Genomic DNA, 56332 nt, shown 5'->3' on the forward strand with positions numbered 1-56332 from the left:
CGGCGAGTCCACGTCGGTTTTCTATGAGGACGACGGTCTGACGACGGCCTACCGGCAGGGCGTCCGGCTGACCACCCGGGTCACCGTCACGCGGTCGGGGCGACGGCTCCGCGTCAGGCTCGACACCACCGGCCAGCCCCACGAGCGGTGGCAGAGGTCGGCCGTCAGGCTCGTCTTCCCCGCCCCCATGCAGGTACCGGAAGTGGAGCTTGCCCACGGTCTCGGAGTGACCGAGCACGAAGTCCGGCTGCCCGGATGAGGCGTCCGGGCCCTGGTATCCTGGTGCCCCGCGCGGCCTCGTAGCTCAGTGGATAGAGCGCCTCCGTCCTAAGGAGGGCGTCGGGGGTTCGATTCCCTCCGGGGCCGCCAAGTTTTAGCTTCAAGACTGGTGCAGATCAGACGAACATCTTTGCGTGAAGCCTCGCTCCGACCAGATTTCAGCTGTCAAATCAGGTTCATCTCCGATCAGACTCACCCACGAACTAGACAACGAAACCAGATGGTCAGGGCAAAATGAGCAATGCCCTCGCCTGTCAACATCGAAGCATACGAATTGGCTCAAGAAGCGGTATCGCTAATGAAGAGCGCCATTATCAGAGTGCTCGCCGATCATCCAGAGGGTCTGAAGAACAGCGAGATCGGTCGCCGGCTTGGAGTGAACGCCGACTTTCTCGACGATCAGCAGGGATGGTTCCAGTATACAGTTCTCAAGATCATGGAGCTGGAGCGAACGGTAGAGCAACCGAAATCACGCGGACCATGGCGCCTCGTCCAACCAAGGAAGGTGAAATCTGAAGGGCAGGAAGCCACCGTCGATCGCTAGCCTCGCAATTCCGACTCGGACCTGTCCTCGGGCGGGAGCAGGTATGGCCCCCCGTTCAGAGCTTGCTTAATAGTGCCATTGCCGTCGGCTACACAGCCCAAATCTGGAGAGTAGGCACCTGATGCAAGGCCTAAGGAGGGCGTCGGGGGTTCGATTCCCTCCGGGGCCGCCACGCCGTACCGGTTCACTCCCTTGGCGGCGAGGCCGACCGGACGCAACGGAAACCGACGTGGCACAGCCCCGTGTCTGGTGACGACTTCATCCGGGCCGTCGGCCGGTAGCCCACGCACGAATTGGCGGCGCACAAGTACGAGCCGCCCCGCATCACCCGCTTGGGGACGCCAGGTTCTTGGGGGTCGACCGAGTCAGCCGGCCCGGACGGGTCGGTGGACGGCGACGCCGGGTAGGCGTCCGGGCGGTACCAGTCGGCACACCATTCCCAAACGTTCCCCGCCATATCGGAAAGTCCGTTGGCGGTGGGAGGGAACCGACCGACCGGCGCGAGCCCAGCGTATCCGTCCTCTTTGTCGTCCTTGGACGGAAAGTCTCCCTGCCAGATGTTGGCCTGGGGACGCTTCGGGTCGAAGTCGTCGTCACCCCAGGTGTAGGCCGACCCGGCTTTGCCCCCCGTGGCAGCGAACTCCCACTCGGCCTCGGTCGGCAGGCGTTTGCCCGCCCAACGGGCATAGGCGGTCGCGTCGTTCCAACTCACCTGCACGACGGGGAAGTCGTCCTTGCCTTGGATGTCACTCTTCGGCCCCAGAGGATGTCGCCAGTCGGCCCCTGGCACATAGCTCCAGCCTTTGCCCGCGCTAAAGACGGCCGCACCAGGCACGAGTTTCTCTGCCGGTACCCCGGGATACGCCTTGGGGTCGGGCCTGCGTTCCGCCTCGGTGACGTATCCGGTCGCCGTGACGAACGCGGCGAACTGCCGGTTGGTGACCTCGTGCTGGTCCATGTAGAACGGTGACACGGTGACCTGGTGGGGCGGCCGCTCGTCGTCCATCCCCGAGTCGGAGCCCATGGTGAAGGTGCCTCCTGCGACGAAGACCATGCCCTCTGGAGGAGCGGGGGTCACCGGGGCGGGAACTTGGGCCCCGGCCCGAACGCGGCGCGGGCCCGCACACCCGGCGACCAGGACGGCCGTCAGCGACAGGGCCAGCATGGCCGGGCATGCGCGCATCGGAGGTTCAGTTTACAACCGTCGGGCACCGCCGTTGAACCTACCTGGCCCATGGATCCGTGCCAGGATGGGGCGGATGAGCCAAGGCCAGCGCGCCCGACAGACCGCGACCAGGCTCGTTTTCCTGGTGCTGGGCTGGTCGGTCGGGGCATGGGCTCCTATGGTGCCCCTCGTCAAGGCGAGCCACGGGCTCGACGAGGCGCGGTTGGGCACGTTGCTCCTCTGCCTTGGACTCGGCTCCATTGTCGTCCTGCCGTTTTGTGGCCGCCTGTCCGTCTTGTTCGGCCTTCGCCGGGTGCTCACCGCGTCGGGCCTCGCCTGCGCGGCGTGCCTGTTGCTGGCGGTGGTCGTCCCCGGCCAGTGGGCCCTGGCTGCCGCCCTGGCCCTGCTCGGGGCGTCCATCGGGGTCACCGACGTCGTCGTGAACATCCAGGCGGTCGCCGTCGAACGCGAGGCGGGGCGCCCCCTGATGTCGGGCTTCCACGGCATGTTCAGTGTCGGCGGAGTGGCGGGCTCTGCCGTCGCGACGGCCTTGCTGAAGCTGGGATCTACGCCAGTGGCGACGACATGGGTGGCGGTGGCGGCGATGGTCGTGGGATTGGTCCTGGCCCGGCCCGGCCTCATGGTCTCGGGCGAGGACCGTGACGGGCCAGCCTTCGCCCTTCCGCGCGGGCGGGTGCTCGCGCTGGGGGCGATGTGCTTCGTCCTCTTCATGGCCGAAGGCTCGGTGACCGACTGGGCCGCGATCTTGTTACGCGACTGGAGGGGTTGGCCCGACGGTGCCGGTCTCGGCTACGTCGCCTTCGCGGCGATGATGACGACGGGCCGGCTCACCGGCGACCGCTTGGTCGCCCGCGTAGGTCGGCTGCGGACGGTCGTCCTCGGGTCGGCGGTCACAGCTTTGGGGTTTGTCTTGGCCGCCGCGGTCCCCTCGCCCACCGCCGGCCTCGTCGGCTTCGCGTTGGTCGGGGCAGGCGCCTCAAACGTGGTGCCGGTCTTTTTCACCGCCGCGGGCAACCAGCGCGACATGCCGGCCGCCCAAGCCCTGCCCGCCGTGACGACGGTGGGCTACCTCGGGTTCCTGGCCGGACCGGGCCTGATCGGTCACGCCTCCCAGGCCTTCACTCTGCCCGTGGCCCTGCTGATGCTGGCCACCGCCCTTCTCGTCGTCGCGGTCGCCGCGCCGGCGGCGATGGGCCGGACCCTCCAATCCGCCTGACGTCAGGCGAAGCGGGCGACCCAGTCGGCAAACGACTGCATCACGGCAACGAGATACTTCTTCGTTTCCTCGTTGGTCAGGTTCCCTTGTTCGTCAAAGAGCGTGTTGGTCTTGCCAATGTAGACCTCCGGCTGGCCCATTGTCGGCATGTTCAAGAACACGAGCGACTGGCGCAGGTGGTGGTTCGCGCCAAACCCGCTGATCTGCCCCGGGGACTGGGCGGCGACCATGGCCGGCTTGCCCTGCAACGCCCCTTGGCCGTAGGGCCGCGAGCCGACGTCGACCGCGTTCTTGAGGACGCCAGGGACCGACCGGTTGTATTCCGGAGTGACAAAAAGGACGGCGTCCGCCGCCTTGATCTTGTCGCGGAACGTGGTCCATTCAGCAGGCGGTTCGGCTTCAAGGTCTTGGTTGAAGAACGGCAGGTCGCCAATGGGGACGTTTTCAAACTCTAAAGAGTCCGGGGCCGCTTCGGTCAAGGCCTTGGCGACCAGACTGCTGTAGCTGCCCTTGCGCAGGCTCCCGACGATGACGGCGACTTTGTAGCTCATGATGATTTTCCTGTTCCGAAGTCAGTTTTGTTGTACGCGCAATTGACAAGTCTTGTCGCCAAGCCTAGCGGCATCGGCCCGATGGGCTCACGATACCTGCCCCGTCACGCGACGGGGCCGGTGCGCTTAAGCTCGACAGAGACGACATGCATGTCGGTCGAACCGACGTTTTCTAGGGTGTGCGGGCCCAGTGCCAGCGTCCAAACGGCGCTCACCGGCGAGGGTTGCTCCATGCCGCGGGTGTCGAGGAGCACCTTGCCCTCCTCGTCCCGACGGACCACGTCGCTGGTCGACAGGAAGGTCGTGGCCGCCGGCCACTGGTGGGTGTGCAGGGCGGTGCGCTCACCCGGCTTGATCACCGTCTCCAGCACTCGGACGTGCTCGTTCTCGAAGACCAGGCGGTGATGCTCGGGCGAAGCGACGACCGCGTCCAGTTCGGGCCGGTTAGAGTCAGGCACCGCCGGATTATGGTCATCCGGCGAGGTGGAAAGTCCGAGGGACGGCGTCGAGGGCCTGGCGGACATCGTCGAGGATGTCGTCCACATCCTCCAGCCCGACCGACATCCTCACCAATCCGTCGCCGATCCCGTGCCGCGCCCGTTCTTCCGGGGTGTAGGTGCTGTGGGTCATCGAGGCGGGGTGCTGGGCAAGGCTTTCGCAGTCACCAAGGCTGACGGCACGGACCACCAACTCAAGCCGGTCGAGAAACGCCTGGGCGGACTCCAAGCCTCCGACGACGTCGAAGGCCACCATCCCGCCGGGGCCCCGGGCCTGCCGCCGGTTGGTCTCATGCCCCGCGTCGCCCTTCAGGCCCGGATAGTAGACCTTGGCGACGGCAGGGTGGGCGGCGAGGAACTCGGCGACTGCCATGGCGTTGGCGCAATGGCGGTCCATCCGGAGGGCCAACGTCTTGACCCCGCGTAACACCAGGTGGGCGTCGAACGCCGACATGCACGCTCCGGTGTAATCCTTGACCCCCTTCATCCTGACGGAATGCATGCTTTCGGCACTCCCGACCACGGCACCGGCGAGAAGGTCGCCATGGCCACCCAGGTACTTGGTGGCCGAGTGGACGACAAAGTCGGCGCCAAGTTCGACCGGCCGCTGGAGGTACGGGGTCATGTAAGTGTTGTCGACCGCCACCCAGAGCCCGGCGGCATGGGCCTCGGCAGCGACCGCCTCGATGTCGACCACCCGCATATTGGGGTTGGCCGGGGTCTCGAAGTAGACACCCTTGGCCTGAGGCGTGGCGTGCCGTGCCACCTCACCCGGCTTCGTCAAGTCGATGTGCCGGATCTCGACACCGAACTCAGCCAAGCCGTGGTGGAAGTACGAAAAGGTGCAGCCGTACAGAGTCTGGTCGGCAAGGAGGACGTCGCCGGGCCGGAGCATGGTCCACAGGAGCGAGGCGACCGCGCCCATGCCGCTGCCCGTCACGACCGCGGCCTCGGCGCCCTCAAGGCTCGCAAGCCGTCTCTCCAGCAAATCCAGAGTCGGGTTGCCCAGACGGCTGTAGACATGGCCGGGCGCTTCACCGGCGAACCGTGCCCCGCCGTCCTGGGCGGTGGGAAAGGTGTAGGTGGAGCTGACGTGGACCGGCGGGGTCAATCCCCCTGCCCCCGCATAGGGATCGTGGCCATGGTGGATCGCCCGGGTCGCAAAGCCGGCGTGTTGTCGCTCCATGCCTTCATTTTCGGTGCATAGCGCCGGATCCCGTTCTCAATCTTCGCGCCAAGAGACCGAGAATTGGCACAATACATTCTTGATTCACGGATTCTGAGCAAACAATAGTCACACTATCAACCATGGACGCGACAGATGTCGAGATTCTCCGCATCCTCCAGCAGGACGGTCGGATCAGCGTGGCCGACTTGGCGGGTCGGGTCGGCCTGACCGTCGCCCCCACCTACCGGCGGCTAAGGCGATTGGAAAACACCGAGGTGGTCGACGGCTACACCGCCCTTCTCGACCCGGTCAAACTCGGCTTCACGATCCGGGCGATCGTCAGTGTGCGGTTTGCCAGCCACGACCTGGCGACGACCGACCGGTTCACCGCCTTTGTCCAACGCGAGTCCCGGATCCAGCAGTGCGACAACGTGACGGGCGAGGTCGACTACTATTTGGTCGTCCTCGCCCATGACCTGGCCGACTACGAAGCGTTCACCCACCGCCTGCGGGCGGTGCAAGGGGTGACGAGCATCCACACCCACATTAGCCTGCGCAGCCTCAAGAGCGGCATCGCCGTCCCCTTGGAGTAGCCCGGGGCTACATCTTGAACATCAGGCGGGAAAGGATGCCCAGGCCGATTCCGACGATCAAAGAGACGACACCGAGCACGACCGCCAATTGTCCGTTCGGGTGACCGGCCTGTTTGGCCTTGTTCCCGTAATAGATCCCAAGGCTGCTGAGAATGATCGGGCAGCAGATGACGCCGACGATGCTGAAGACCAACGACTTGGTGTAGTCACCTTTGCCACCGTCACCGACCATCACGTTGTCCTGCCGGGGATACGGGGTGGTGGGCGCCTGGTAACTCGGCTGTTGGATCGGGCTCGGGGTGTAGCCAAGGTTAAGGCCCTGCACCTGTGACGCGGCGAAGGATTGACCCGCTTCGTCCTCCAACATCGAATTGGCGTTGATCCGCCCTTCGGACAGCCACTGGTTCAGGGTGGAGACGTCGGCTGGGCCGTAACGGTTTCCGTCCGGCATAGTGACGTAGTAGCGCGGGGCAAAGGGTGCCGCCTGCGGCTGGGGGGCAGACGCCGGTGCGGCTGGCTCAGGCTCGGAAACCGCCGCGCTGGCGGCCGGAAAATTCAGGCCTGGCACCGCCGACGCCTTGATCTGGCTGCCGCCTTCCACCGACTCTAGGAGCGTGTCACCGTTGATGCGGCCTTCGGCGATCCATTCGTTCAACTTGTCGACCGTCGCCGGCCCGAACTTTTGGCCGTCGGGCCAAATCACAAAATACTGCATGGTCGCAATCCTCTCGGTCGTCGCAACGATACCCACTCGACTAGTGGCTTACGCCCACGAAGACTAAGAAAACACCAATGAGCACGATGAGGTTGGCGATCCCGGCGACAATCAAGGCCGCCGTGGCGCTTCTTGCCCCCTTTGACCGGGCCATCAGGGCGTAGTACATCGCGAACGGTGCCAAGACGGGGCAGCAAAACAGGCTGCTTGCGCTCAGGAGGAACGACGTGGTCGCGGTACGGTCGGCGCTGGGGTCGACGGTTGGAAAGGGGAACTGGCCGGGCCCGGAGTTGTACAGCCCGGGCTGACCCTGGTTGAAGCCGCCGTATTGCTGCCCTTGGTAGGGATCGTGGCTATAAGGGTTGGCCGAATAAGGGTCGACCATCGGTTGGGGCTGTGCTTGCGGCGTGAACACGAGTCCAGGCAAGTCACGTGCCAGGACCATTTGGCCGGTCGTCGCGACCTGCAGAGTCGTCGTCGCCGTCACACGACCCTCCTGGACCCATTGGTTAAGGAGGGGGAGGGTGGCCGGACCGTACCGCTCACCACCTGGCAACACGACGTAGTACTGCACCTACTATCAGGTTACTGGAAACCGGCTCGGTTCGCTGCGCCACCGCCAGCCATAATGGGCAGGTACATGGGAGACCGGGCCTGGAAAGTCGCCCCCCAGCGAAGGGCGCCGACCGCCACTCTGGTGCTGGTCGTCGTCACCTGCGCCTTCTTCTTGGTGACATGGGTCCCTCAGACGGGACGCGCCTGGGCTGACTTCGCCGCCTTCACCGGTTTGTCGCCCAAGGTGTGGACGTTGGTCACGTACACCCTGGTTGAGTCGAGGTTCTTCGGCATCCTCTTCGGCATGATGTGGCTCTACTGGGTCGGCTCGGTCGTCGAGTCGCGCCTGGGGCGGACGGGGTTCGTCGTCCTCTACCTCGCCTCGGCCGCGTCCATGGCCTTGTTCGGCGGTGTCGCCGCCACGGTGACAGGCAAGCCGATCGTCGTCGCCGGTGCCTATCCGCCGATCGACGCCCTCACCGTCGTGTGGGGCGCCCTGCACATGGACGAGGAGATCCGCCTCTACGGGGTCTTGCCGATCAAGGGCAAATGGATGGCGGCGGTCTCGGCCGGGTTCATCCTCTTCTACTACGGGCTGGGGAACCCACTGGTCGGGGTCGCGATGTGCCTTCCTTTGCTGTTCCTCTGGTTTTATGCCCGGGGCAGCCTCAAGTGGATGCCGTTCGGCGTCAACCCGTTCACTGCCAGACGGGCCAAGCAGGCCGAGAACCGTCAGTTCCATGCGTTCATGGACGACGTCCGGTCCCGCGAAAAGGAGCGGGAAGAGCGGGAGAGGCTGCGGAAACTCTTTGAGTCGAGCCTGGACGACCCTGACGACAAGCGCTGACCCCGCTCACAGCTTCCGTTGCCACTCGTCCAGCTTCATCAACGCTTGGACCGGCGTGAGCTTGTCAATCTCAAGGCCGCCCAGTTCGGCTAGGATCGGTGACGGTTCGGCCTCAAAGAGGGTGAGCTGGACGTTCTGCACCGACGGACCGACCGGGACGTCGGTGCGCGAGCCTTCAAGCACCGACAAGACCTCGGACGCCCGGTCCAGGACGGCCCGGGGCACACCCGCCATGCGGGCGACATGGACGCCGTAACTACGGTCCGTGCCGCCGGGTAGGACGCGGTGCGTCCACACCACCTTGTCACCGACCTCCTCGACACTGACCCGGAAGTTGGCCACCCCTTGGACCTGGTCGGCCAGAGCGTTGAGCTGGTGGTAGTGGGTGGCGAAAAGGCACTTGCAGCCGACGCCCGCCAGGTGCTCCACCATCGCCCAAGCGATGGCGAGGCCGTCGTAGGTCGATGTCCCCCTCCCGACCTCGTCGAGGATCACGAGGGAACGAGGCCCGGCATTGTTGAGAATGTTCGCGCTCTCGACCATCTCGACCATGAAGGTGCTCTGGCCGAGGGCGATCTCGTCCTTGGCCCCGATACGGGCGAAAACCCGGTCGCACAGTCCCATCCGGCAGTCCTTTGCGGGGACGAAGCTGCCGATCTGGGCAAGGATGACGATCAGGGCGGTCTGGCGCAGGTACGTCGACTTCCCGCTCATGTTGGGCCCGGTGAGGATCATCATCCGGAGCCGCTCGTCCAGCCCCAGGTCGTTGGGAACGAAGGGGACGTTGGACTCGACGACCGGATGGCGGCCCTCCTCGAATACCAAAACGTCCTCGTCGACGATCTCCGGTCGGGCGAAGCGGCGGACGACGGCGGTCTCGGCCAAGGCGGCGAGCACGTCGGCCTCGGCGACGGCGCGGGCGGTCTGCAGCAAGCCGACGGCTTGGTCGGCGACCTTGGCCCGAAGCCGGACGAACAACTCCTCTTCGAGTTCGGTGGCCTTCTCTTCCGCCCCGAGGACGGCGCTCTCGTGCTCCTTCAGTTCGGCGGTGATGTAGCGCTCGGCGCCCGCGGTCGTCTGCTTGCGGATGTAGTGCGCGGGGACGCGGTCGGCAAACTGCTTGCCCACCTCAAGGTAGTAGCCGAAGACCGAGTTGTAACCGACCTTGAGCTTGTCCAACCCGGTCTCTGCCCGTTCCTTGGCCTCAAGCTTGGCGATGTAGCTTTTGCCGTCGCGGCTCAACTCGCGCAGCTTGTCGAGCTCCAGGTCGTGACCCTTCTGGAAGACGCCGCCGTCCCGGGCGTTGAGCGGCAGTTCGTCGGCCAGGGCCTTGTGAAGGGCCCAGGCCAGGTCGTCGTGGGTGTGGAAGCGGCTTCGGAGCGCGTGCAGGTGCCCGAGGGCGACCTTGCGCAGGGCGTCGTCCACATCGGGCAGACCCATGAGGGTGTCACGAAGGGCCCCGAGGTCGCGGGGCGACGCCAGGCCGGTGGCGGCCCGCGAAACGAGCCGCTCGATGTCGGCGACCTTCTTGAGGGCGTCGCGCAAGTCGCCGCGCGTAAGGGTGTGGTCGACAAGGCGCGCGACGGCCTCCTGGCGGCCAAGGATCTGCTTCTTGTCGAGGAGGGGCTGCTCCAGCCAGCGGCGCATGAGCCGCGAGCCCATCGCGGTGACGGTGCAGTCGATGGCGCTGAGCAACGTGTTGCGCCGGCTGCCGTCGGCAAGGTTCTGGGTGGTCTCGAGACTCCGCCGCGTGGCCGGGTCCAGACGGATAAAGTCGTCCACTGAGTAGACCGCCAAGGACGAGACGTGGTTCAGGTGCAGGCCGTTGTGCCGGGCATAGTCGAGCACCATCCCGGCGGCTACGACGGCACTCGACTTGTCGTCGAGCCCGTAACCGCTCAGATTGGCGACGTCGAAGTGCCGCAACAGGGTCTCGGCGGCGCGGCCGGGACGGGGCGGCTGGACAGAGGTCGCGTTGAGCCCGAGACCCTGGCGGGCGCTTTCGGCCAGGCCGTCCTCGTGGTCGGTGTGCAGGAGTTCGGCCGGACGTAAGCGGGCAAGCTCCTGGAGGAGGCGGTCGGCCACCTCGCCCTGGTCGATCTCGGTGACTAGGAACTCTCCGGTCGAGGGGTCAAGGGTCGCCAGGCCCGCCCTCCCGTCCTGCACGCACACGGCGGCAAGAAAGTTGTTGGCCGCCGACGGCAGCATGGCGTCCTCGACCACGGTGCCCGCCGTGATGACGCGCGTCACGCCGCGCTTGACCAGGCCCTTCGCCTGTTTCGGGTTCTCCAACTGGTCGCACAGGGCGACGCGGAACCCTTTGCCGACCAACTTGGCGAGGTACTTCTCCACGGAGTGGTGGGGCACCCCTGCCATCGGGATCCGTCCGTTGCTCCCGTCTTCACGGCCGGTCAAGGTGATCTCGAGCTCGCGGGCCGCCGTCTCGGCGTCCTCACCATAGAACTCGAAGAAATCGCCGACACGGATCGCCATCAGGACGCCCGGATGGGCGGCCTTGGCTTGGTAGTACTGCTGGAGCATGGGCGTCTGAGGACGCACGGAGAAGAGTATGGTGTCCTTGGCCGCCCGCCCGCACCGCCCGGCCCCGGCTGGGGAAGACCGGCGACCAGGCCATGGCCGGGCCGGATAAACTACCGTCCACGGGATGAAGAGGCTGGTTCTCCGGTGGGTGCTGTCGGTGGTCGCCTTGGTGGTGGCCGCCTACTTGACGGGTTATGTCTTGCCGAAGCACCTTGTCGTCGACACTTCCGTCGCCGGAATCCTGAAGATGTTTGTCGGGGTCGCCGTCATCGGCCTCCTGAACACCACGCTCGGCAAGCTCCTCAAATTCATGACCATCCCCCTCAACTGTCTCACCATGGGGCTGTTCAGTCTGGCCGTGAACGCGGCGATGTTCCTTGTCGCCGGCAATCTGAACTTGGGTTTCCGCGTCGAAGGGTTTCTCGGCGCCCTCCTCGGCAGCATCCTCTATTCCGCCATGGGCGGCGTCTTGGGCATCCTCGTCAAAGAGAAGGACGAAGACGGTTAGGGCATGATCAGCCGGAAGCTCCGCAGCGTCATCAAACCGACTGCCCGGCTCGCCCGCCTTGGCACGGTGGCGACGTTCGGTGTCCTGCTCGCCCTGTTCGGGCTGATCGTCACGTTCCGGGCCGTGCTCGGGCCGATGGTCGGCGGGGTCGCCCGGGGCTGGGGCCGGTTCCTGCGCAACCTTTCGACCGACCTTGACATCGAACTGGCGACCCACGTGGTCGGCGGCGTCTGCCTGGTCGCAGGAGGCTTCCTGGCCTACCGAGGCGTGCGGAGCCTGATACGTCAGCTCGGGTCGGGCGGCGACGAAGACAAGAACGGAAGCTTTGGCGTCAACGCCTACCTGCGACGCCAGATGCTGGCCAACGGCCCCAAGATCGTCGCCCTAGGCGGCGGCACCGGTCTCAGCACCCTGCTACGCGGCCTCAAGCAATACTCCAGCAACATCACCGCGGTCGTGACGGTCAGCGACGACGGCGGCAGCAGCGGCCGGCTGGTCCAGGAACTCGGCATCATGCCTCCGGGCGACATCCGCAACTGCCTCGTCGCCTTGGCCGACGCGGAAAAGCGGATGACCGACCTCTTCCAACACCGGTTCACCAAGGGGTCTGGCGCTCTGGCAGGGCACTCGTTGGGCAACCTCCTTCTCGCCGGGTTTATCGAGCAGGCCGGCGGCGACGTCGACAACGCCCTTGTCTTGGCCACCGAGGTCCTCGCCATCCGGGGCCGCGTCGTCCCCTCGACCACGGCCCATGTCACCCTCAAAGCCCTGATGGAGGACGGCGGCGAGATCGAGGGGGAGACGGCCATCGTGGAATCCACCCAACGTATCCGGCGCATCTACCTGGAGCCCGAGAACCCACCCGGGCATGCCGAGGCGGTCCGGGCGATCGCCGAAGCCGACTTGATCGTGATGGGGCCGGGCAGCGTGTACACCTCGATCGTGCCGAACCTTCTTGTCGCCGGTATCCCCGAGGCGATCTGCGCGAGCAAAGCCAAGAAGGCTTACGTCTGCAATGTCATGACCCAGCGGGGGGAGAGCGACCACTTCACTGCCGCCGAGCACGTCGTCGCCATCCAGGCGAACGTTCCCAAACGGGTCTTTGACTATGTGCTCGTGAACACCGGCACGCCGAGCGAGGGCGCTTTGGACAAGTACCGCGGTTCGGGACAGGAGTTCGTCGTCCCCGACGTCGAACGTGTCAAGCAGATGGGTTACCGGCCGGTGCACGGCAACCTGATGTCGGAGACCGACTACGTGCGCCACGACCCCGTCCGGGTCGCCGCCATCCTCATGGGGTTGCTTGACCGATGACCCGGCGGCTTGTCGTCCTGAGCGGTCCGAGCGGCGTGGGCAAGGACACCGTCATCGACGCCTGGGCGCGGCGCGACCCCCAGGTCAAGCGGGTCGTCGCCTACACCACCCGCCCGCCACGACCCGGCGAACACGACGGCGACGACTACCATTTTGTCGACCCGGAGCGCTTTGACCGCCTGGCGACAGAGGGAGCCTTCCTCGAGGCCAAGAACGTGCACGGTAACTGGTACGCCACCCCGCTCGCGGACATGGAGGAGATGCTCGACGCCGGGCTCGTCGCCGTCCTCAAGATCGACGTTCAGGGCGCCCTGGTGGCGATGGAGCGGTTTCCCTGGGCCCTGACCGTCATGCTCGCCCCACCGAGCGCCGAGGAGCTTGAGCGCCGCATCCGTGGCCGGGGCACGGACGCCGAGGAAGTTGTCGCCAAACGGCTCGCCAACGCCCGCGGCGAGTTGGCCCAGGCGGACCGGTACCAACACGTCGTCGTGAACCGCGACGTCGATGAGGCCGTGGAAGAGATCATGGGTCTCGTGGAGGCGCGGTGGCCGAGGTAGTCCTGGGCGTCAGCGGGTCGGTCGCCGCCTACCGGGCCTGCGACCTTGCCCGCGAACTCATGCGTGCCGGGTTCGGAGTGCGCGTTTGCCTGACCGACTCCGCCGAACGGTTTGTCTCCCGGGCGTTGTTCGAGGCCCTGACGGGCCGTCCGTGCCTGCAAGACACCTTTGACGAACCCGAGGCGGGCCGCATGGCCCACATCGACTGGGCCAGGGCCGCGTCGGTCCTCGTCGTCGCCCCGGCCACCGCCAACACCCTGGCCAAGCTGGCCCATGGTGTCGGTGACGACATGCTGACGACCCTCGCCTTGGCGTACCGCGGCCCCGTCGTCGTCGCCCCCGCCATGAACCCGGCGATGTATGCCCACCAAGCGACCCAAACGAGCCTGGCCGTCCTTCGTGGACGCGGGGTCGACGTGGTGGAACCGACCGAGGGCGACGTCGCCTGCGGCGAGAACGGCCAGGGCAAGCTGGCCTCCATCGCGACGATCGTGGCGGCGACCCAGGCGGCCGTCGACCGCTCCCGACGCCTCGATGGCCAATCCGTCCTCATCACGGCGGGCCCGACCGAAGAAGCGATCGACGACGTCCGTACGATCACCAACCGGTCCAGCGGCAAAATGGGCTTTGCGCTGGCCCGCGTGTGCCGGGACATGGGGGCCCGGGTCGTCGTCGTCGCCGGGCCGACGACCGCCACCCCGCCCGCCGACGTCGATGTCGTGCGGGTGCGAACGGCTGAAGAGATGCTCCAGGCCGCCACCCGCCTGGCCCAGGGCGTCGACTTGGTCTTCGCCGCCGCCGCCGTGGCCGATTACCGGCCCGCGGAGCGGGTAGTCGGCAAGATGCGCCGGACGGCGGAGGCCATCGACCTCAAGCTTGTCCCCAACCCCGACATCGTCGCGACTTTGGCCCGTGACTGTCCCCACGCCAAAGTCGTCGCGTTTGCCGCCGAACCGGGCGAAGGGCTCGAAACGGCCCGGGAGAAAATGGCCCGTAAGGGCGTGGCCGCGATCGCCGTGAACGACGTCTCCCGCGCCGATGTCGGGTTTGACAGTGACGACAACGAGATCACCCTTTTGACCGATGACGGTCAGGTTTCAAAATCGGGCAAGCGGAGCAAGCTGGCCTGCGCCCGGTGGCTGGTCGAGCAGGTCACTTGACCAACGTCATGTCGTAGGTCGCCACGCCGTCCATCAAACCCTCGATCTCCGCATGCAGGGCGGTCGCGTGGCCCGTCTTCGCGTCAAAGAGCCAGAACCCCTGGCCTTTGGTCACCTTGTCGCCGGCCAGGGACGCGGCGGCGAACGTCACCTTGACGACACCGTCCGCCACGGAGTCCAGTTTGTAGTCGGCCCGACCGGCGACGCGGTCACCAACCAAGTTGGCCGTCCAGGTCGACCCCGGAGCGACCGCCACCGCCGGCCACACGAAGTGGTTGAACGGAGCGAGACGCCATGCGGCGACCTTTTGCAGGCCCTCGACGCGGACCACCGTGCCGCGGAAGTCCATGGTGAAGACAGTCGGCTCGGGTCGCTGGAGCCGGCCTTCGTCGGCGCCGGCCCGGGCCATGGCCCCCTTGACGGTCGAGCGGACGACCACGCCTTCGGCGTCGACCTTGACGACTTCATGGGTGACGACCGAATCGGCTTGGACAGCGTGGCCGTCCGACTTTCCCTTGATCGACACCGACCACACGGTCGCTTCACCTTTTCGAGGTGTCCATGTAAACTCAAAGGAGTCTGATCGATTGGTCAAGAGGGCCGTCAGGAGTATCGCCGTCGTCATGTCGTCGTGCCTCCGCCCGAGCGGGCTTCACCGTGATCGTCGGTCAAAGGCAGTGTTTCATGAGGGATTGCCTAGTAACTTTGCTGGTGTCGGCCGTCGCCTTCGCTTCCGCGCAACGGGTACCCGACCCCAAGTGCCTGGTCTCGATGGGGCAAGGCTACGTCTTCGGCAACCCCCGACAGGTCGCCGTCGGCCTGGCCAGCGACCTCGGCCCGAGCCCCGACGGCAAGTTTCTGGCGTTTCGCCGGGTCACCCCCCTGGACCCGCTTGACGCCATACGGGGCAAGAGGGCCATGGCCAGGTTCGTGTTCTCGATTTGGAGCATGGCGACGGGCCAAGTCTGGGACGTTTTGGAGTCCACCATGGCGGAGCCGGTCATGGTGCAGTGCGCTTGGTCACGTGCCTCGGGCCAGGCGGTGTTGGTCCAGACCAGGCACCTTCCGGAGAACGACGGCGAGAGCGTCGAGATCGTGTTGGACCGTCTGTCCGTCCCGACCAAGCAGCGCCAAAACGTGGCCCGATACCGCGTGGGGGCCGATGTCCAAGTGTCGCCCTCCCCAGACGGCCGGTTCGTCCTTGTCATAGGATTGGACAATGGCACCCGGGACGATGTGGTCGATATGGCGACCGGGCAACGAGTGGGCATTCCCAGGGCCCCTGACGAGGTGCGGTTCTGGGACAAGGTGGGCCTGACGATGTACCGACGGGGAGACCGCAGCCAGGCGGCCAGGCGCTACGACCCGGTCAGTCGGCAGACCGTACCTGTCCAGGTCGTCGACAGACCGGAGACGCCGGCACTAGACCCCTTTTACCTGGCGGTCAAGCGACCCTCCAAGACCGACGCCGACGGCGACCTCTTGGTCGCATGGGGACAGATACCGGAAGCGGAAGAGGGCGAGGACGGTCTCCCGGTAGGGGCCAAGCCCACTACCGCGGCCGACGAACTGGTCAAGGCAGAACCGGCCTTACGGGGGCCGGTCGTCTTGGACGCCGACCCGGTCTCCCACACGGTCTCGGTGGCGGGCCGGTATGTCGCCTATGCCAAGCGAGGGGGTGTCTATGTCCTGCCCTTCGAACCCGTGGACCTGGAGTGGTTAGTCAAGGCCATGGCGGCGAGGGCCAGGGACCGTGCGATGGTCCAGGCCAAGCAGGTCGGGCTCGCCCTGATAATTTACTCGTCCGACTACGACGACCTCCTTCCGCCGAACTCCCACTGGCAGGACAACGTGCTCCCCTACACCAAGTCCGTGGACATGTTAAAGGGCTTCAGCTACGTCTTGGACGGTCAGAACTTGACTTCGTTCGACAAGCCTTCTGAGACGCAGATCGGGTCAGTGGACACGAGGTATGGGCGCGCCGTCGTTTATGCGGACGGGCACGTCAAGTGGGAGCCGTCGAGTCCGTCGTCCGGGCTTTACCTGTCCCTCCTCGGCGAGGGCCGGCGCCGTCCGACCGGCTAGAGGTTCCGGCTGACAACGGGGGCGATCCGCCTGAGGTCGTCCATCAGTCGGGCGAACTGGGCCGGGTCGAGGGCTTGGGAGCCGTCGGACAGCGCTTCCTTGGGGTCAGGGTGGGCTTCCACCATGACGCCGTCCGCACCCGCCACCAGAGCTGCCTTCGCCATCGGCGCGACATAGCGGGCCACGCCGGTGCCATGGGAGGGGTCGACGACCACCGGCAAGTGGGTGTTCTCCTGGAGGACCGGCACCACCGCCAAGTCGAGCAAGTTCCGGGTGTATGTCCGGTCAAACGCCATGAGTCCGCGCTCGCACAAGATCACGTGGGGGTTGCCCTGGTTGAGCACGTATTCGGCGGCCAACAGAAACTCGTCGACGGTCGCACTCGGCCCGCGCTTCAGGAAGACAGGCCGCATCGACTTGCCTGCCTCCACCAAGAGCGGAAAGTTCTGCATGGACCGGGCCCCGATCTGCAGGATGTCGACATGCTCGGCGACCGTGGCCACCATGTCGGCCGACATGACCTCGCTGATGGTCGGCAAGCCGGTCTCGTCTGAAACCTGCCTGATGATCTTCAGACCTTCCAGTTGGAGGCCCTGGAACGAATAGGGCGACGTGCGGGGTTTGAACGCGCCGCCCCGAAGGATGTGCGCCCCCGCCGACTTGACCATCTCCGCACTCGCCCGGAACTGGTCGTACGACTCGACCGAGCAAGGCCCTCCCATGACGACAAAGGTGTCCCCGCCGATCCGGACGCCTTTCACCTCGACTTCGGTCGCGCCCGTGTGGAACTCCTTGCTCGCCAGCTTGTAGGGGCTGCTCGTTTGGGTGACCTTGCTGACGCCCTCCACCAGGCCCAGCGCGCTCTCCAAACTGATCCGCTGGTCTTGGGTCAAGGCGGCGGGGACGCCGACCGCCAGCCGGTCCTCGCCGGGAAGGACCAGGGGCTCCGCGCCGTGTCGCCGGATCAACGCGCAAACGGTGTCGATCTGGGCCTGGCTGGCCCCTATTTGCATCACGACGATCATGGGTCACCCAGGATACCGGGGCCACCCCCCAGGCCGCGGGAAACGAAGGCCAGTGTCGCCGTTTTGTCGAGCAGGCTGTTCCCCGCCTCGCACCAGCTGGACAAGAGACACGCCGGGCACCCTTCCAGGCAGTCACACGACCGCAGTATGGACTGCGCCGCATCCACCAACTGGTCAAACCGGTCGTACAGCCGCTCAGCAAACCCGATGCCGCCTTGGACCCCGTCGGCAATGAAGATGGCGGGACGGAAGTTGTCGGGGAACACACCGTACCATGAGGTGAGCAGGTCGCGCCGGTCGCAACCGGCGAGGAGCGGTGCGGCAGAGACCAGTATGTGTTGCAAAGAGTGCACGACGGCCAGAGGCGTCGGGTCGTCACCGTCCACCAAAAGGTCGAGGTCGAGGCGCAGGCCGACGGTGTCGAGCGACTTGGCCGGCAGGTGGAGTTCCTCGTCGGTCAATGTCGCGCCGTCGGGTGAGACGCGGCGGAAGCCGGTCACCGACGATGTCACCGTCAGTCCGACAAGGCTGGCGCGTCCGTCTTGGCGCAGGACCGTGTGCGGGTCGACCGACGTGCTGCCGTAGCTTTGGGTCACAAACCCAGGGTCTTCCCGGTGCAGAGTCGCCTCGCCTCGGTCCAGGTCGAGATCGTCCACCACGTACGTTTCAGACCGGTGGAGGTACACCGCACCGGAAAACGCCTCGCTCTGCGCCCGCCAGGGTTCCATCGACCCGATCACTTCGCCATGGTCCAGGAGGAGCACCTGCCGGCCCGGTTCGCCCCGCAGGTTCACTTGGCGCGACGGCGAGACATGGGCGGGGTAGTAGTAGCGCCCAGAGCTCTCGGTCAGTTCGCCGACCTCAACCATTTGGTCAACTGCGGTCTGGGCACAAGGAGCAAAGCCAGGGAGCTCAGCCGGGGCAAGGGCCCGCTCGTAGGCCGCACATCGGAGTTGACCCCCGACGACGGCGGCATTGTCCATCCCCAGCACGCAAGGGTCTTCGACCCCGTCCAACCGCCCCGGCTCTCGGGCGAGGAGTTGCTCCAAGGCGTCCTGTCGGGCCAGGTAGACCGTCACGCCGTCCCGTCCGCTCCGCCCCGCGCGTCCGCTCTGTTGCCAGAAGGACGAGACTGTGCCGGGGTACCCGTTCAGCAGCACGACGTCCAATGTGCCGACGTCTATCCCCATCTCCATCGCGTTCGTCGTGACCAGCCCTCGGAGCTTGCCCTTCTGGAGGGCCCGTTCGATGGACCGTCGCTCGGCCGCCGTGTAACCCCCACGATAGGAGTCCACCGCGTCCGTTTCAAAGTCGCATTGGCCGAGGATCTGCCTGGTTCGCCGCAGGACTTCCTCCACGCCACGGCGCGAGCCGCAGAACGCCATCGTGCGTAGTCCGGCGGTGGTGAGCCTGGCCAGCACTTCGGCCGTGTCCAGGTTGGGCCTCGCCGGGACGTCTCCCTCGGGGGCCCCAACGGTGACAAGGCGGTGGCGACCGGAGGGCCCGCCGTCCTCGTCGACGATTTCCGGGCGTCGTCCGGTCAGGCGCCCAAAGAAGTCGACGGGGTCCGCCACCGTCGCACTGCACCCGACGAGTTGCGGCCGCGCCCCGTGCCAGGCCGCCAAGCGAAGCAGTCGGCGCAAGACGCCGGCGACCTGGGTGCCGAAGAGGCCCCGGTAGGTGTGGACCTCGTCGAGCACGATGTAGCGTAGGGACTTCAGGAACTGGGCCCAAGGCTCGTGGCCCGGCAACATGCCGTTGTGCAGCATGTCGGGGTTGGTGAGGAGGACGTGCGCCTGGCGTCGAGCCAGGGCCCGCGACGCCCTTGCCGTGTCGCCGTCATAAGGGGCCGCCTCGATCGTCCCGTCGGGCACCAGGGCGCGAAACTTGTCCAGTTGGTCATGGGCGAGGGCCTTCGTCGGGAAGAGGTACAGGGCCCGGGCATGGGGTTCGGTCACGCAGGCCTGGAGCACGGGGACGTTGTAGCAGAGCGACTTGCCGCTGCTCGTGCTTGTGGTGACAAGGACGTCGTGCCCGGCCAAGGCGTGGCCGACCGAGACGGCCTGGTGGGTGTACAGCTGGCTGACACCGTCCTGGCGGAACCACTCGACGACGCGCGGGTCGACGCCGGCCGGCCACGGAGCAAAGGCGGCTTCCTTGGGCCGACGCTCCACGACGTTGAGCACCCGGTCACCAAAAACCGACCGGGCGATCGCGACCGGGTCGCGGCCTGCCTCAGTCCAGGTTGTTGAGGACGTCGTTCTCCTCCCGCTTGCCGCGCGAGGTCAGGTTGGCGGCGAGGATGCTGGCAAAGAAGAGGGCGGACATCGGGATCGCCATGGCCAACATGCTGAACGGGTCGCCGCCCGGCGTGACGATCATGGCCACGACAAAGACCCCGACGGTCGACTGCTTCCAGTAGCGCATCAGGAACTGGGGGGAGACCAAGCCGATCTTGGTCAAGAAGAAGATGACTAGGGGCAGCTGGAACGCCAGTCCGAACGCCAAGAGCATCTTGACGGAGAAGAAGATGAGTTCCGAAGGCTGTTGGATGATGCCGAAGCCGGGCGTCTCGGCCGAAAACGACAGGAACCACTGGAACGCGGGGTCGAGGATCATGAACCCGAGCCCAACCCCGATCACGAAGAGGCCCATGCTGATCGGGACGACGACCCGGAACGGCCTGATCTCGTGTGGCTTCAATCCCGGCTTGACAAAGCCCCACAGTTCGCCCACGATGAAGGGGATCGCCAACACCAAGCCGATGTAGAGCGCCATCTTGAAATGGAGCATGAAGGGCTGGGTCAGGTCCAAGAACTTCCAGTCGACCTTGATCTTGGAATGCGCGGCGGCCCGGTTGATGACGCCGTAAAAGATGTTGAGGACCGGCGGGTAGAGGAACCAGCCGATGACCGTGCCGATCGTCAGGGCGACCGCCGCGCGGACGATCCGTCCGCGCAACTCCTCAAGGTGTTCGCCCAAAGTCGCGCGGAAGTCCTCGGGGTCTCCCGTGAACTTCCGCGGTTTGGGCTTTTGTGGTCCCTGAAGCAAGGGCATCGCCCTCTATTGTGCCGGGACCAAGCTCAGCTCTCTAGTTCCATGATGATCGACGCGTTCACCCGGATGATCTGCTTCTGCGTCGCCTGGCCACCACCACCGCCGGTCGCTCCGCCGGGGAACCCGGTGCCGCCTGGGGCACCCGGTCGGCCAGGGGCTCCGCCGCCCTTGCCCTGCATGCCGGGGAAACCGGCTCCGGGCGGTCGGCCCGGGCCCTGCTGGAACATGTGGATTTGGCCGTTCTCGTCGATACGCGGGTCAAGGAAGAAGTTCGGCAGGTCAGGCCGGTTGATGTCGGCCGCGCCGTCACCAAATCCGCCCTTGCCGCCCCGCCCGGCGCCGCCAGCCCCCGAGAGTCCTGCCGGTCCACCAGACGGGCCTCCGAACCCCGTGCCGCCGCCGACACCCGAACTCACAGCGACCTCGACCAGCGACTCTTGGGTGACGTTCAGCTCTTGGCGGATCACCAAGCCTCGGTCCATCGCGAGCCAGACAAGGCTCTCGACCTTGACACTGTTCGCCTGCCCTTGCTGAAGTCCCAGGTTGCTGACGTCCTTCAAGTCCTTGGCGCCGACGGCGACCTGCGTGCGGAGCTTGGCACACGGGATGCCGTGCTGCCATTCGACGCCCTCGAACGTCGCCCGGCCCGGCAGGGCCTGGGTGAGCTTGTCAATCTCGTTGATCTTGTCCAGGTCGTAGGCGCCGAGCAGGAACGTCCCTTGCCAGACGTCGCCCGGCTTGACCGCTTTGGTCGGCAGGACGGGCAGGGGCAGCAAGGCGAAGAGGTCGATCCGGTAAGCCTCGCCCGCGGTGCCTTCCATGGGGAAATACGTGGGCATGGAGCCGAAGACTTCGCGGCCGGTGTCGGTGATGCGCATATAGACCGGCTGCATCTCATAGTCCATGACCTTGCGCGGCTCGGCGTCTCCCCGGACGGTGAGCATCGCGTAGTCCTTGCCTTTGGTCGGCAACGGCTGCATGCGGATCAGGCCCTCCTTGCCGTCGCTGTCGCTGTAGGAGTTGTCCACCGCAAACAGGAGGCGGAGGTCCTCGTCGCGCAGGACGGTCTCAAACGGCCGGCTACCCAGGGCGGCCTGGGCCTGGGTCACCTGGGCATAGCTGACCTGCTCCTTGATGTTGTAGACCCATTCGCTTCCCGGCTTGAACTTGTAGCGTAGGCGACGTCCTTCCTCACTCACCGCGATGCTGGTGTGGTTGTCCAGGGTCACGCGGACGGAAGACCGGTTCAACACCTGTGGTTTGCGCCCCTCGCCCATGTCCTGGTACAGGACAAGCTCGATGTTCATCGGGCCGTCCGGGATGCCGCGCGCCTTGGTGTCCAAGTCGTAGACATAGTCTTGGCCTTCTTCCTCGGGCATCACCGCCTCAAGGAACTTGCCGTTGACCACGACGCCCAGGTAGCCAGATTCGGGGATGCTGTTCTTGGGCACCCGCACCTTGACGGTCTCGCGGACGGTCGAACCGTCCAAGGGGCGGCGGATGGTGAACGTGCCTTGGGCCATGGCCATGCCCATCAACCCCATCGCGATTGCCACTGCGACAAACTTCTTCATCTACTGGTCTCCGAATACCCCGGTTCAGCCCGGACGCGCCTTGACTTGGGCTCTTACGTCTATTGACGGTCGATCCTTCCCGTGATGTTACATTGTCGCGGGCCCAATTAGCTCGGGCTCGGCCCGGCACAGGCCGTGCGGGACCGCCTATCATGTGATCAGATGTCCACTGTCCCGTTCGACGTCGAGACCCTCAACCCCCAACAGCGCGACGCGGTGGAATACAACGGCGGCCCGCTGATGGTCGTGGCCGGCGCCGGTTCGGGCAAGACCCGCGTCATCACCTGCCGCATCGCCCGCATCCTCGCCGACGGCGTGCCACCCCACCGTGTGCTCGCCGTGACGTTCACGAACAAGGCCGCGCGGGAAATGAAGGAACGCGTCGTCGAGATGGTCGGCCCCCGGGCCGGTGGGCTGTGGATGGGCACGTTCCACTCGGTGTGCGCACGCCTCTTGCGCGTCGAGGGCGAGGCCATCGGGCTGGACCGCAACTTCGTCGTCTATGACGACTCAGACCAGATGAGCCTGGTCAAGGACCTTGTGAAGGCCAAGGGACTCGAAGACCGCACCCTGCAGCCGCGGGCCGTGCTCGCCGAGATCAGCCGGGCCAAAGAACGGTTGCTCGGACCCGAGGCGTATTCGCGGGAGGCCGCCGGGTTCTTCGAGCGGATCGTCGGCACGATCTACGCCGACTATAACAAAGCCCTCGCCCGCGCCAACGCCCTGGACTTCGACGACATCCTCATGAAGACAGTGCGCCTCTTGGAGCAGAGCGAGGCGGTCAGGGAGAAGTTGCAAGACCGCTATCTCCATGTCTTGGTCGACGAGTACCAGGACGTCAACCTGGCCCAGTACACCATCGCGGACCGCTTGGCCGCCAAGCACCGCAACATCACCATCGTCGGTGACGACGACCAGTCGATCTATGGCTGGCGCGGGGCCGACGTCTCCCTCATGATGCGGTTCAGCAGCGACCATCCGGACGCCCGGGTCGTCACCCTCGCCCAAAACTACCGGTCGACAAAGAAGATCCTCGCCGGAGCCCATGCCGTCATCCGCCACAACCGAGGGCGCAACGACAAGGAACTCTGGACGGAGAACAGCGACGGGGCCCCGATCAAGGTCGGCGAGGCCGGGACCGAGACAGACGAGGCGCTCCTCGCCGCCGACACCGTGATGCGCGAAGTCCATCAGGGCCGACGCAAGTGGGGAGACTTTGCCGTCCTCTACCGCACCAACGCCCAGTCACGGGCGGTCGAAGAGGCGTTCCTCGCCCACCGCATCCCCCACGTCCTCGTCGGAGGACAGAGGTTCTATGACCGAAAGGAGATCAAGGACCTCGTCGCCTACCTCCGTGTGGTGTGGAACCCCTCCGACACCGCCAGCGTCAAGCGGGTCATCAACACGCCGGCCCGAGGCGTCGGCGCAACCGCCCTGGCCAGCGCCGAGAAGTTCGCCGCCGAGCACGACCTCACCCTTTTCCAGTCCTTCACCGACACCCGGTTCGAACAGACCCTGGCGAAAAAGTCACTGCAGGGGGTCCGGCAGTTCACCAAGGTGATCGAAGACGCCCAACTGCTCATGGGCAGTGAAGGCGTCACGCCGGTGCTGAAGCACGTCTTGAACGAGTCTGGCTACTTGGAAGAACTCCGTGCCGAGCGCACCGAAGAGGCCCAGAGCCGTCTGGAGAACCTCCAAGAGTTGGTCAACGTGACCGCCCAGTACGACAGCACGACTTCCCCGGAAGAGCGTGACCTAGGCGGCTTTTTGGAGGGTGTCGCCCTAGTCTCCGATGTCGACACCTTGCAGAACGAGGGCGACGCCGTGACCCTCATGACCCTGCACTCCTCCAAGGGCCTGGAGTATCCCGTCGTCTTCATGCTCGGCATGGAAGAGGGCGTCTTCCCTCACAGCCGGGCCCTCGGTTCGGACGGTGAGCTTGAAGAAGAGCGGAGGCTGTGCTACGTGGGCATGACCCGGGCCCGTGAGGAGCTTTTCCTGAGCTACGCCCGCCGACGGGCGACCTACGGGCAAGCCAATTTCAACCCGCCCTCCCGGTTCCTGCAGGACGTGCCCAAGTCTCTGGTCGAGCCGATGGCCGGGGCGGCGATGCCCGCCATGGCGGCGGTCTCCAGCATCCGCTCGGTCAGGCAGGAGCGGTCAGGCGGCTACACGATGGTCGAGCCCGCTGAGGAAGAGGCGCCCAGGCAGCGCGCCGCCTGGACCCCGCCCTTCTCCGTCGGGCAAAAGGTCAACCATCGCAAGTTCGGCGTCGGTGTGGTCATCGCCTGCGCCCCGCTCAAGGCCGACGCAGAAGTGACCGTCGCCTTTCCGGGCGCGTCGGGCGTCAAGAAGCTTGTGCAGAGCCTGGCAAAGTTGGAGGCCGTTTGAAGTGGGTCACCCTGGTGCCCCTGGCCCTGGTGGCGGGGTGCCAAGCCGGGGATGACGCCCTGATGCCCCTGGGGACGGGAAAGGTCTGGCAATACCAAGTCACGTCTGGTCTGACGTCCGGGGTCCAGGAGGTCAAGGTCGTCGGCCCGACGTCGGTCGGGCCCTACTCCGGCTGGTCATTGCGAGGCGATGGGGCGGAGACCCGCTTGGCCTGGGCCGGCCGCCGGCTGGTCGCGGCGGAACTCGCCGGCACAACCTACTCACCGCCCTTGCCCCTGGTCGACCCTGACGCCATGACCAAAGTGGTCGAGTGGGACGGCCAGGTCGACAGCGGCGCAGGCCCCCAGTCGGTGAAGGCGACGCTCAAGCTCAAGCAAGACAAAGACACGGTGGGGAACCGCCGGGTCACGGTCACCATGGCCGACATCGTGTTCTCCAATGGCGACGAAGCCTTGGTGTGGTTTGCCCCCCATATCGGCGTGGTCCGCCAAGAACAACGCCGTAAGGACCGGCTGGTCGCCAAGCTTGTCTACCTCAGCGGCCCCTGACCTCTTAAAACGCCTTTCCGTCGTAATCCCGCATCAGGCCGACGACGCGGCCCAAGATCCTGGCGTCCTCACGGTCGATGACGATGGGTTCGTAGGCGGGGTTGCTCGGCATGAGGCGCACTTGCCCGCCGTTGAAGTGGATGCGTTTCACCGTCGCCTCTTCGCCGATCAGGACGGCGACAAGGTCGCCCTGGTTGGCGGCCTGCTGCGGTTTCACCACGACAAGGTCCTGCGAGTTGATCCCCTCGCCGGACATAGAGTCGCCGCGGACGCGGAGCAAGTACGCGTCGGAGTTGTTCTTGACCATCCCCGTCGGCACCGGCACCATGTCCTCCACGTATTCCTGGGCCAGGATCGGCGAACCGGCCGCAATCTGACCAAGCAGGGGCAGCATCACCACGTTAGGCGTCGAGGCCTGAAAGTCGGGATGTTTGATCCGGATCGACCGCGGCGTGTTGGCGCGGTCGATGTACCCTTTCTTCTCTAGGGCGTCCAGGTGCACGGTGACGCCACGCAAAGAGCCGATCTTAAACTTCTGCCCGATCTCGCGGATCGAAGGCGGGTAACCGTTGTCCTGCAGATACTCTGCGACGAATCTCAGGATCGCTTCCTGGCGAGGTGTCAGTCCTTTGGCCATCTCCAGTCCGGGCCGTGCACACCAGACGTACGCCGACCTAGCACAGAGTGTGACGTATATTTGTCTACATGTCAAGGGGCGACCATGGGGCCGCACCGCCGCGATGCCATAATCCCCATTCGCCCGCCCGTCGGTCGGGCGCAGGAGCCGCCGTGTCCATCAGCAACATCCGCAACATGATCGAGAACAAGGGCTGCCAGGTCGGCCTGGTCGTCATCGGCGTCCTATCGCTGATCGGCTTGGCCGGAGTCGGTTCCTTTGGCAACATGTTCGGGGGTCTGACCGGCGCGGACAAGCAGATCGACCAGACGCCGCCGGTGCTGGAACTCGGCAACATCAAGCTGACCGAAGCCAATTTCCAGGCCGTGTTCAGCGACTCGTCCGAAAAAATGGGGCAGTTGGTCAACCAAGACCCCGACTTCCGCCTCCAATTTATGGCCAAGGCGGCCACCACATTGGCGAACCAGGCCGCCGTCAAGGCCATCGCCGCCGAACGGAAGGTGAACCTGGACGACAAGGCGATCATCGCCATGGCCGAGAAGAGCCTGAACGACTGGATCGCCCAACAGAAGGAAATCTTGGTCGCGACCGGCAAGATCAAGGCCGACGCCTCCGCCTCGGAGGTTGACGCCGCGATGAAGGCCGCCCTGGGTGGCCGGGACATCAAAGACCTCGTGTCGGCCCGGGTGGAGGCGGTGAAGCAGCAACTGGCCGACCCGGCCAAGCGCGAAGTCCTCGTCAACGGGGCGACCGTCCAGGCCCTCATCGAGGCCGAGGCCGCCAAGCACCAAGTCAGCGACGATGTCCTGAAGAAGGACTACGAAAGTTTCACCCTCGACCAGGTGCCCTTCCAAGACCAGACCGTGCCGCTGGAAGAGCGCAAGGCCCTGGCCGAGAAAGCCCTCGCCGACGCCAAAGCGGGCAAATCGCTCGAAGAAATCCGCAAGGCGTACGCCCCGAAGGAAACGACCGCCCCCGTGACGATGAGCCGCGGCATGATCAACCTGGATCCCGTCCTCAAGCCGATCGGCGACCTGAAAGTCGGCGAGTGGAGCGGCGTGCTCATCTACCAGGGCTTCCCCGTCGTCTACCGAGTCGCCAAGATCGCGCCGAACCTGCCCGCCGACTTTGAGAAAAACGTGGCCAAGTACCGCGAGTCTCACTCCATGACCCTTGCCCAGAAGGCGGTCAACGACCTTGTCACTGAGAAGGTCAAGGGCGTCAAGTGGTTGTCGGCCGGGCTCGAACTCATCGTCAACTATCAGAAGGAGACGGCCGACCGAGAGCTCACCACCGACAGCGCCAAACGAAAAGCCGCCCTGCAAAAGCTCAATGAGGACGCCAAGGCCCTCGCCGCAAAAGCGCCCGCCGCCGCCCCCAAGGACGGCACTGCTGCCGTGGTGACGTCCAGGCTCGACGACGAGGCCGCCGCCCTGGTGCGCAACGCCACGTCCAAGCAGCTTTACGCCATGGCGACGCCGACCGAACAAGCGGACATGGCCCAAGACCGCCTGGAGTCGCTCCAAGCCGTACTCCAGTTCGTCGACAGCACCAACGTGCGCATGGAGATCGTGGACGTCGCAGTCAAGGCCGACGACAACGACACCGCGGCCGAGAACCTGGCCGAAGCGGCGATGTCCCTGGGCCGGCCCGACCCCGTCTCGGAAGCCGCCTATGCGACGATCAGCAAGAAGCTTGACGAGCTGAAAAAGGCGAACAAGCTCACCGACGCGACGGCGAAGAAAGCGGAAGAGGCCCTGCAGTCTTGGCTCAAGGACAAGATCCAGTACGAAAAGGACCAAGAGGAGCTCAAAAAGCAGAATGAAGAGCGGGACAAGGCGCTGAAGGCGGAAGAAGAAAAGGCCGCCGCAGAGAAAGCCGCCGCGGAAAAGGACAAGAAACCCGCTGACAAGCCTAAGGCGGGGGACGCCAAGTCCGGCGAAGGAAAGTCGATGGAAGACCAGTTCCTCGTCCCGAACGCGAAGAAAGGGAACTGACCATGGCCCAGGGACGGCTCGTGTTGGTCGCGACGCCCCTGGGCAACTTGGGTGACCTCAGCCCCCGCGCCGCCGACGCGCTCTCGACGGCCACCCAATGGGCGGTCGAAGACACCCGTGTCTCCGCCAGCCTGCAACGCCACCTGGGGCTGAAGCGGCCCATGACGGTGCTGAACGACCACACCCCTCACGCACGCTTGACGCAGTTGGTCGACGCGGTGGAAGCCGGCGAGACGGTCGCGGTCTTGAGTGACGCAGGCACACCGGCGGTCAGCGACCCCGGGGCCGAACTGGTCGACGCCTGCCATGTCCGCGGCCTGGTCGTCGACGCCACACCGGGCCCGAGCGCGGTGACGACCGCCCTCAGTCTTTCCGGCTTCTACGCCCAACGGTTTGCGTTCCTCGGGTTCCTCCCACGGAAGCCCGGGCCGATGCGCGAAGTCCTCTTCCCTTTTGCCGAGAGCACCTTGACCCTCGTCTTCTTCGAGTCGCCGTTCCGGGTCGAAGCCTTGCTCCGGGCCTGCGCCGACACCCTTGGCGACCGTCGCTATGCGGTCTGCCGGGAGCTGACCAAAATCCACCAGCAAGTTTGGCGGGGACGCTTGCCCCAGACGCCGACGGAGAAGGAAGTCACAAAGAAGGGCGAATTCACCGTGGTAGTCGAAGGAAACCGCCGTCGTGGGCCAATAAACGACAATGAGGACGCTTAGGCTATAATCTCGGGAGAGACCCGGGAATAGGGTCTGGACGTCGTATTGACAAGGACATGTCGAAGATGAGGGCAGCTCGATTTCTAGTGACGCTCGGGGTTCTGATGGCCGCGCTCTTGGCCTCGGCCCAAGTGCCGACCAGCGGGACCTACCGCATCCAGGTCGAAGACGTCCTTCAGGTCAAGGTTTACAAAGAGGTCGAGGTGGCCCAGCAGTTGCAAGTCCTGCCTGACGGCAACATCACCGCCCCCTTCGTGGGGTTGGTGCGCGCTGCGGGGCGCACATGCGAAGAGTTGCGCCAGGAACTGGCGGACCTCTACAAAAAAGTCCTCCTCATCAAGGAGCCGATCGTCTCGGTCGAAGTCATCACCATCCGTCGTATCCACGCGTCGGCGGGCGGCGCCGTGGCGAAGCCGGGCGTGTTCGAAGTGCGTCCCGGTGAGACCGTTCTGGACTTGCTCCAGTACGGCGGCGGCACCTTCATGGACGGCCGCGCCGAACTGAAGCGCGCCTACCTCCGCCACAAGGCCAGCCGAGAGGTCGTGCCCATCGACTTGCAGGCCCTGCTCGTTAAGGGTGACATGTCGCAAAACTACGTCATCCAAGACGGTGACGAGTTGGTCGTCCCCGAGGAGAACCGCAACCGCATCATCGTCGACGGCGTCGTCCGCACGCCGACCGTCGTCCCCTACCGCGAGCCGATGCGCGTCTTGGAGGCGGTCAACAGCGCGGGTGGCGCGGTGGACGACCGCTCCAAGTTCTCCAAGGTGCAAGTCATCCGCGAGATCACGGGCCGACCGGGCAGCTACATCAGCATCGAGTGCGACCTTGTCGCGTTCAAGAACAAGGGCGACGCAAAGCAAAACATCATGCTTGAGCCCGGCGACATCGTCTATGTGCCCGACACCGGTAACCTGAGGCTTGACAAGATCGGCGCCCTTGCCAACTTCGTCTTCATCCTCGACCGGTTCGGTATCAACTTCCTCGGTCTGACGAGGCGCTGAGAAAGGCCTGACGAAAAAGAGAGCGGCCGGTCCGAAATCGGACCGGCCGCTCTCTTTGTACCTGCCTTGGGTGGTCAGAACGAAGCCCAGTCGATATCGCCGCCACGGCGGCGTTCCCGGAAGTTCTTGTCGGTCAGCACGATCGTGAACGGCGACTTGTAACCTTCACCCTTGGCCGACAAGTCGAGCAGGAGTTGGTCTCCCGCGCGCCCGCCACCTTCGGCCCGTTCGTTATAGATCCCATCCATCTTGTTCGTCGTGTAGCGTTGCCCACGCGCGTTATAGGGCGCCTGGCTGTACACCTGCTTGATCTGGTCCGGCTTGAAGAACATCTGCGACGTCAATTCAACGGTTCGCTCGGACGCCTCGTGGAACTTGCGGACTTTGAAGTGGATATGTGGCGCCCGTCCGGGATACCAGCCCGGGACGATTGTCCGAAAGCGGGTCAACCCCTTGTCGTCGGTCACCTGGTGGCCACGGAGCCATTTCTGACCCGACGTGTCCTCGTAGTTCATAGGAGAGTCAATGTCGCTGTACTTGCCACCGGTGTCGCAATGCCACAGATCGACCTGGGCCGCCGCCAACGGGACAAACGAGGTGCCCACGAGTTTGAGGACCTTGACCTCTAGGTCAAAGAGTTTCCCGTTCGCCACCCCTTCCCGCTTACGGTCACCTCTCAGGTCCGAGCGGTTGAGCTTCTCATCGACGAAGAACGGCCCTTCGGTCAGTTCCGGGCTGGCGATCAATCCGGTCTGCTTTTTGTCGGCCTCCTGCAGCAAGGCCAAGGCGTGGGCGGGAAACGCGGCCACTGCCCCGGCCGAGATGGCCCAGCGGAGTACGTCGCGTCGCGTGTGGATGATCCCTATTGTCGCGTCATCTGCGTCCATGCGCCATTCTAACAAGCACTCCTGCGCTTGTAAAGGAGGAGCAGGAAGGGGTTCGCCAAGGGCCGTCGCCGGCCCTTGGATCAGACGTCTTCAGGCCTTCAGCGCCCGGCAAGGACAGTGGCGTAGCGGGCCGCGACCTTGTCCCAGTTAATGACGCTCCAGACGGCGGCCAAGTAGTCAGGGCGGCGGTTCTGATAGTTCAGATAGTAGGCGTGCTCCCACACGTCGATGCCAAGGAGCGGCACCAAGTTCTGCGACAAGGGCGAGTCTTGGTTGGCGGTGCTCAAGACCTGGAGGTTGCCCAGTTCGTCGGAGGCCAGCCAAGCCCATCCGGACCCGAACCGCTTCGCCCCGGCATCGTTCACCTGTGACTTCAGTTGGTCAAGCCCACCGAAAGTCTCGTTGATCTTGTCCGCCAAGGCGCCGGACGGAGCTGACGACCCGCCCGGGGTCAAGATGTCCCAGAACAAGGTGTGGTTGGCATGGCCACCACCGTTGTTACGGACGGCCGCCTTAGTCGCGTCGGGCACGGGCAGGACGTCAAGGTCCACCAGTAAGTTCTCGACGGGCAACTCGGTCACCGCCGGGTAGTCCTTCAGCGCCGCGTTGAGGTTGTTCACGTAAGCCTGGTGGTGCTTGCCGTGGTGGATCTCCATGGTCTTGGCGTCAATGTGAGGCTCAAGAGCATCCTTGGCGAAGGGGAGCGGGGGAAGTGTGTATTCAGGCATAGTGGTTCTCTTTTCTACTCCCAGTCACCGGAGAGGTGCTGGGTTGCCCTGGGCCGTCCTGCCGCCCAGGCGCTTCAACCGGCGCGGCTGGGCGACCCCGACCGGGCTGTGAGCTTTGAAGTAGTCGATGAGGACGTCCAGGTCGACGAGCCCGGTGTCGGTCCGCTTCCCCTTTGCCTCCTTGATGACGTCATGCTTGTCGCCGCCGCCCGCGATGAAGCTGTTGAACGTGATCGTGTAGGTCGCCGTCAGGTCGACGGGCTGTCCCGCCACCACAAGGTCGGTGACACGCTGGCCCGCCGGCTTGGAGGGGTCGTAGGCATACGACGTCCCCACCGACGGGTACAGCATCCCCGCCTCGCCGGCCCCGCTGTCCAGGGCCGCCTTGAGTTCGGCACCGGTCAGTTCCAGGAGGACCAGAGTGTTGGCAAACGGCGCCACCTCAAGGGCCTTGCTATAGGTCACCGGCCCGACCGCGAGGTCGGCGCGCACCCCTCCGGCGTTGGTGAACGCGGCCACCGCACCAAACTTTTTCGTCGCCTCCAGCATCGCGTCGGCGATCACGTCGCCCATGCTCGAACCGGTGCCGTCGGCGTTGCTCCGCGTCAAGGGCGCGGAGACTTGACCGACCACCGCGGCCCGCTGGGCCTCGATCGGCTTGGCGAACGCCGCGTAGAGGGCGGTGACAAACGGGGCCTCGGGCACGTCCTCGGTGACTGGGATCGGAGCCCCGTCCCAAGACTTGATGTGGCCATCGTCATCGAAGGTCACCTGGATACGGCCCAGCACTTTCCCCCACTCCCAGGCCTGGACCACCAGCACCTTTTGGCCGTCCGCGCCTTCGACGACCGTGGGGTAGGGTCCCTTGCCGACGAAGCCCTTCAAGCCGGTGTCGCCCAGCAGGGTGTGGCTGTGCCCTCCGACGACAAGGTCAAGACCGTGGATCTTCTTGGCCAAATCTTGCTCCACGTCGTAGCCGCAGTGGCTGACGAGGATGACCTTGTCGATCTTCTCCTTCATCAGGCCGTCGACGGCTTCTTGGATGGACGTGACCAAGTCCTTGACCTTCACGTTCGGCCCGGGCGAACTGATGTTGGTCACGTCGGGAGTCGTCGCCCCCACGATGCCGATCCTTTGGCCACCGACTTCGACCACCGCACTCGGCTTGACGAGGTCGCGCAGGAGAGGCTCGGCGGAAAAGTCGAGGTTCGCCGACAGCACGGGGAACGAGGCGTTCTTCACAAACTTCGCCAGGGTGGCCGGCCCTCGGTCGAACTCATGGTTCCCCACCGCCATGGCCTGGTAGCCGATCGCGTTCATGTAGGCGAGGTCGGCTAAGCCCTCGTACGTGTTGAAGAACATCGTCCCTTGGAACACGTCTCCCCCGTTGAGCAACAGGGTGTTGTCCGCCTTTTCCCGCTCCCTCAGGATCAAGGTGGCCTGCCTCGCGTAGCCACCCAAGACCCTGTCCCGCACCTTCGTCGCTTCCGCATGGGCGTGCATGTCGTTGGTGTGGAGGATCGTCAGGGTGAAGGGTTCCGAGAAACACAGGGACCCCACAAAGAAGGCGAGCAGGCTCGCGATGGCCCGGTACATGCCGAGGGATATACCTGGTCTCAGTCCATTCGTGGGTCGTGCAGGAACTTGGCGTGAAGGTCAAGGTACAGGCGGTTGCGTCCGCCCGCATGGACCGCCTTGCCTTTCAGCGCCGCGGGGACCGACGCGATGGTCCGGGGGAAGTAGGGGTCGACGGCCAGTTCGACGTCGGCCGGGCCGTCTGGCGAGCCGGTGGTCGGGTTGCCGCTTGCCACCAGGTCTGCCACGGCTTGCTCCGGCGACTTGCCCCAGAAGTTGTCGAGGGCGACCGGTTCGTCGGGACGGTCGAACCGCCACATCCAATAGTTCGTGCCCTCTTGGTTCACGCGGACTTCGCTGGGAAAGACGCCCAGACCCGAGGGGCAGGCCGTCACCCCCTTGACCTTGTACGGCCCCAAGGTCTCGACCGTCCAACCCGCGCGTGGGTCGCTGGGGGGCCATCCAGTCCACGGCTTGTACCCGAGAGACTCCTTAAGGTCGCGGCGGTCGGGCATCCGGTCGTCGTTGTCGTCCATGTAGAGCTGAAAGGCAAGGCCCAACTGCTTCAGATTGCTGAGACAGGCCGCTTTCTTCGCCGCTTCCTTCGCTCGGGCGAACACGGGGAACAGGATCGCGGCCAAGACCGCGATGATCGCAATCACGACCAGCAGCTCGATCAGGGTGAAGGCACGCGGGCGCATGGCTTCCTCCACTCTACGCCGATCGGCCCATCTGCCGCAGTTCCGCCCTAGTCAGGCGTCGGCCTTTGGCCGCTCACCATCCGGTATGCCAGGTAAAAGACAGCGTCATGTCCGCCGTTGACCAGAAAGTCGTCGACACCCTCCGCTTCCTTGCCGTCGACATGGTCGAACGGGCGAAGTCCGGACACCCCGGCCTGCCCCTGGGCGCCGCGCCGATGGCCTACGCTTTGTGGTCACGCCACATGCGCTTCGACCCGTCGCGCCCCGATTGGTTCGACCGCGACCGATTTGTGTTGTCGGCGGGGCACGGCTCGGCCCTGCTTTATGCCTTGCTCCACGTCTTCGGTTACGGGATCGGCATAGACGACCTCAAAAACTTCCGCCAACTGGGGAGCAAGACGCCGGGCCACCCCGAGCTTGGCGTGACCCCGGGCGTCGAGGTCACGACCGGGCCGCTGGGCCAAGGTTTTGCCAACGGTGTCGGCATGGCGATCGCCGAGGCTTGGTTGGCCGACCGCTACAACGTGGGCGGCCACAAGATCATTGACCACCACACCTACGCCATTGTCAGCGACGGTGACCTGATGGAGGGTGTCGCCCAAGAGGCCGCTTCCCTGGCCGGGCACCTGAAACTGGGCAAGCTGGTCTACCTCTATGACGCCAACGACATCAGCTTGGACGGCCCCACCGACCTGAGCTTTAGCGACGACACCGCGACCCGCTTTGCCGCCGTCGGCTGGCATGTCGAGCGCGTCGAGGCTGGCGAAGACTTGGAAGCGGTCTCTGCTGCCCTCGAGCGCGCCAAGGCGGTCACCGACAAACCAAGCCTCGTGATCGTCCACACCGTCATCGGGTTCGGAAGCCCCAAGGCGGGCACAAGCAGCGCCCACGGCTCGCCCCTGGGGGCCGAGGCCACCAAGGCGACTAAGGAAAAGCTTGGCTGGCCCGTCGAACCGCCGTTCCTCGTGCCGGCCGAAGCGACGAACAACCGGGACGCCGCCATCGCCAAGGGGTCCGCATTGTCCAGTGCCTGGGACGAGAAACTCACCGCCTACCGGCACGACCACCCCGCCCTGGCCGCCGAGTTGGACGACCTCGTCGCGGGCCGTCTGCCTTCCGGGTGGGACACGCACTTGGACGAACTGGTCTTTGACAAGCCGACCGCAACCCGGACGGCCGGGGGCAAGGCCCTGGACGCCGCCGCCAAAGGCCTCGCCTGGCTGGTCGGCGGGGCGGCCGATCTCAGCGGTTCGACCAAGACGGCCGTCTCCGGGGCACCTGTCTTCGGCCCCGCGACTCCGGGCGGGCGAAACGTCTACTACGGTGTCCGGGAGCACGCGATGGGCGCTGTGGTCAACGGGATGGTCGCCCACGGTCTGCGCGCCTACGGGTCGACGTTCCTCGTGTTCAGCGACTATATGCGCGGCTCCGTCCGGGTGGCGGCCCTCAGCCAGCAGCCCAGCTTGTTCGTCTTCACCCACGACAGCGTCTGCGTCGGCGAGGACGGCCCGACTCACGAGCCGGTCGAGCAGGTCATGTCCCTTCGCCTTGTGCCCGGACTGGAGGTGTACCGCCCCGCCGACGGCCTTGAGACGGTCGAGTGCTGGCGTCAGGCCTTGGCGCGAGAAACGACCGCGGCGATCGTGCTGAGCCGCCAAGACTTACCGCCGCTTCCGGTCGCACCCGCGGCCGTCCGCGCCGGCGTCGCCAAGGGGGCGTATGTCGTGGCGGACGGGGGCGACGTGCTGATCGCGGCGACCGGTTCGGAGGTCTCCTTGGCCCTGGCCGCCCGCGACGCCCTGGCGGGCAAGGGGACCATGGCCCGGGTTGTCTCGATGCCCTGCGTCGAGATGTTCAGGCAGTTGCCCGCCGCCGAACGAGACGCCATTGTCCCGCCGTCGATGCCCAAGGTCTCCGTCGAGGCCGGGGTCACCACGGGATGGCAGGACATCCTAGGCCCCGGCACGAAGGCGGTCGGCATCGACCGCTTTGGCGAGTCGGCCCCAGGCGAGCAAGTCTATGCGCACCTGGGCATGACCGTTGAGCGCGTCGTCGCCGTGTGTCAAGAAGCTGTCAAGTCGAAATAGTCCTAGGACCAAGGAGATCTGGACGCAATCCATTGCATTTATTCAGTTGTGGGAAGGGAGCGCGGTAAACGCACCCAAGGATCAACTCAATGAAATCCACGTTCTTGATTGGAGCCGTCGCGGCGACCGCCGCCCTTGCATACGCTATGACGGGCGGAAACGCCGGTACAGGACTGAAACCGGGCGAAAGGGTGACCCCGTTCAACCCCAGCCACATCGTCGGCCCCTTGGCCGGCACCTCCAACTGCTTCCCCTGCACGATGCAGTGGCGTCCCCAAGTCCAGGTCTGGGTGAACAACGACTCGCCCGAGAACGTGCTGGCGATCGAAAAGACGCTCCAGAAGGCGATGGACGAGAACAAGAAGGCCGAGTTCAAGGCCCTCGTCGTCTACGTCGCCCCCAAGTCTGAGCACGCCAAACTCGCCAAGACCATCAAGGCCGGCGCGGAGAAGGCCGGCACCACGAGCATCGGCATCGCCATCATCGATCCGAGCGACGACGCGCTCGACGCCTATAAGATCAGCACGGCCAAAGACGCGAAGAACACCGTCTACGTGTACAAGAACTGGGTCGTCAAGGAGACGATGAACAACTTCAAGGCCGACGAAAAGGGCTTGGCGTCGCTGAACGCGGCGATCAAGACCATCGTCAAGTAGCTTCGGTCCCATCCTCCAACTCCCGGCTCCGGCGCGTCAGCACCGGGGCCGGCCTCCGTTTGGGCCGCCGGTATAAACTTGGCGTGCCCATGAACCATGTCCGCCGCCTCTCTGAGTTCGGCCAGTCGCCTTGGCTCGATTTCATCCGTCGGGGATATGTCCGCGACGGCTCCCTCGCCCGACTCGTCACCGAGGACGGCGTCAAAGGCGTGACCAGCAATCCCGCGATCTTTGAGCAGGCCATCGCCCACAGCGACGACTACGACTCGGCCGTCGCCGAACTTGCCGCCCAAGGCAAGACGGCCGCAGAGATTTGCGACACCCTCTCCATCGAGGACGTCCGCGAGGCCGCCGACGTCCTGCGCGGAGTCTATGACGACACCGACGGGCTCGACGGTTATGTCAGCCTTGAGGTGTCGCCGCTCCTTGCCCACGACACCGAGGGGACCGTCGCTGACGCCCACCGCCTCTGGGCAGCCCTGGACCGGCCCAACGTGATGGTCAAGGTCCCCGCCACACGCGCCGGGGTCCCCGCCATCGAGCGATTGGTCGCCGACGGGGTCAACATCAATGTCACCCTTCTTTTTGGGCTCGAACGCTACCGTGCCGTCGCCGACGCCTACGTCCGGGCCGTCCGTACCCGGGCCGAACGGGGCCAAAGCCTTCGCGTCGCCAGCGTCGCCAGTTTCTTTGTGAGCCGCCTCGACACGCTCCTGGACCCGCAACTTCCGGAAGGCCCTCTCCGCGGCGAAGCGGCGGTCGCCTTGTCCCGGGTGGCCTACGGCGTCTACGACGAGGTGTTTGGCTCCGCTTACGCCGACATGCGGGCGAAGGGAGCGTGGACGCAGCGGCTCTTGTGGGCGAGCACCTCGACAAAGAACCCCGCGTACCCCAAGACGAAGTATGTGGACGCCCTGGTCGGGCCGGACACCGTCGACACGATCCCCCTGGCCACCATCGAGGACTACCGCGCCGAGGGTGACCCCAAAGACCGGCTGACTGGAACTGCCGGCTCAGCCGCGGCCTTCCTCCACAAGGTCGAGGCCCTCGGCTATTCCTTCGAGAAGTTGGCCGATGAACTTGAGGAGCAGGCCGTCAAGAAGTTTGTCGACCCTTACAACTCTCTTCTGGCCGCCATCGAGTCAAAGCGTGCCCAGGCCATGGTGAAACCGTGACATCACTCTTGGGCCCGTACCGCCAGTCGGTGAACGAGCAGGTGGCCCGCCTCGCCGAGGCCGACTTCCTTACCCGGTTCTGGGCTCATGACGCCTCCCTCTGGACCGACGACCCCGCCACCGCCGAGTTCATCCGTGGCTTCATGGGATGGACGGACATCGTCGCACCGTCCCTGGCCCAGGCACCGGACCTTTTGGCGTTCGCCCGAGAGGTGTGGGACGAAGGGACGACCGACGTCGTCGTCTGCGGCATGGGCGGAAGCAGCCTGTGCTCCCTTGTCCTTGCCCAATCCTTCGGTGAGGCGTCGCGGGTCCGGGTCCACGTCCTCGACAGCACCGACCCCGGCACCGTGCTCGGCCTGCGCGCCAAGCTAGACCTTGCCAAGACTCTGTTCATCGTCGCCAGCAAAAGCGGCACGACTGTCGAGCCGAAGGCGTTCGAGGACTACTTCTGGCAGGAGTCCCAATCGGCCCTCGGACCCCGGGCGGGTGACCGCTTTGTCGCCATCACCGACCCAGGTAGCCAGATGGAACAAGAAAGCTCCGCGAGAGGCTACCGCCGTGTCTTCCTTGGCGTGCCCGAGATCGGGGGCCGGTACAGTGTCCTTTCCGTCTTCGGCTTGGTCACGGCGGCCCTCATGGGGATCGACGTGGTCGCCATGCTCAAAACCGCCGAGAACCTCGGCCCAGACAGCGGCCTGGCCACCGCCGACCACGAGGGCGTTGTCCTGGGCGCGACCCTCGGTGCCCTTGGAGTCCAAGGCCGGGACAAAATCACGTTCTTCACCAGCGACCGCTTGTCCGCTTTTGGGCTCTGGGCCGAACAGTTGATCGCCGAGAGCACCGGCAAGCAAGGCAAAGGTGTCTTGCCTCTGGCCCAAGAACCTTACGGCGCCGCCGACTCGTATTCGTCCGACCGGGTCTTCGTCGTCTTGGCCGACGACACGCCGAGTGCGGTCGAGGCCGAAAAGATGGGGCAGAGCCTGGCCGCCACCGGAGCCCCGGTGCTTTTCCGCACCGTCGCCGACACGACCGCCCTGGGACGCGAGTTCATCGCCTGGGAGGTCGCCACTGCCGTCATCGGTTCGGTACTCCGGCTCAATCCGTTTGACCAGCCTAACGTGCAGGAGGCCAAGGACATGGCCAAGCACAAGCTGGCGGAAGTCCAGGTCAACGGGGCGGTCGGATTCGGCACCGCCGACTGCACGAAGGGCGACGTGCGGGCGTTCGGCAGTCCCGGCTCGTTTGACTCCCTGCTCCGTCGCTTCCTTGCCCAACACAAGCCCGGCGACCAAGTCGCCCTCCTCGCGTTCCTCACCGAGTCGGACGCCACGACGGCGGCGCTCCAAGGCCTCCGGCTCTCGGTCCGAGACGGCCTCAAAGTCGCCACGTCCATGGGATACGGCCCCCGCTACCTCCACTCGACCGGCCAGTTCCACAAGGGCGGGCCCAACAACGGCCTCTTCATTGTCCTGACCGGGGGGGACACTTCGGACACCCCGGTGCCCGGTCTGGGGGTGGGGTTCAAGGACCTCAAAAACGCCCAGGCCGCCGGCGACGTGGAGGCCCTCCGGGCAAAGGGACGCCGTGTGCTCCATGTCGACCTCGGGCCCGACGTCCTCGCCGGGCTCAAGGTCCTCGCCGAGACCTTGTAAGAGGACTAGCCGCCACCCAGGAGGTCGCGGAGGCTGATCGCTCCGCCACCTCCCAGGCTTTCCTTCGCACCGACGGCCCGCTCGATCCGTGCCAGGCACTCGTCATAGTGGAGCTTGGTCGGCCCCTTCGCCTTGCCGTCGGCAGCCTTGATCCGCCGGGCGATCTCTCTGAGCTCGGCCCATGAGATCGAGCGCACTTCTTCCGGCCCGGTACCCCGCCCCAAGGCGTTGTCGATCACGGTCTGCAGGTGGGTGCGCTGAAGTTGGCGGCGCATCGGGTTCACGTCGGTCCCCGTCGCCGTCTCCGCCCAGACGCTCTGCAGGGTGGAGTCGTAGAGTTCGGCGAGGGTCAGCGTCGTGGAGGCGTCCTTGGCCTTGAACTCCTGCTCCATGACCCGGGTCGCCGTCCCCGCCCCCAGAACGGTCCGAAGGACCAGTCGCTGCACCAGCATATAGCGCGAGACCACCGGGAAGAACTCACCGGCATTGGCCATGCCGGCCTCTTCGGTCATCTCGGGGTTCGCCTGGAAGTAGCTGTAGAGGTCCTTGGGAAAGTCGAACGCTTCGGGACCGAGGAAGTACCGGTTGATCGTCGCCAGCGCTTTGCGCTGGGTCGCCGCGTCGACCGGGCGGATCGGCGGGCGCCCGTGGTCGTCTCCCTTCTTCGACGACGACTTGACCACACCCCCGATGAACCGCGTCAGCTCTGAGGCCGACGAGATGTATTGGTTCAAGTAGGCGAAGTACCGTCGCGTCAGGTCGAAGTAGCTGTTGCCTTGGCGCGGTGCCTTGTCCTTAAGGTCGAAGGTGAGCCGGTGGAGCAGGCCCGCATAGCCCGCCCAGTAGTCGGCGGGGTCCTTGCCCAAGTCGAACCGGGTGACGTCGGGGTCGACGCCGTCGGCAAACTCGTCGCTCAGGTAGACCTTGCCAGGCTGGCCGGTCTCGGAGGCGATGTGTTCCAGGAACCCTTTGTCGTCGGCGGCCCGGGCCGTACCGAAGTCGGTGTACCCGTACCGCACCGCCCACTCGTCGTAGACCCCGGGCTTGGCCACATAGAACGGCGTCCCTTTACTCGTGATCGCCGCCAGGTTGAACGGGAGGTAGTCCATGACCGAACTGGCCGCACCGTTCTCCGCCACCTTGGCCGCGTCGCCGAGTTCGGCGAGAGAGTAGGTCGTCGACGCGGCGAAGTTGTGCCGCAGGCCCAAGATGTGGCCGAACTCGTGGGCCACGGTGTGGCGCAGGGACTGCCGGACGTACTCTTGGTCGTCGATGACGCCCAGGTCTTCGGCCGCGAGCATGCCGACGGCGCGCACCATCGCGCCTTGCGGCCCGATCTCGCACCGGTTGCGGGCGAGAGGCGACCGTTTGCCGGGTTCGAGACGGGCGAACAGCGCCTCAGGGCTCACGAGGTATTGCTTTTCGAGCGTCGTACCCCTCGTCATGTTCGCGTCGACGACGATCTGGGCATTGAGGATCTGCCCCGTCAGCGGGTTGACGCGGGGATGCGAGACGGCATAGGCGTCGTCGGGCGAGGTGACCCAGCGGATGACGTTGTAGCGGACGTCGGACGGGTCCCAGTCCGCGTCGTCCGGCATTTGTTCGACCCTGACCGCGTTCTTGAACCCGGCCTTCTCCAGAGCCGGGTTCCAACTGAGGATCCCTTCACGCACCACTTGCCGGTACTCGACGGGGACGTCGTTGGATATCCAAAACACGATGGGTTGGACCGGTTCGCTCACCGCCGCCTTCGGGTCCTTCTTGCGCAGGTCCCATCGGACGATCAGCTTCTTTTCCCGGTCCAGCCTCGTGTCGTTCGAATAGTCGTCGTAGTCGGCGGTGAAGTAGCCGATCCTTTGGTCGTACTGCCGAGGGCGGTAGCCGTTGTCGACGGGCAATGGGGCCAGGCTGAACTCGACGGCCGCGATGGTGCCATGGGGATCAGCCAGGGTCGATGCCGCACCCGGCTGGGCCGCCGCCTGGGGCCCCCGCCCACTGATGAAGCTGTAGACCGTCCGGACGGCGAGGTTGCCGGGCAAGGCCTTGATCGAGGCGACGTAGGTCTTTTCACGGTCCAGGACAAACGGGCCGCCCGCCGGCCCGCCGAACATCGGCGGCCCCATCAGTTGCGCGGCGACCTGGCCGATGTCACTCAAAAAGAAGTTGCTGACATCGATGAGGAGGCTCTTACGCTCGGGGTTGTGCGCCTCAATCGAGAACGAGTCGAGGTTCGTGTCGGCAAACGACCGCTTGAGCGCCCGTGCCATCGGGGTGTCGGCGTTCGTCCGGAACCGGGTGTTCGGTACCGTCATGAACAGCTTCTCCGTCGGGGACTTGCGGAACTCAAAGACGAGGTCGGCCAGCGGGTCACCGGCGGTCAACCGGCCGTCGCCAGTGCCAGTTGCAGCGGTGGCCTGAAGCAGTAACGGCTTCCCCAGTTGGTCTTCCTTGATCTCCAGATACGCCTTCGTGCGCCCGTCCTTCGTCTGCCGGTAGACGGTGAAGACCCCTTCGGTCTTCTCAAACCCCTTGACCTTGGCGTCAAAGGCGTCGCTGGTCGGTTTGGCGGGTTCCGCCGGTTTGGTGGGGGCGGTCTGGCTCGGCGCCCCGGCCATCAGAGTGCCCGACTGACGCCCCGAGCGCCCCGCCGCTTCTCCGGCAAGGTCACCGTCGTCGTTCTTGATGACCAGCCCACTGATCTTGAACTCGTCTTGAAGGGTGTCGCCGCTGGCGATCTCCACCCAGGCGGTGCCGGACTGCCGCAATTGGGGCGAGCCCTCCGTCTCGGTGTACGAGTACTTCACCTTGAAGCACTTGGCCCCGCGCACGTCCTCGGTCCCGACGATCTCGTAGTCGCCCTTCGCCGCTCGTTTGTCGTGGGCCTTGTCGGCCGCAAACGTCATCGTCCACTTGTCGCCCACGCCGACCGCCTTGTCGCTGAACGCCACGGTGCCGGCCTGGGACAGCCGGATGTTCAGGTCCTTGTTGGGGTCGTCCGCGTCGGCCTCGGAGTCCTCGTAGGACAAGACCACGCCGTTGGGCGACTGCTTGATGGTCGTCATGCCCTTGGGCTCTTCGGCCGGTTGCTGGGCACCGTTGATCGAGGTCACCGAGGACGTCGTCTTGTGCTCGGTCGTCACCGAACCGTCTGCCCCGACCTCCTTGACTTTCACCGAGGACTCTTCGGCCGTCGTCACGACGACCTTGCCTTCCCCGGCCTGAAGGGTCATCGACCATTCCGACTTGTAGGTCGCGGTCTGCCCCACCGTGCCTTTGACGCGGAGCACGACTTTGTCGTCGTGTCTGGTTGCACCGGTCGGGTAGGCGACGACGGCGGTGGCGAGGGCAAGAGCGGCGAGGTGGGCGGAGGCGCGTAGGCGGCTGGCCGGGGCCATGCTCCAGGATAACCTGGAAGGGCACGTAAAAGTCATAGGTTCCTTGATGTTCGGTGTGCCGAGGCGTCCTACGCACGGGCGGGACGCAAATTGATACCGGCCTGACAACCGCAAAGGTTGCCAGGCCGGCAGGTCAGGCCCGGGGCCGCCTAAAACTTGGCGATGCCCCAGCGCAAATTCAACGACAGGCCATTGAAGTTAAGACCGTCGTGCTCGCTCACGAGGTCGTACCGTGCCGAAAGGCTGAGGTTGTTCTGGAACACGACGCCGATCTCGGCGTTGATGTCATAGCCCAACCGCTTGCCGCTGACCCTCCCGCCGCCGGTGTTCACCGCGTAGTCGGTGTAACTGAGCCCGCCGCGGTAGGCGAAATAGGGGCGGAAGTTGCGGTTGCCGATCCCGGCCGCGCTGAGCGGTTGGGTCATGCCCAGGGTGTAGGCGACGATGACGACGCGGCTACCGCCGCTGTCGCCGGTGATGAAATTGAGGTCCGGGGCGATCTTGGTCCGGCTGTAGTTGTCCGGGTTGACGTTGCCGAGGCCGATGCTGAACCAACTGCTACCGATCGCGTCTCGCAAGGTGCCGCTGGACGGGATGAACAGACCGACCTTGGGGCCGACTTGGTTTTGGGCGAAAGAGGCCGCCGGGACGACCATGGCCGCCAACACGGCCGCAGGGACGAGACACCGTCGCATGCCCGTCACTATACCGGTTCGACCGAGGAGATGCCCCGGAACCCGATACCCGCCGCCAGTGCCGACACTGCCTCGGTCAAGCCGTCGACGGCCGACTCAAAGAGTCTTTGGCCGGTCTCGGCACGGGCAAACGTGGCGTGGCCGATCGGCCCCTTCTCACTCACCTCGTCGAAAAAGGCCACGACCCCCGGCACCGGTGGCTCGACCTGCAGGCCGTCGTCGGTGAGCCGGTCGGTGCGGACGAGTCCGGGCGCGACATGGAGCATGAGGCTCGTCTCTGCCTCGCAAGCGTGGGCGATGACCTTAAGCGGGCCCCGCAAGGTCGCCAGAGCGTCAGGGCTGACAAAGTTGAAATAGCCGATGTGACCGAGCACAGCGTGGGGGAACTCTTCCTTCAGCGACCGCATGGCGACGCCGTTCGGCTCGGTGTTGCCCCCGTGACCGTTGACGACGTAGAACTTCCAGAACCCATGCCGGGCCAGCGACCGGACAATGGCGAGGACGGTCTCGTGATAGCCGGCAAAACTCGCCGAAAGCGAACCCGGATAGGAAAGATGGTGCGCCGAAGCCCCCAACCAGACCGTCGGGGTCAGCACCACCCGGTCAACCAGCCGGGACTCCACCGCTTCGGCGACCGCCGTGGCCAAAATGGAGTCGGTGAGCAGGGGCAGGTGAGGGCCGTGTTGCTCCAGGGACCCCGTCGGGACGAGCACGACGGCGTCGCGGGAAAAGCCGTCGACCTCCGGCCAGGCCGCCTCGGCAAGCTTCAAGCCGTCACACCTCCGGGTACAGGTCGCGCATGAGCATCCGCACCGACGAGTTGAGTTCCTTGTCGCGGTCCATCATGTCGCGGATCTTCTTGTACCCGTGCATCATCGACGTGTGGTCACGGTTCCCGAACAAAGCGCCGATGTGCTTCCATGAATCGCCGGTGATCTCCCGGGTCATGTAGACCGCCACATGGCGGGCGTGGGCGATGGGCGCCTTGCGGCTTGTGCCCCGGATCTCGCTGACATCAATCTGGAAGTGCTTGCTGACCATGCCCAAGATCTGGTCGAAACTCGGCTTGGCGATCCCGACGGTCTGGTAGTACTGGTCCACCATCGCTTCGGCAAGTTCCAGGCTCAGGGGAAGGGCCTCGAGGCTCGCCTGGGCGGCCAGCTTGGTCAGGGCCCCCTCCAGGATGCGGACGTTGCCCGGCACCCGTTCGGCCAGGTACATCGCCGTGGCGTGGTCGATCGCCACGCGCTCCTGCTCGGCCTTTTTGAGGATGATCGCGCAGCGCGTCTCCGTGTCGGGCATCTGGACGTCCGCCACCAAACCGCTCTCAAACCGGGAGCGCAGACGCTCGTCCATCAGGAGCAGGTCCCGGGGCGGGCGGTCGGAGCACAGGACGATCTGCTTGCCCATGCCTTGCAGGTAATTGAAGGTGTGGAAGATCTCTTCTTGGGTCTTGTCCTTGCCGGCGACGAACTGGATGTCGTCGACGAGCCAGACGTTAACCGACCTTTGGGCGCGCCTAAACTGGTCGATCCGGTTGTTCTGTAGGGCGTGGACAAACTCCTCGGCGAACTGCTGGGCCGTGATGTAGGTCACGGGGAAGCCCGGTTCGCGGGCGAGGATCTCGTTGGCGATGCCGTGGAGCAGGTGGGTCTTCCCCAGCCCCGACTGGCCGTAAATGAACAGGGGGTTGTACTTCTGCCCCGGTGCGGCGGCGACGGCCTTGGCACCGGCAAAGGCCAAGCGGTTGCTCTGACCGACGACGAACCGGTCGAACGAGTACTTTTCTGACGGCCTGAAGACCGATGTCTCCACCGAAATCGGCACCGTGGCGACCTTGACCGGGCTCGTCGGGGTCACCGGTTTCTCCCTGGTCTCCACCCTCAACTCGACCGTGACAGTCTGGCCCAGCTCGTCGCCCAGGGCTTCCTCCAAGAGTTCGATGTACTTCTCTTGGACCCACTCCTGGATGAATTTGCCCGGAGCCATAAACGTGACCCGGCCGTCCGCGTTGCCGCATGGCTTGAGCGGGCGCAAGAAGCGCTCGAAACTCGTCACCGGCACACGGTCTTTCACCCGCGCCAAGGCGTGGTCCCACGCTTGGCGGAGGAGGATCTGATCCTGAGGCTCGTCGAGAGAGAACTGGTCCATAACTGAAAAACACCCCGACAGGGGAAGGAAGTGGGGGCGAGTATACACACGGACCACGGCGCCTGCCCGCAAGATTTTGAGGGACATTTTCGGCCCCCGGCTCACCGGGCAAAGGGTCTTTCGAGACTCGGCCATGCCGACCCCGGCCCTCCCCACGGACGCTTGGACAAAAAGCGAAGGATATTTGGTTGTCAAGGCCCGGATGGGTCGCCGGGACGATATCGAGGACGCCGGGCCACAATAACCCCATGTCCGCGGTCGCGATGCTGGGTGGGCGCGACCTGCCCGACGAAGTCGTCCGGGTCTGGTCAGCCACGGCCACGGACCTTTACGCCGCCGACTCGGGGGCGGACCGCCTCCTGGCCCTGGGCTTCCGGCCGACCGTCGTCGGCGACATGGACAGCTTCAAGGGTTCACGGGAGGGCCTCCGGGTGGTCCAGAGTGCCGACCAAGAGACCAGCGACCTAGACAAGCTCCTCGACGTGGTGAGGGGGGACGGCCACTCCCGCCTCGTCGTCCTTGGCATCGAGGGCGACCGCCTTGACCATGTCCTTGTCGGCCTGCACCGCTTGGCCGCCAGCCCTTTGGCCGTCCTCGTCGTCCTCCGCCGTGGCCTCGGGTTCGTGGCCAAGGGTGACGCCCCGTTCACATGGGGCGAGGACACCGGGCACCGGTTTTCGGTCGTCAACATGGGATGCCGACCCGTGACGATCAAAGGCGCCCGCTGGCCGGTCGGGCCAGACGCCAGTTTTAAGACGAGCATTTCGAACGTCATCGACCCCGGCCCCCTTGTCGTCGAGGCGGAAGGGGCCGCACTGGTGATCGTCGAACGCGACCCGGCCGCTCTTGTCCCATGGTGACCCTCGCCCCGCTGGACTGGGCGGTCGTCGCCGTGTTCACCGCCCTGTTGCTCGGCCTGGGCTTCTCGGCCAAGTTGCGCGACTCCAGCGTGCTCCAGTTCCTTGCCGCGGGGCGTTCGTTGACGTTGCCGTTCTTCGTGACCTCCCTGGTCGCCACCTGGTACGGCGGCATCCTGGGGATCGGTGAGTCAGTCTCCTACTACGGCGTCGGCACGTGGCTCCTGCTTGGCGTCCCCTTCTACGTCTTCGGGGTCGTTTACGCTTTGTGGTTGTCCAAGCGGGTCCGCGAGGCTGACCAGATCAGCATCCCCGACCGCCTGGAGGCCGCGTTCGGCAAGTGGTCGGCCCTTGTCGGTGCCGTGCTCCTGATCCTCATGGCCGTGCCCGCCGCCCACGCCCTGATGCTCGGCACCCTGACGCAGGCCCTGACCGGCCAGCCGCTGGTCGTCTCCGTCGTCCTGGGCGTCGCAGTCGGGTCGCTGTTCCTTTTCAAGGGGGGCCTGCTGGCGGACGTCAGGGTGTCGGTGCTGTCCTTCACCCTCATGTACGTCGGCTTTGCCGTGGCCTTGGCGGTCGGCGTCGCCCGGTTCGGTTCCCCGTTCGACCTGCGCGGACTTGAACCGCACCTCGCTCAGGTTGACGGTGGGGCGGGGCCAGTGGCCGTCGCCACGTTCTTCATCCTGGGGGCGTGGACCCTGGTCGACCCGGGCTTTCACCAGCGGGCCGCCAGCGCGGCCTCTCCGGAGGTCGGCCGCCGCGGCGTGCTCGTGAGCGTGGTCTGCTGGATGGTGTTCGACTTCCTCAGCGTCAGCGTCGGCCTCCTTGCCCTTCGAGCGGTGGACCCGATGCCCGAGAACAAGGTGCTCCTCTTCCCCCTCTTTGCCCAGGCCGTCCTGCCGACGGGGGTCAAGGCTCTGTTTCTCGTCGGCATGGCGGGTACCGTCACCACCGCCCTGGTCAGCTACGCCTTGGTCAGCGGCGCGTCCGCCGGCCGTGACGTCCTGTGCCGGGTCGTTCCCGGGCGGGACGAACTCACCGCCACCCGCGTCGGCGTGGCCGCCGCCCTCGTCGCCGCCGTGGCCCTCGCCCTCAACATCCAAAGCGTCGTCGCCCTCTGGTACGCCTGGAGCGGCGCGATCGTCGGGGCCCTTCTCTGGCCGGTCTGGGTCGCCTACCGGGGTAAGCCCGCCCGTGACGTCTGGACGGCGGTCAGCATGGCGGCCGGTGCGGCGACCGGACTGGCGTGGATGTTTTGGGGGCGCGCCAACGGCAACCCCGACCTCAACGTCAAGCTACCGGACAGCGTCTTCGGTTACAATCTTTTTGGAGGACTCGCGGGGACCAACGTCGGGATCGGGACACTTGTTCCGGCGTTCGCGGTGACCGCCGTGCTCTTGTCGCTGGGATCAGCGTCCAATAAGGGAAAACATGAGCCAGACTGACGAGCCTGTGGCCGCCGTCGAAGAGAACGACGGCACGACGCATGCCGAGACGGCACCGGCCGAGCCGCCGCCTCTGCCTGGCGACGCGACGACCGACCTTCCGCGCCTCGTGGTGAAGAGGGCCGGGGCCGAGACCGAGGAGGTTTTCTTCTTCTCCCCGCCGGCCACGGTCGGGCGGTTCGACCCCGCTGTCGGGCCTGTCGACGTCGATTTGGCCGCGATCCCCGAGGGAAGCTACGTCAGCCGCAAGCATGCCAAGATCACCCACGACGACGAGGGCTATAAACTCGCTGACCTGGGCTCGTCAAACGGCACCTACGTCCTGCGCGACGGGGACTTCCAAAAGATCGACGAGACCGTCGTCACGGACGGCGACGAGATCGCTCTGGGCAACGCCCGGTTTGTCTTCCGCACAGCTCCCGGATAAGTCGGTCTGCGGGCCCTAGACGATCTGGACGTCGGGGGTGCCGTCTTGGAGCTCACCGATCTCGGCGGCATGGACGCCGGACGACTCGAGGTGCCCGATGACCATCGGCACCGATTCGGAGTCGACGACCAAAACCATCCCGATCCCCATGTTGAAGGCCCGGAACATCTCCGCGTCCGAGACTTGACCGAGCACCTGGACCGCTTTGAACACGGGCAGGGGCACCCAGTTGCGCTGGTAGATGACGGCGGTCAGGTCAGAAGGCATGACCCGGGTGAGGTTGCCAGCAATGCCGCCCCCCGTGATATGAGCCGCCGCATAGACTGCCTCAGTTTGCTGGATTAGCGGATAGACCGCGTTGAAGTAGCAAAGATGCGGCCGGAGCAAGGCGTCGCCAATGGTCTCCACCCCGTCACCACCCGGCAAGGGGTCTCGCACGCTAAACCCGCCGACCTCGAAGAAAGCGCGTCGGGCCAACGAGTAACCGTTGGTGTGCAGGCCGTTGCTGGCGATACCGACCAGTTTGTCACCCGGCTTCGGCTTGGGCCGAGGAAGGCGCCGAGACGCGTCCACCACCCCGACAATCGCCCCGACGACGTCGATCTCTTCGTCGGCATAGACGCCGGGCATCTCGGCCGTCTCACCGCCGACGAGGGCGCAACCCACCGCCTGGCAGGCTTCGGCCGCACCGGTGACGACCTGGTGGAACGCGGCTGGCTCCAGACGGCTGCAACCGAAGTAGTCCAAGAAGAAGAGCGGTTTTGCCCCTTGGCACAGGATGTCGTTGACGCAGTGGTTGACGATGTCTTGGCCGATGCCGGAGTAATCCCCCACCATGGCCGCCACCTTGGTCTTGGTGCCCACCCCGTCGACGCTGCTGACGAGGACGGGCCGGGCCATGTCCCCAAAGTTGGCGGCGTACATCGCCCCGAACCCGCCGACTCCGCCGACCACGTTTTCGTTGTGGGTGGCCTTGATCGCTTCGGCGACCCCGCGCAGCGAGCGTTCCGCCTGGTCGATGTCGACGCCGGCGCCGGCGTAGGTCATGGGGTGGTCGGCCATCGCGTCCTCGGAGAGGGAGCTGGTGAGTCGTCTGGGACTCGAACCCAGGACCCACGCCTTAAAAGGGCGTTGCTCTACCGACTGAGCTAACGACTCCAGCGGGCTTGAAGATACCCGCTCAGGGCTTCTTGGTCAGGTCCGCCCTGCCCGTCCGTCACCGTGGCCCTTTCTCGATCGGCAACAGGCGGGCCCGGCCACCCTTGACGTCGAGACTGACCAAAGCGCCTTGGACAAGCTCAGCCTGAAACCAGTCGATCGCCTCAAGAATAGAGCGACCTGACGTCGCCGGGTCAATGTCGTGGCTCCGAATCTGCAGTACGCTCGGGCGGCTCCTCCCGGTCGCGGCGAGAATGGCACCGAAATCGAGGTCATGGGTCAAGAGCACACGGTCTTGTTGAGCCGCATAGGCCAAGACCTCTTGGTCACTGGCGTCTCCCGGACCGATGTTCGACCAATGCTCCGTGTCGTGTCCAGACTCGCTTAATACCGCCACCCAAGATGGCGACAGGTTCATGTCAAGGAGCAAGCGCACCAATCAGCTCGCTTGGCCAATCTCCGTTTCGCGCTCCTCCGAGCGCCAAGCTGCATAGGACAAGGCCTGCCTGACATCCTCCTCCTCGATGTACGGATACATGTCCAAGATTTCAGCAATCTCTCGACGGGCCGCAAGAAGTCCGACGAGTGCGCCGACAGTGACCCGGGTGCCCCTCACACAGGGCTTCCCCCCCATGACTTGAGGATCCGCGACGATTCGATCCATTTCACCCACCTGCATCAAAGTATACGTTGCGGCAATTGAATTCCAGTTCGATGAAGCCGAATGAGCTCGCGGACCAGCCAATGCCCAGCCGGGTTGTGTCGCATGTCCGGCGGCTGCACCCCCAACCCGCCCCACGGACGGAGGGTGGTGACGATCTGGCCGTCCGGTCGGCGCGTGATGTAGCTGCCTGCCTGGTACGTACGGGTGTCGATGCGGCGAAGGAGGACTTCGTCGTCGGGCGGCAGGACACAGTCGCTGGCGACGTCGTGGAGGAGCGTGAGGTCGCCGAGTTGTTCGAACCCCGTCTCGGCCATTTGGACGCACTCGCGCCAAAACGGTGCCGGCTGCGTGCCAGCCCGCACACCGAAGGCCACCGCCGCACCGGCCGTGTCTTGGTCGTCCACGGCCACCAGTCGTCCGTCCGTGTCCCAGGGCAGCCCGGCCAGAGGGTGTCCCTCTCGGTCGGCGATCCGGTAGCCGCGGAGGTCTTCAGCACTCAACGGCTCGACAACATGGAAGAACGTCGACCATTCCTCCGCGCCATCAAGTGCTAGGAGGCCAAGGCCATAGTGTCCCGCAGGCAAATCTCCTTCCCACCGGAATGCCGGACTGGGGACTCTGGCACAGGTCTCGAACTCCAGCACCTCGTCGGCAATCGACGTACCGTCCACCCGGTCAATGAGCCTCCGCCGCCGGACCGGGCCCCCTACATCCGAGCGGACGCCGACGGACACCTGGACAAGCCCGGCGAAGTGGCAGCCCACGCTATGCCAGCCGGGCCGGTTTCCGCCGTGGACCCAAGGCGGTGACCGTCGGGGCACCAGGAAGAACTGGTCGGTGTGGCAATAAGGGTAGCGGCCCCTCCACATCGACCGCGGGCCACGACTGACGCCAGAAGTCGAGATCGGAGTGTCATCCCAGCCCGTGATGACCCAACCCGACATGTCCTCCAACGACGCGACCGACTCCATCACCCGTTTTCGGATGAACTCAGCCTTATAGGCACTGGCCTCCTGCGCGGCAAGAAAGCTGAAAGCGCCGCTGACGTTCCACCTAAATCCTTCCCCTCTCTCCAGCATCGGGGGAAAATCGTATTGCCACTTCACCCCCTGGTCATTGAGGGCGGGGTCGTTGCTGGCCCAGTACGGCATGTCCCGGGCCAGGGCGTCCAGATCACGGACGTGGTCAAAGTCGTTGAACTCCCCCAGCAGAATCGGCCGCTTCTCCCGTGGCCCGTGGGCCAGGGACTGGAGCACCTGGGGGTAGTACATCAGGTCGCAATAGGGATGGAAGTCGTCGAAGGTGCCGTACTCGCGAGGGTCACCGCCGTACATCTCGGCCCCGCCCGAGTTGTCCTTGACCAATGGGCAACCCGTCTCCTCCACCACGAACTCGGTCAACCGACGCCGAAAATCAGGCGGGGTCGACTCGCTGAGCTCGCACCCGACCGTCCAGCAGACGATGTTGTCGTGATGGCGGTACTGGAGGACGATCCTCTTGATCTCCTCCTCCATCTCGGCCAGGCGGGCGGCGTCGCCGGTCGGCATCCACAAAGGTAACTCGACCCATGCGACGAGGCCGGCCTTCTTCAGGGCCTCAAGCGCGTCGTGGGGCGGCAGCCACAGGCAGAACTTGACCGTGTTGAAGCCGAGGTCCTTGACCCGCTTCCAGTCATCTTCAAAGACCTCAAGGGGTGGGGCCGTGTGGCGGTAGTCGGGATACCAGCCCCAGGTCAGGACGCCGCGCATGGTCCAAGGGCGGTCGTCCAGCCATAGCTTGGTGCCTTGGACGCTGATCCGCTGCTGAGGCTTTGGCTTGGGAGCCAGCGGGTCGGTGGCGGACTCGACGACCCGGACCGGGCGGTAGAGGCCGCCGAACGTCGTGTCGACGTAGGGCAAGAACCCGCTGAGGACGTCTTTGACGGGAAACGCCGTCCCGCCGTTCTTGGTGACTTTGACTTCGACCTCGACCGTCTGGCCGTCCCAGGGCGCGAGGTCGATGGAAAAGGCGTCCCAGATTCCCCGGTGGGTGAGGACGAGCGCACCGTCGATGCTGACGACCGCTTCGTAGGAAACGCCGTCAAAGACGAGCCACTGTCCGGTCCGTGCCGTCAGCGAGGCGCGGTAGGTGGCCGGGCCCTCCCAACGGACGTCCACCCGGTCGTCCCAAAAGACGTGGGGCAACGTGACCTCGTGCGGGCCGTCGCCATAGTCGACCGTCCAATTCATCGTTCCACCGTCACCGTCCCCGGTTCACCCTCGCGGCCTACGATCGTGACCTTGATCGGCAGGAACTGCTTCACCGCCCAGGCCATGGTGATGAGGCGGCGGGTGACCTGCGGTGTGGTCAGGACCGTTTTGCCTTCGGCAAAGACGGCGGGTAGCAACAGCTGGTCGGCCAGGAAGGCGTCCACGGCGGCGTTGGTGCCGTGCCAGTCCACAAACCCTTGCCAAGCGCGCTGCACCGTCACGGGCACGGTCATGCCCCGCTGGAGCACGGCTGACCCCGAGCCGAACCCAGTCTCGTGCTCCGCCCAGACCGTGACGGACAGTCCGGGCTCGCGGCCCTGGACCTCGTTGACCTCCACCTCGGCGTCCAGGCCACGCCCGGCAAAGAGTTGGCCCAGGGCCACCCGGGCTCGTTCGCCCGCCTCGGGGGCCATCCCGCTCACCGTGACCTCGGCGCCGCACGCGACCAACGCCCCTCGGAGCCGCCAGTCCACCCCGGTCGTCGCGCTGGGCTCGATGTCGCAATACACCTCGCCCCGGCCTCCCATGCCGAAGCCGGTCGACGCCAGCGACGGGTAGCAGTACAGGCCCATGCGCCGGAGCGCCGGAGCGGTGGACCGGACAAAGGCGTCATATCCCAACGTGTTGTTGTTATGGGTCTCGCCGAAGACGGTGACTTGGCTGTAGGCCCCCGTCCGCGCCAGCGTGGGCAGCACCGAGGCGAGCACGATCAGTGCCGAACCCGGCACCCGGCCCTGCATATGCGCATGGACGTCGAAGCGGCCCGTCACCGCCCGGGCCGGTCGCCTTGGTTTGAAGACCAGGACTTCCGAGTCCAACTCGTCACCCTCGACCTCGGCGTCGCACGACCGGGCGAGGACCTGGACAAAGGTGAGGTCTTCCGCGTTGAGGCCCTTCTTGCGCAAGGCCCCGCGCACCGAATGGACGCGGGTCGCCTGCTGGGTGAGCGCGGACATGGCCAAGACGGTCCGCAACAACGCTCCGCCGCCCTCGCCGTGCGAGCCGTTGAGGACGATTGGCTCGACCGCCTGCCTCATCTGCCTGCCCTCACACCTTCAGCTTGAAGAAGAGGTACTCGATGAACTTCACCAGGTAGGCGAGGAGCACGAGGACGAAGACGAAGTACAAGATCTCGTGGTAGGGGATGAACCCGCTCTTGATGCTCGTGACGTCTTCGCTGACCAGCTTGGCCTGAGGACGCCCGGTCTTGGGGTCGACCGCCGGTTGCTGGTTCTGGTCGTTGGCGAAAGTCGCCTTCTTGGTCGCGGCCTCGACGGACACGAGCTTGGTCTTGATGAACTCGCCGGCCGGTCCGCGCGAAAAGACATAGACCACCGCGACCCCGACCGTCGCCATGGGCAGGGCGAGCTTGTACTTGTGCTTCTGGTGCTCGTTGTAGATGATGCACTGCTTGCAGCGCTCAAACTTTTGCTGGGCGGTCAGCTTGTGGTTCTGGGGGATGAACTTGCTCGCCGCGACGACGTCGGCGGGGATGACCTTGCCTTCCATCGCGTTGCGGATGACCGACTCTTCGCACATGCAGCCGACCCGCTCCTTCCAGCACGTCCGCTTGGAGTGGTAGATCGGGCACCGCTCGCGCACGAACTTGCGGCAATAGGGCAGCTGCCAGCACTTGCCCAGGATGACGTTGCGGACGTCGGACTCTTCTTTGATGCCCTGCCCGTACTTCATCTGGTCGGCGCGCGACCCTTGCGAGGCGCGGGTGCGCACCACCATGGCGATATGCCCGACGATCAGCAGGAAGCCGATGATCGCCGCCGGGTATCCCGCCCCGGCCAAAGCCTCCATGGCCTTGGACCCCTGCTCGGAGGGCTGGGCCCCCAGCATGCCGGGCAGGTACGACGGGGAGAAGACAAGGGCCAGGCCGATGATCAGGAGGATCAGGCCGACGGTCTCCTCGCCCCACATCAGCCAGCCGACGCCGATGGAGACGGCGATGACCCCGATCAGGGCCGCTTGGCCGAAAAGCTGGACGTTCTGGGCGACTTGGGCGGCGTTCGCCCCCGCCCCGGCCTGGGTGTAGGTGAAGATGAGAAAGCCGACGCCGACGACCGACGCCAACCCACCGGCCCAGGTCAGGAACCGCGCGACATTGTCAAAGAACCCAGTGATCGTGTCGCTGAGCCCCGAAAACCTCTCGTCACCGCCTGGTCTGGCCATGCCTGCCTCTGACTACTGAATCAACGCTTGACCCGCTCCAGGTATTCCCCGGACCTCGTGTCGACTTTGATCGTCTCGCCTTCCTTGATGTGGAACGGCACCTGGATCACCGCGCCGCTCTCCAGAGTCGCCGGCTTGGTGCTGCCGCCGCTGACGGTGTCCCCCTTGTAGGCCGGGTCGGTCTGGACGACCTCGTATTCGCCGAAGGCGGGGATCTCGTACCCCAACACCTCGTCACCGGCGACCATGGCCGTGACCATCATGTCGTCCTTGAGGAACGGCACCTGGTCGCCCAAGGCGGCCATCGGCACCTGGATCTGCTCGTAGGAGTCCATGTCCATGAGGGTCAGCTCGTCGCCCGACTTGAACAGGAACTGGTATTCGACCTTCTCCAGAAACGCGGGCTCGAAGCGCTCGCCCGAGCGGAACGTCTTCTCGTAAGTCGCACCGGTCTTCAGGTTCCGGAGCCGGGTGCGCACAAACGCGCCGCCTTTGCCCGGTTTCACGTGCTGGAACTCGGTGATCTGGTGCACGACACCGTCCATGTAGAATGCCATGCCGTTCTTGAAGTCGCTTGTGTCGATTGCCAAGAGGTAACCCCGCGCCGATGGTGGCGGCCTGTCAATTATGCCTCATCGCCAGGTTCGACGGCTGGACTCAGAACCGTCCCGCCGGATCGACCGGCCTGCCGTTCACCCGGACTTCCCAGTGCAGGTGGGGGCCGGTGGCCAGCCCCGTCGCGCCGACCGCGCCGAGTTTTTGGCCCCGCGCCACCCGCTGGCCGTCGCTCACGGAGATCTTGCTCATGTGGCCGTACAGGGTCGAAATGCCGCCCCCGTGGTCGATGACGACGCAGTTGCCGTACCCGCCGCGCCAGCCCGCCGACACGACCGTCCCCGCCGCGGCGGCGACGATGGTCGAGCCGTACCCCGCGCCGATGTCGAGCCCGGCGTGGAGCCGGCTCTTGTGGAGGATCGGGTGGTAGCGGTTGCCGAACCGGCTCACGATCGGCCCCTTCGCCGGCTTCATGAACCGCCCTCCGGCGTACACCGTGCCGCCTGACCGCGCTTGGTGGGCGAGCAATTGGGCCTCGATGGCGCGGCTCTGGTCTTCCATCTCGTCCAGCTGGTCTTCCAGCCGGTCTTTGGTCGACTCCAACTGCGCGAGCATCTTCCGCTTCTTCAGTTGGGCCGCCTTCATCTCGTCCTTGTCGGCCTGGATGCCGCGGGTCAGCCGGGCCACCTTGGCGACGACGGCGTCCTGCGCCTGCTTCTTGGCCAAGACCCGGTCGCGGATCGTCCGCACCTTCTGGAACAGTTCCTTGTCGTGCTGGGCGACGCGCTCCACCAGGGCCTTGCGGGCGGCAAAGTCGCCGACGCTCTTCGATCCGACGAGGACGCTCAGGACGGTCTCCGAGCCCCGCATCGCCATGGCCCGCAGGCGGCGGGCGGCCTCGCCCTTCACCCCGGACAGGCTCGCCGACTCCTTGGCGAGGTCGGCGGCCAGCTTCTTCTGGGTGTCCTTGGCCCCGTCGAGCTTTTCACGGCTGGCGTCGAGCCGGTCGTCCAGCTTCGATATCTGGTCGTCCACCCACCTCATCTCGTCGATGACCTGGCTCTGCTTGTTCGAGTTCCGCCTGATCTCGCTCCGCAGGGTCTGGGCCTTCTTCTTGATGCTGCCCAGCTTGTTGTTGAGCGTCCTCGCCTTGTCTTGCCCGCCGCTGAGGGCGGCCACCGCCACCAGGCACAGCGCGACGGCGAGGAGTCTCTTCAAGCCTTGGCCTCCGCGGGCTCGCGCAGGGCCAGGGCGGAGCACACGACCCCGTAGGCCGCGCCGACCACCCCGAGCAGGGCCAGCATCGGGCCGAAGGGGTACGCGGCCTGGAGGCGGAACGCCATCAGCCCCGACGCGAGGGCCCCGACCACCGCGTACACCACGCCGAGCACGAGGGTCGCGAGCAGGCCGCCGACGACCCCCTGCACGGCCCCTTCGATCAGCATCGGCGTCCAGACGGTGAAGGGCGTCGCCCCGACGATCTGCATCGTCCGTATCTCGCGGCGGCGGGCGACGATGGTCAGCCGGATCGTGTTGTAGATCAGCACCCCGCTGGTGACAAGGAGCATCCCGCCGACCAGGGCCCCCAGCCACCGGACGGCCGACATGGCTTGGTCGAGGAAACTCTGCTCGTCGGCGAGGTAGAGGGCCTTCTCGACCCCGTCCATCTTGCCCACCTTGTCGGCGACCGATTTGGCCTTGGCGAGTTCGGAGAACCGGACGACGAAGGCGTCGGGCATCGGGTTGTCGATCTCCAGGCCCTTCACGTCGATGCCGGGATTGTCCTTCTTGAACGCCTCCCAGACCTCCTCCCGCGACTGGTGGGTGACCGA

Annotated in this window: 52 protein-coding genes and 2 tRNA genes (2 of these 54 cut by a window edge); 23 read left to right on the forward strand and 31 right to left on the reverse strand. The window is 65.5% G+C overall.

Annotated elements, in window-relative coordinates:
* The 3 genes from KF857_08050 to KF857_08060 form a co-directional block, all read left to right on the forward strand.
* Nucleotides 1–259, forward strand: the end of a protein-coding gene (locus KF857_08050) for a DUF5110 domain-containing protein (GenBank protein ID MBX3111947.1). 2111 nt of this gene lie to the left of the window's left edge; 259 of the gene's 2370 nt are visible here — the last part of the coding sequence; the start codon falls outside the window, past its left edge; the stop codon is at nt 257–259.
* Nucleotides 260–293: 34 nt separating this feature from the next.
* Nucleotides 294–369: transfer RNA gene (locus tag KF857_08055), tRNA-Arg, on the forward strand.
* 151 nt (nt 370–520) lie between these two features.
* The gene (locus KF857_08060; GenBank protein MBX3111948.1) at nt 521–823 is read left to right on the forward strand and encodes a hypothetical protein; all 303 of its coding nucleotides are present in this window, start codon (nt 521–523) and stop codon (nt 821–823) included.
* A gap of 184 nt (nt 824–1007) precedes the next feature.
* On the opposite strand, the gene KF857_08065 is transcribed toward KF857_08060, so the two are convergent.
* Nucleotides 1008–2006, reverse strand: coding sequence for a formylglycine-generating enzyme family protein (locus tag KF857_08065; GenBank protein MBX3111949.1), 999 nt, complete (start codon nt 2004–2006; stop codon nt 1008–1010).
* Between the two features lie 76 nt (nt 2007–2082).
* Here KF857_08065 and KF857_08070 point away from each other — a divergent pair, with 76 nt between their 5' ends.
* Nucleotides 2083–3225 carry an MFS transporter gene (locus tag KF857_08070; GenBank protein ID MBX3111950.1) on the forward strand — a complete coding sequence of 381 codons (1143 nt, stop codon included), beginning with the start codon at nt 2083–2085 and terminating at the stop codon, nt 3223–3225.
* A 2-nt stretch (nt 3226–3227) separates the two neighbouring features.
* On the opposite strand, the gene KF857_08075 is transcribed toward KF857_08070, so the two are convergent.
* From KF857_08075 to megL, 3 genes are all read right to left on the reverse strand, one after another.
* Nucleotides 3228–3782, reverse strand: a complete 555-nt coding sequence (locus KF857_08075) for an NAD(P)H-dependent oxidoreductase (protein MBX3111951.1) — start codon at nt 3780–3782, stop codon at nt 3228–3230.
* 98 nt (nt 3783–3880) lie between these two features.
* A complete protein-coding gene (locus tag KF857_08080) occupies nt 3881–4234 on the reverse strand; it encodes a hypothetical protein (GenBank protein ID MBX3111952.1) in 354 nt (117 codons plus the stop codon).
* A 13-nt stretch (nt 4235–4247) separates the two neighbouring features.
* The gene (megL, locus tag KF857_08085; protein ID MBX3111953.1) at nt 4248–5459 is read right to left on the reverse strand and encodes a methionine gamma-lyase; all 1212 of its coding nucleotides are present in this window, start codon (nt 5457–5459) and stop codon (nt 4248–4250) included.
* A gap of 122 nt (nt 5460–5581) precedes the next feature.
* Here megL and KF857_08090 point away from each other — a divergent pair, with 122 nt between their 5' ends.
* On the forward strand, nt 5582–6034 hold the full coding sequence (locus KF857_08090; protein ID MBX3111954.1) for an Lrp/AsnC family transcriptional regulator: 453 nt from the start codon (nt 5582–5584) through the stop codon (nt 6032–6034).
* A 7-nt stretch (nt 6035–6041) separates the two neighbouring features.
* On the opposite strand, the gene KF857_08095 is transcribed toward KF857_08090, so the two are convergent.
* Nucleotides 6042–6749, reverse strand: a complete 708-nt coding sequence (locus KF857_08095) for a hypothetical protein (protein ID MBX3111955.1) — start codon at nt 6747–6749, stop codon at nt 6042–6044.
* A 40-nt stretch (nt 6750–6789) separates the two neighbouring features.
* On the reverse strand, nt 6790–7323 hold the full coding sequence (locus KF857_08100) for a hypothetical protein (protein ID MBX3111956.1): 534 nt from the start codon (nt 7321–7323) through the stop codon (nt 6790–6792).
* 66 nt (nt 7324–7389) lie between these two features.
* Between KF857_08100 and KF857_08105 the strand changes: the two genes are divergently transcribed.
* Nucleotides 7390–8151: a rhomboid family intramembrane serine protease gene (locus KF857_08105; GenBank protein MBX3111957.1), complete on the forward strand. Its 762-nt coding sequence runs from the start codon at nt 7390–7392 to the stop codon at nt 8149–8151.
* A gap of 6 nt (nt 8152–8157) precedes the next feature.
* Here the strand turns inward: KF857_08105 and mutS are convergent, their stop codons facing one another.
* Nucleotides 8158–10710, reverse strand: a complete 2553-nt coding sequence (gene mutS, locus KF857_08110; protein MBX3111958.1) for a DNA mismatch repair protein MutS — start codon at nt 10708–10710, stop codon at nt 8158–8160.
* 106 nt (nt 10711–10816) lie between these two features.
* On the opposite strand from mutS, the gene KF857_08115 reads away from it, so the two are divergent.
* Genes KF857_08115 through coaBC form a run of 4 tightly spaced genes read left to right on the forward strand, consistent with a single transcriptional unit; the run spans nt 10817 to nt 14231 of the window.
* Nucleotides 10817–11200: a phage holin family protein gene (locus tag KF857_08115; GenBank protein MBX3111959.1), complete on the forward strand. Its 384-nt coding sequence runs from the start codon at nt 10817–10819 to the stop codon at nt 11198–11200.
* Nucleotides 11201–11203: 3 nt separating this feature from the next.
* Complete coding sequence (locus KF857_08120) at nt 11204–12514, forward strand: YvcK family protein (GenBank protein ID MBX3111960.1); 1311 nt, start codon at nt 11204–11206, stop codon at nt 12512–12514.
* Nucleotides 12511–13071 carry a guanylate kinase gene (gmk, locus tag KF857_08125; GenBank protein MBX3111961.1) on the forward strand — a complete coding sequence of 187 codons (561 nt, stop codon included), beginning with the start codon at nt 12511–12513 and terminating at the stop codon, nt 13069–13071. The genes KF857_08120 and gmk overlap by 4 nt, the downstream gene beginning before the upstream one ends.
* Nucleotides 13059–14231, forward strand: coding sequence for a bifunctional phosphopantothenoylcysteine decarboxylase/phosphopantothenate--cysteine ligase CoaBC (coaBC, locus tag KF857_08130; protein MBX3111962.1), 1173 nt, complete (start codon nt 13059–13061; stop codon nt 14229–14231). Before gmk ends, coaBC begins: the two co-directional genes overlap by 13 nt.
* Here the strand turns inward: coaBC and KF857_08135 are convergent.
* The gene (locus KF857_08135; GenBank protein MBX3111963.1) at nt 14224–14856 is read right to left on the reverse strand and encodes a hypothetical protein; all 633 of its coding nucleotides are present in this window, start codon (nt 14854–14856) and stop codon (nt 14224–14226) included. The two genes, coaBC and KF857_08135, sit on opposite strands and share 8 nt — an antisense overlap.
* An 86-nt stretch (nt 14857–14942) precedes the next feature.
* On the opposite strand from KF857_08135, the gene KF857_08140 reads away from it, so the two are divergent.
* Nucleotides 14943–16316, forward strand: a complete 1374-nt coding sequence (locus tag KF857_08140; GenBank protein ID MBX3111964.1) for a hypothetical protein — start codon at nt 14943–14945, stop codon at nt 16314–16316.
* Here the strand turns inward: KF857_08140 and aroF are convergent.
* The 4 genes from aroF to KF857_08160 are packed head-to-tail and all read right to left on the reverse strand — an operon-like array spanning nt 16313 to nt 21972.
* The gene (aroF, locus tag KF857_08145; protein MBX3111965.1) at nt 16313–17341 is read right to left on the reverse strand and encodes a 3-deoxy-7-phosphoheptulonate synthase; all 1029 of its coding nucleotides are present in this window, start codon (nt 17339–17341) and stop codon (nt 16313–16315) included. The genes KF857_08140 and aroF overlap by 4 nt on opposite strands.
* Nucleotides 17338–19527, reverse strand: coding sequence for a DEAD/DEAH box helicase (locus KF857_08150; GenBank protein MBX3111966.1), 2190 nt, complete (start codon nt 19525–19527; stop codon nt 17338–17340). The genes aroF and KF857_08150 overlap by 4 nt, the downstream gene beginning before the upstream one ends.
* Nucleotides 19528–19576: 49 nt before the next feature.
* Nucleotides 19577–20398: a twin-arginine translocase subunit TatC gene (gene tatC, locus KF857_08155; GenBank protein ID MBX3111967.1), complete on the reverse strand. Its 822-nt coding sequence runs from the start codon at nt 20396–20398 to the stop codon at nt 19577–19579.
* 26 nt (nt 20399–20424) lie between these two features.
* A complete protein-coding gene (locus KF857_08160) occupies nt 20425–21972 on the reverse strand; it encodes a hypothetical protein (protein ID MBX3111968.1) in 1548 nt (515 codons plus the stop codon).
* A 162-nt stretch (nt 21973–22134) separates the two neighbouring features.
* Between KF857_08160 and KF857_08165 the strand changes: the two genes are divergently transcribed.
* On the forward strand, nt 22135–24363 hold the full coding sequence (locus tag KF857_08165) for a UvrD-helicase domain-containing protein (protein ID MBX3111969.1): 2229 nt from the start codon (nt 22135–22137) through the stop codon (nt 24361–24363).
* Nucleotides 24360–24911: a hypothetical protein gene (locus KF857_08170; protein MBX3111970.1), complete on the forward strand. Its 552-nt coding sequence runs from the start codon at nt 24360–24362 to the stop codon at nt 24909–24911. The genes KF857_08165 and KF857_08170 overlap by 4 nt, the downstream gene beginning before the upstream one ends.
* 4 nt (nt 24912–24915) lie before the next feature.
* Here KF857_08170 and lexA read toward each other — a convergent pair whose 3' ends face one another.
* Entirely contained in the window at nt 24916–25548 is a 633-nt protein-coding gene (gene lexA / locus KF857_08175) for a transcriptional repressor LexA (protein ID MBX3111971.1), read from the reverse strand.
* A gap of 152 nt (nt 25549–25700) precedes the next feature.
* On the opposite strand from lexA, the gene KF857_08180 reads away from it, so the two are divergent.
* From KF857_08180 to KF857_08190, 3 genes are all read left to right on the forward strand, one after another.
* Nucleotides 25701–27545 (forward strand): peptidyl-prolyl cis-trans isomerase, encoded by a 1845-nt coding sequence (locus tag KF857_08180; GenBank protein MBX3111972.1) that lies wholly within the window; start codon nt 25701–25703, stop codon nt 27543–27545.
* A gap of 2 nt (nt 27546–27547) precedes the next feature.
* Nucleotides 27548–28255, forward strand: coding sequence for a 16S rRNA (cytidine(1402)-2'-O)-methyltransferase (gene rsmI / locus KF857_08185; GenBank protein ID MBX3111973.1), 708 nt, complete (start codon nt 27548–27550; stop codon nt 28253–28255).
* Between the two features lie 104 nt (nt 28256–28359).
* On the forward strand, nt 28360–29259 hold the full coding sequence (locus KF857_08190) for a polysaccharide export protein (GenBank protein ID MBX3111974.1): 900 nt from the start codon (nt 28360–28362) through the stop codon (nt 29257–29259).
* A gap of 74 nt (nt 29260–29333) precedes the next feature.
* Here the strand turns inward: KF857_08190 and KF857_08195 are convergent, their stop codons facing one another.
* The 4 genes from KF857_08195 to KF857_08210 form a co-directional block, all read right to left on the reverse strand.
* Nucleotides 29334–30146, reverse strand: coding sequence for a hypothetical protein (locus KF857_08195; GenBank protein MBX3111975.1), 813 nt, complete (start codon nt 30144–30146; stop codon nt 29334–29336).
* A 98-nt stretch (nt 30147–30244) separates the two neighbouring features.
* On the reverse strand, nt 30245–30874 hold the full coding sequence (locus KF857_08200) for a superoxide dismutase (protein MBX3111976.1): 630 nt from the start codon (nt 30872–30874) through the stop codon (nt 30245–30247).
* Nucleotides 30875–30898: 24 nt separating this feature from the next.
* Entirely contained in the window at nt 30899–32470 is a 1572-nt protein-coding gene (locus tag KF857_08205) for a 5'-nucleotidase C-terminal domain-containing protein (protein MBX3111977.1), read from the reverse strand.
* 20 nt (nt 32471–32490) lie between these two features.
* Complete coding sequence (locus KF857_08210; protein MBX3111978.1) at nt 32491–33150, reverse strand: prepilin-type N-terminal cleavage/methylation domain-containing protein; 660 nt, start codon at nt 33148–33150, stop codon at nt 32491–32493.
* Between the two features lie 107 nt (nt 33151–33257).
* On the opposite strand from KF857_08210, the gene tkt reads away from it, so the two are divergent.
* The 4 genes from tkt (at nt 33258) to KF857_08230 (ending at nt 38723) form a co-directional block, all read left to right on the forward strand.
* The gene (tkt, locus tag KF857_08215) at nt 33258–35237 is read left to right on the forward strand and encodes a transketolase (GenBank protein ID MBX3111979.1); all 1980 of its coding nucleotides are present in this window, start codon (nt 33258–33260) and stop codon (nt 35235–35237) included.
* Between the two features lie 89 nt (nt 35238–35326).
* Entirely contained in the window at nt 35327–35893 is a 567-nt protein-coding gene (locus KF857_08220; protein MBX3111980.1) for a hypothetical protein, read from the forward strand.
* A gap of 89 nt (nt 35894–35982) precedes the next feature.
* Nucleotides 35983–37068: a transaldolase gene (gene tal / locus KF857_08225; GenBank protein MBX3111981.1), complete on the forward strand. Its 1086-nt coding sequence runs from the start codon at nt 35983–35985 to the stop codon at nt 37066–37068.
* Nucleotides 37065–38723 (forward strand): hypothetical protein, encoded by a 1659-nt coding sequence (locus KF857_08230; GenBank protein ID MBX3111982.1) that lies wholly within the window; start codon nt 37065–37067, stop codon nt 38721–38723. The genes tal and KF857_08230 overlap by 4 nt, the downstream gene beginning before the upstream one ends.
* Before the next feature lie 5 nt (nt 38724–38728).
* On the opposite strand, the gene KF857_08235 is transcribed toward KF857_08230, so the two are convergent.
* From KF857_08235 to dnaA, 4 genes are all read right to left on the reverse strand, one after another.
* Nucleotides 38729–42118, reverse strand: coding sequence for a zinc-dependent metalloprotease (locus KF857_08235; GenBank protein ID MBX3111983.1), 3390 nt, complete (start codon nt 42116–42118; stop codon nt 38729–38731).
* A 149-nt stretch (nt 42119–42267) separates the two neighbouring features.
* Nucleotides 42268–42813, reverse strand: coding sequence for an outer membrane beta-barrel protein (locus tag KF857_08240; GenBank protein ID MBX3111984.1), 546 nt, complete (start codon nt 42811–42813; stop codon nt 42268–42270).
* Nucleotides 42814–42821: 8 nt separating this feature from the next.
* The gene (locus KF857_08245; protein MBX3111985.1) at nt 42822–43583 is read right to left on the reverse strand and encodes a creatininase family protein; all 762 of its coding nucleotides are present in this window, start codon (nt 43581–43583) and stop codon (nt 42822–42824) included.
* Nucleotides 43584–43587: 4 nt separating this feature from the next.
* Nucleotides 43588–44964 carry a chromosomal replication initiator protein DnaA gene (dnaA, locus tag KF857_08250; GenBank protein MBX3111986.1) on the reverse strand — a complete coding sequence of 459 codons (1377 nt, stop codon included), beginning with the start codon at nt 44962–44964 and terminating at the stop codon, nt 43588–43590.
* Nucleotides 44965–45212: 248 nt separating this feature from the next.
* Between dnaA and KF857_08255 the strand changes: the two genes are divergently transcribed.
* From KF857_08255 to KF857_08265, 3 genes are read left to right on the forward strand one after another with little or no spacing between them, the layout of a single operon-like run.
* Entirely contained in the window at nt 45213–45824 is a 612-nt protein-coding gene (locus tag KF857_08255; GenBank protein ID MBX3111987.1) for a hypothetical protein, read from the forward strand.
* Nucleotides 45818–47266: a hypothetical protein gene (locus KF857_08260; protein MBX3111988.1), complete on the forward strand. Its 1449-nt coding sequence runs from the start codon at nt 45818–45820 to the stop codon at nt 47264–47266. Before KF857_08255 ends, KF857_08260 begins: the two co-directional genes overlap by 7 nt.
* The gene (locus KF857_08265; GenBank protein ID MBX3111989.1) at nt 47253–47693 is read left to right on the forward strand and encodes an FHA domain-containing protein; all 441 of its coding nucleotides are present in this window, start codon (nt 47253–47255) and stop codon (nt 47691–47693) included. The genes KF857_08260 and KF857_08265 overlap by 14 nt, the downstream gene beginning before the upstream one ends.
* A gap of 15 nt (nt 47694–47708) precedes the next feature.
* On the opposite strand, the gene purM is transcribed toward KF857_08265, so the two are convergent.
* From purM to KF857_08315, 10 genes are all read right to left on the reverse strand, one after another.
* Nucleotides 47709–48755, reverse strand: coding sequence for a phosphoribosylformylglycinamidine cyclo-ligase (purM, locus tag KF857_08270; protein ID MBX3111990.1), 1047 nt, complete (start codon nt 48753–48755; stop codon nt 47709–47711).
* A 20-nt stretch (nt 48756–48775) separates the two neighbouring features.
* A tRNA-Lys gene (locus KF857_08275) sits at nt 48776–48851 on the reverse strand.
* A 58-nt stretch (nt 48852–48909) separates the two neighbouring features.
* Nucleotides 48910–49287 carry a DUF5615 family PIN-like protein gene (locus KF857_08280; GenBank protein MBX3111991.1) on the reverse strand — a complete coding sequence of 126 codons (378 nt, stop codon included), beginning with the start codon at nt 49285–49287 and terminating at the stop codon, nt 48910–48912.
* 3 nt (nt 49288–49290) lie between these two features.
* Nucleotides 49291–49515, reverse strand: coding sequence for a DUF433 domain-containing protein (locus KF857_08285; protein ID MBX3111992.1), 225 nt, complete (start codon nt 49513–49515; stop codon nt 49291–49293).
* A gap of 14 nt (nt 49516–49529) precedes the next feature.
* Nucleotides 49530–51743, reverse strand: a complete 2214-nt coding sequence (locus KF857_08290; GenBank protein ID MBX3111993.1) for a hypothetical protein — start codon at nt 51741–51743, stop codon at nt 49530–49532.
* Nucleotides 51740–52801, reverse strand: a complete 1062-nt coding sequence (locus tag KF857_08295; GenBank protein MBX3111994.1) for a hypothetical protein — start codon at nt 52799–52801, stop codon at nt 51740–51742. The genes KF857_08290 and KF857_08295 overlap by 4 nt, the downstream gene beginning before the upstream one ends.
* Nucleotides 52802–52811: 10 nt before the next feature.
* On the reverse strand, nt 52812–53945 hold the full coding sequence (locus tag KF857_08300) for a hypothetical protein (GenBank protein ID MBX3111995.1): 1134 nt from the start codon (nt 53943–53945) through the stop codon (nt 52812–52814).
* A 20-nt stretch (nt 53946–53965) separates the two neighbouring features.
* Nucleotides 53966–54535, reverse strand: a complete 570-nt coding sequence (gene efp, locus KF857_08305; protein MBX3111996.1) for an elongation factor P — start codon at nt 54533–54535, stop codon at nt 53966–53968.
* Between the two features lie 67 nt (nt 54536–54602).
* A complete protein-coding gene (locus tag KF857_08310; protein ID MBX3111997.1) occupies nt 54603–55718 on the reverse strand; it encodes a peptidoglycan DD-metalloendopeptidase family protein in 1116 nt (371 codons plus the stop codon).
* A protein-coding gene (locus KF857_08315) for an ABC transporter permease (GenBank protein MBX3111998.1) crosses the window boundary here: on the reverse strand, nt 55715–56332 show its 3' portion. It continues 267 nt past the right edge of the window; only the last 618 of its 885 coding nucleotides appear in the window; the start codon falls outside the window, past its right edge — the gene reads right to left on this strand; it ends in the stop codon at nt 55715–55717. Before KF857_08315 ends, KF857_08310 begins: the two co-directional genes overlap by 4 nt.

The sequence above is a fragment of the Fimbriimonadaceae bacterium genome, from assembly GCA_019638795.1.
GTDB lineage: Bacteria > Armatimonadota > Fimbriimonadia > Fimbriimonadales > Fimbriimonadaceae > JAHBTB01.

What these genes read in the sequence shown, in the direction of transcription:
- KF857_08060 (MBX3111948.1), top strand. Translation starts at nt 521, where the DNA reads ATGCCCTCGCCTGTCAACATCGAAGCATACGAATTGGCTCAAGAAGCG.
- KF857_08065 (MBX3111949.1), bottom strand. Translation starts at nt 2,006, where the DNA reads ATGCGCGCATGCCCGGCCATGCTGGCCCTGTCGCTGACGGCCGTCCTG.
- KF857_08070 (MBX3111950.1), top strand. Translation starts at nt 2,083, where the DNA reads ATGAGCCAAGGCCAGCGCGCCCGACAGACCGCGACCAGGCTCGTTTTC.
- megL (MBX3111953.1), bottom strand. Translation starts at nt 5,459, where the DNA reads ATGGAGCGACAACACGCCGGCTTTGCGACCCGGGCGATCCACCATGGC.
- KF857_08090 (MBX3111954.1), top strand. Translation starts at nt 5,582, where the DNA reads ATGGACGCGACAGATGTCGAGATTCTCCGCATCCTCCAGCAGGACGGT.
- KF857_08095 (MBX3111955.1), bottom strand. Translation starts at nt 6,749, where the DNA reads ATGCAGTATTTTGTGATTTGGCCCGACGGCCAAAAGTTCGGGCCGGCG.
- KF857_08105 (MBX3111957.1), top strand. Translation starts at nt 7,390, where the DNA reads ATGGGAGACCGGGCCTGGAAAGTCGCCCCCCAGCGAAGGGCGCCGACC.
- KF857_08115 (MBX3111959.1), top strand. Translation starts at nt 10,817, where the DNA reads ATGAAGAGGCTGGTTCTCCGGTGGGTGCTGTCGGTGGTCGCCTTGGTG.
- KF857_08120 (MBX3111960.1), top strand. Translation starts at nt 11,204, where the DNA reads ATGATCAGCCGGAAGCTCCGCAGCGTCATCAAACCGACTGCCCGGCTC.
- gmk (MBX3111961.1), top strand. Translation starts at nt 12,511, where the DNA reads ATGACCCGGCGGCTTGTCGTCCTGAGCGGTCCGAGCGGCGTGGGCAAG.
- KF857_08135 (MBX3111963.1), bottom strand. Translation starts at nt 14,856, where the DNA reads ATGACGACGGCGATACTCCTGACGGCCCTCTTGACCAATCGATCAGAC.
- aroF (MBX3111965.1), bottom strand. Translation starts at nt 17,341, where the DNA reads ATGATCGTCGTGATGCAAATAGGGGCCAGCCAGGCCCAGATCGACACC.
- tatC (MBX3111967.1), bottom strand. Translation starts at nt 20,398, where the DNA reads ATGCCCTTGCTTCAGGGACCACAAAAGCCCAAACCGCGGAAGTTCACG.
- KF857_08160 (MBX3111968.1), bottom strand. Translation starts at nt 21,972, where the DNA reads ATGAAGAAGTTTGTCGCAGTGGCAATCGCGATGGGGTTGATGGGCATG.
- KF857_08165 (MBX3111969.1), top strand. Translation starts at nt 22,135, where the DNA reads ATGTCCACTGTCCCGTTCGACGTCGAGACCCTCAACCCCCAACAGCGC.
- lexA (MBX3111971.1), bottom strand. Translation starts at nt 25,548, where the DNA reads ATGGCCAAAGGACTGACACCTCGCCAGGAAGCGATCCTGAGATTCGTC.
- rsmI (MBX3111973.1), top strand. Translation starts at nt 27,548, where the DNA reads ATGGCCCAGGGACGGCTCGTGTTGGTCGCGACGCCCCTGGGCAACTTG.
- KF857_08190 (MBX3111974.1), top strand. Translation starts at nt 28,360, where the DNA reads ATGGCCGCGCTCTTGGCCTCGGCCCAAGTGCCGACCAGCGGGACCTAC.
- KF857_08195 (MBX3111975.1), bottom strand. Translation starts at nt 30,146, where the DNA reads ATGGACGCAGATGACGCGACAATAGGGATCATCCACACGCGACGCGAC.
- KF857_08200 (MBX3111976.1), bottom strand. Translation starts at nt 30,874, where the DNA reads ATGCCTGAATACACACTTCCCCCGCTCCCCTTCGCCAAGGATGCTCTT.
- KF857_08205 (MBX3111977.1), bottom strand. Translation starts at nt 32,470, where the DNA reads ATGTACCGGGCCATCGCGAGCCTGCTCGCCTTCTTTGTGGGGTCCCTG.
- KF857_08210 (MBX3111978.1), bottom strand. Translation starts at nt 33,150, where the DNA reads ATGCGCCCGCGTGCCTTCACCCTGATCGAGCTGCTGGTCGTGATTGCG.
- tkt (MBX3111979.1), top strand. Translation starts at nt 33,258, where the DNA reads ATGTCCGCCGTTGACCAGAAAGTCGTCGACACCCTCCGCTTCCTTGCC.
- KF857_08220 (MBX3111980.1), top strand. Translation starts at nt 35,327, where the DNA reads ATGAAATCCACGTTCTTGATTGGAGCCGTCGCGGCGACCGCCGCCCTT.
- tal (MBX3111981.1), top strand. Translation starts at nt 35,983, where the DNA reads ATGAACCATGTCCGCCGCCTCTCTGAGTTCGGCCAGTCGCCTTGGCTC.
- KF857_08235 (MBX3111983.1), bottom strand. Translation starts at nt 42,118, where the DNA reads ATGGCCCCGGCCAGCCGCCTACGCGCCTCCGCCCACCTCGCCGCTCTT.
- KF857_08240 (MBX3111984.1), bottom strand. Translation starts at nt 42,813, where the DNA reads ATGCGACGGTGTCTCGTCCCTGCGGCCGTGTTGGCGGCCATGGTCGTC.
- dnaA (MBX3111986.1), bottom strand. Translation starts at nt 44,964, where the DNA reads ATGGACCAGTTCTCTCTCGACGAGCCTCAGGATCAGATCCTCCTCCGC.
- KF857_08255 (MBX3111987.1), top strand. Translation starts at nt 45,213, where the DNA reads ATGTCCGCGGTCGCGATGCTGGGTGGGCGCGACCTGCCCGACGAAGTC.
- KF857_08260 (MBX3111988.1), top strand. Translation starts at nt 45,818, where the DNA reads ATGGTGACCCTCGCCCCGCTGGACTGGGCGGTCGTCGCCGTGTTCACC.
- KF857_08265 (MBX3111989.1), top strand. Translation starts at nt 47,253, where the DNA reads ATGAGCCAGACTGACGAGCCTGTGGCCGCCGTCGAAGAGAACGACGGC.
- purM (MBX3111990.1), bottom strand. Translation starts at nt 48,755, where the DNA reads ATGGCCGACCACCCCATGACCTACGCCGGCGCCGGCGTCGACATCGAC.
- KF857_08285 (MBX3111992.1), bottom strand. Translation starts at nt 49,515, where the DNA reads ATGGATCGAATCGTCGCGGATCCTCAAGTCATGGGGGGGAAGCCCTGT.
- KF857_08290 (MBX3111993.1), bottom strand. Translation starts at nt 51,743, where the DNA reads ATGAATTGGACGGTCGACTATGGCGACGGCCCGCACGAGGTCACGTTG.
- KF857_08295 (MBX3111994.1), bottom strand. Translation starts at nt 52,801, where the DNA reads ATGAGGCAGGCGGTCGAGCCAATCGTCCTCAACGGCTCGCACGGCGAG.
- KF857_08300 (MBX3111995.1), bottom strand. Translation starts at nt 53,945, where the DNA reads ATGGCCAGACCAGGCGGTGACGAGAGGTTTTCGGGGCTCAGCGACACG.